56 protein-coding genes and 2 pseudogenes (1 of these 58 only partly in view) are annotated in these 56,077 nt (G+C 72.7%); 36 read left to right on the top strand and 22 right to left on the bottom strand.

Annotation, left to right across the window (positions count from 1 at the left end):
* A protein-coding gene (locus tag ABZY20_RS17480) for an MBL fold metallo-hydrolase (protein ID WP_356442405.1) crosses the window boundary here: on the bottom strand, positions 1-77 show its 5' portion. Its footprint begins 655 nt before the window's first position; the window shows 77 of its 732 coding nt (coding positions 1-77); it begins with the start codon at positions 75-77; the stop codon falls past the left edge of the window.
* Positions 78-248: 171 nt separating this feature from the next.
* On the opposite strand from ABZY20_RS17480, the gene hrcA reads away from it, so the two are divergent.
* The 10 genes from hrcA to ABZY20_RS17430 all read left to right on the top strand — a co-directional run bounded on the left by hrcA (position 249) and on the right by ABZY20_RS17430 (position 11,154).
* The gene (gene hrcA / locus ABZY20_RS17475; protein WP_031111606.1) at positions 249-1,265 is read left to right on the top strand and encodes a heat-inducible transcriptional repressor HrcA; all 1,017 of its coding nucleotides are present in this window, start codon (positions 249-251) and stop codon (positions 1,263-1,265) included.
* Positions 1,265-2,398: a molecular chaperone DnaJ gene (dnaJ, locus tag ABZY20_RS17470; RefSeq protein ID WP_094057618.1), complete on the top strand. Its 1,134-nt coding sequence runs from the start codon at positions 1,265-1,267 to the stop codon at positions 2,396-2,398. Before hrcA ends, dnaJ begins: the two co-directional genes overlap by 1 nt.
* A gap of 238 nt (positions 2,399-2,636) precedes the next feature.
* Entirely contained in the window at positions 2,637-3,710 is a 1,074-nt protein-coding gene (locus ABZY20_RS17465; protein ID WP_356442404.1) for a nitronate monooxygenase, read from the top strand.
* Positions 3,707-4,447 carry a 16S rRNA (uracil(1498)-N(3))-methyltransferase gene (locus ABZY20_RS17460; RefSeq protein WP_356442403.1) on the top strand — a complete coding sequence of 247 codons (741 nt, stop codon included), beginning with the start codon at positions 3,707-3,709 and terminating at the stop codon, positions 4,445-4,447. The genes ABZY20_RS17465 and ABZY20_RS17460 overlap by 4 nt, the downstream gene beginning before the upstream one ends.
* 27 nt (positions 4,448-4,474) lie before the next feature.
* Positions 4,475-4,867, top strand: coding sequence for a VOC family protein (locus ABZY20_RS17455; protein ID WP_356442402.1), 393 nt, complete (start codon positions 4,475-4,477; stop codon positions 4,865-4,867).
* A 49-nt stretch (positions 4,868-4,916) separates the two neighbouring features.
* Positions 4,917-5,477 (top strand): hypothetical protein, encoded by a 561-nt coding sequence (locus ABZY20_RS17450; RefSeq protein ID WP_356442401.1) that lies wholly within the window; start codon positions 4,917-4,919, stop codon positions 5,475-5,477.
* A gap of 90 nt (positions 5,478-5,567) precedes the next feature.
* A complete protein-coding gene (locus ABZY20_RS17445; RefSeq protein WP_356442551.1) occupies positions 5,568-8,753 on the top strand; it encodes a PDZ domain-containing protein in 3,186 nt (1,061 codons plus the stop codon).
* A 122-nt stretch (positions 8,754-8,875) separates the two neighbouring features.
* A complete protein-coding gene (locus ABZY20_RS17440) occupies positions 8,876-9,229 on the top strand; it encodes a histidine triad nucleotide-binding protein (RefSeq protein WP_356442400.1) in 354 nt (117 codons plus the stop codon).
* 6 nt (positions 9,230-9,235) lie between these two features.
* Positions 9,236-10,141, top strand: a complete 906-nt coding sequence (locus ABZY20_RS17435) for a ribonuclease Z (protein ID WP_356442399.1) — start codon at positions 9,236-9,238, stop codon at positions 10,139-10,141.
* Positions 10,142-10,161: 20 nt separating this feature from the next.
* The gene (locus ABZY20_RS17430; RefSeq protein WP_356442398.1) at positions 10,162-11,154 is read left to right on the top strand and encodes an adenosine deaminase; all 993 of its coding nucleotides are present in this window, start codon (positions 10,162-10,164) and stop codon (positions 11,152-11,154) included.
* A gap of 7 nt (positions 11,155-11,161) precedes the next feature.
* Here the strand turns inward: ABZY20_RS17430 and ABZY20_RS17425 are convergent, their stop codons facing one another.
* Positions 11,162-12,475: an MFS transporter gene (locus ABZY20_RS17425; RefSeq protein WP_356442397.1), complete on the bottom strand. Its 1,314-nt coding sequence runs from the start codon at positions 12,473-12,475 to the stop codon at positions 11,162-11,164.
* Between the two features lie 287 nt (positions 12,476-12,762).
* Between ABZY20_RS17425 and ABZY20_RS17420 the strand changes: the two genes are divergently transcribed.
* From ABZY20_RS17420 to ABZY20_RS17385, 8 genes and pseudogenes are all read left to right on the top strand, one after another.
* The gene (locus ABZY20_RS17420; RefSeq protein WP_356442396.1) at positions 12,763-14,052 is read left to right on the top strand and encodes a glucarate dehydratase family protein; all 1,290 of its coding nucleotides are present in this window, start codon (positions 12,763-12,765) and stop codon (positions 14,050-14,052) included.
* Positions 14,053-14,180: 128 nt separating this feature from the next.
* A complete protein-coding gene (locus tag ABZY20_RS17415) occupies positions 14,181-15,320 on the top strand; it encodes a PfkB family carbohydrate kinase (protein WP_356442395.1) in 1,140 nt (379 codons plus the stop codon).
* A 169-nt stretch (positions 15,321-15,489) separates the two neighbouring features.
* Positions 15,490-17,031 (top strand): annotated as a pseudogene (locus ABZY20_RS17410) (PhoH family protein); the annotation flags it as partial.
* A gap of 153 nt (positions 17,032-17,184) precedes the next feature.
* A complete protein-coding gene (locus ABZY20_RS17405) occupies positions 17,185-17,637 on the top strand; it encodes a PhoH family protein (RefSeq protein ID WP_356442550.1) in 453 nt (150 codons plus the stop codon).
* A 14-nt stretch (positions 17,638-17,651) separates the two neighbouring features.
* On the top strand, positions 17,652-18,149 hold the full coding sequence (gene ybeY / locus ABZY20_RS17400) for an rRNA maturation RNase YbeY (protein WP_356442394.1): 498 nt from the start codon (positions 17,652-17,654) through the stop codon (positions 18,147-18,149).
* 8 nt (positions 18,150-18,157) lie between these two features.
* Positions 18,158-19,462: a hemolysin family protein gene (locus ABZY20_RS17395; RefSeq protein WP_356442393.1), complete on the top strand. Its 1,305-nt coding sequence runs from the start codon at positions 18,158-18,160 to the stop codon at positions 19,460-19,462.
* Positions 19,459-19,818 (top strand): MmcQ/YjbR family DNA-binding protein, encoded by a 360-nt coding sequence (locus ABZY20_RS17390; protein ID WP_356442392.1) that lies wholly within the window; start codon positions 19,459-19,461, stop codon positions 19,816-19,818. Before ABZY20_RS17395 ends, ABZY20_RS17390 begins: the two co-directional genes overlap by 4 nt.
* A 20-nt stretch (positions 19,819-19,838) precedes the next feature.
* Positions 19,839-20,192, top strand: a complete 354-nt coding sequence (locus ABZY20_RS17385) for a cytidine deaminase (RefSeq protein WP_356442391.1) — start codon at positions 19,839-19,841, stop codon at positions 20,190-20,192.
* Positions 20,193-20,483: 291 nt separating this feature from the next.
* Here ABZY20_RS17385 and ABZY20_RS17380 read toward each other — a convergent pair whose 3' ends face one another.
* Both ABZY20_RS17380 and ABZY20_RS17375 read right to left on the bottom strand, forming a co-directional pair.
* Positions 20,484-20,822, bottom strand: a complete 339-nt coding sequence (locus ABZY20_RS17380; protein ID WP_356442390.1) for a P-II family nitrogen regulator — start codon at positions 20,820-20,822, stop codon at positions 20,484-20,486.
* The gene (locus ABZY20_RS17375) at positions 20,819-22,129 is read right to left on the bottom strand and encodes an ammonium transporter (RefSeq protein ID WP_356442389.1); all 1,311 of its coding nucleotides are present in this window, start codon (positions 22,127-22,129) and stop codon (positions 20,819-20,821) included. The genes ABZY20_RS17380 and ABZY20_RS17375 overlap by 4 nt, the downstream gene beginning before the upstream one ends.
* A 172-nt stretch (positions 22,130-22,301) precedes the next feature.
* Here ABZY20_RS17375 and era point away from each other — a divergent pair, with 172 nt between their 5' ends.
* Positions 22,302-23,261 carry a GTPase Era gene (gene era / locus ABZY20_RS17370; protein ID WP_356442388.1) on the top strand — a complete coding sequence of 320 codons (960 nt, stop codon included), beginning with the start codon at positions 22,302-22,304 and terminating at the stop codon, positions 23,259-23,261.
* Here the strand turns inward: era and ABZY20_RS17365 are convergent.
* From ABZY20_RS17365 to ABZY20_RS17355, 3 genes are all read right to left on the bottom strand, one after another.
* Complete coding sequence (locus ABZY20_RS17365) at positions 23,186-23,782, bottom strand: ABC transporter ATP-binding protein (RefSeq protein ID WP_356442387.1); 597 nt, start codon at positions 23,780-23,782, stop codon at positions 23,186-23,188. The two genes, era and ABZY20_RS17365, sit on opposite strands and share 76 nt — an antisense overlap.
* A 501-nt stretch (positions 23,783-24,283) precedes the next feature.
* Positions 24,284-24,391: a keywimysin-related RiPP gene (locus ABZY20_RS17360; protein WP_356442386.1), complete on the bottom strand. Its 108-nt coding sequence runs from the start codon at positions 24,389-24,391 to the stop codon at positions 24,284-24,286.
* An 88-nt stretch (positions 24,392-24,479) separates the two neighbouring features.
* Positions 24,480-24,923: an ATP-binding protein gene (locus tag ABZY20_RS17355; RefSeq protein WP_356442385.1), complete on the bottom strand. Its 444-nt coding sequence runs from the start codon at positions 24,921-24,923 to the stop codon at positions 24,480-24,482.
* A gap of 128 nt (positions 24,924-25,051) precedes the next feature.
* Here ABZY20_RS17355 and ABZY20_RS17350 point away from each other — a divergent pair.
* A pseudogene (locus tag ABZY20_RS17350) lies at positions 25,052-25,288 on the top strand (SAM-dependent methyltransferase); the annotation flags it as partial.
* On the opposite strand, the gene ABZY20_RS17345 reads toward ABZY20_RS17350, so the two are convergent.
* From ABZY20_RS17345 to ABZY20_RS17335, 3 genes are read right to left on the bottom strand one after another with little or no spacing between them, the layout of a single operon-like run.
* Positions 25,278-26,600, bottom strand: coding sequence for a GH1 family beta-glucosidase (locus tag ABZY20_RS17345; RefSeq protein WP_356442384.1), 1,323 nt, complete (start codon positions 26,598-26,600; stop codon positions 25,278-25,280). The pseudogene ABZY20_RS17350 and the gene ABZY20_RS17345 overlap by 11 nt on opposite strands.
* Before the next feature lie 58 nt (positions 26,601-26,658).
* Complete coding sequence (locus tag ABZY20_RS17340) at positions 26,659-26,925, bottom strand: protealysin inhibitor emfourin (protein ID WP_356442383.1); 267 nt, start codon at positions 26,923-26,925, stop codon at positions 26,659-26,661.
* Positions 26,926-26,945: 20 nt separating this feature from the next.
* Positions 26,946-28,007: a M4 family metallopeptidase gene (locus ABZY20_RS17335; RefSeq protein WP_356442382.1), complete on the bottom strand. Its 1,062-nt coding sequence runs from the start codon at positions 28,005-28,007 to the stop codon at positions 26,946-26,948.
* Positions 28,008-28,330: 323 nt separating this feature from the next.
* Here ABZY20_RS17335 and leuA point away from each other — a divergent pair, with 323 nt between their 5' ends.
* From leuA to ABZY20_RS17295, 8 genes are all read left to right on the top strand, one after another.
* Positions 28,331-30,052 carry a 2-isopropylmalate synthase gene (gene leuA, locus ABZY20_RS17330; RefSeq protein WP_356442381.1) on the top strand — a complete coding sequence of 574 codons (1,722 nt, stop codon included), beginning with the start codon at positions 28,331-28,333 and terminating at the stop codon, positions 30,050-30,052.
* Between the two features lie 186 nt (positions 30,053-30,238).
* On the top strand, positions 30,239-30,937 hold the full coding sequence (locus ABZY20_RS17325; protein WP_356442380.1) for a TerB family tellurite resistance protein: 699 nt from the start codon (positions 30,239-30,241) through the stop codon (positions 30,935-30,937).
* A gap of 253 nt (positions 30,938-31,190) precedes the next feature.
* On the top strand, positions 31,191-31,538 hold the full coding sequence (locus tag ABZY20_RS17320; RefSeq protein WP_356442379.1) for a rhodanese-like domain-containing protein: 348 nt from the start codon (positions 31,191-31,193) through the stop codon (positions 31,536-31,538).
* Positions 31,535-32,938, top strand: a complete 1,404-nt coding sequence (locus ABZY20_RS17315; RefSeq protein WP_356442378.1) for an MBL fold metallo-hydrolase — start codon at positions 31,535-31,537, stop codon at positions 32,936-32,938. Before ABZY20_RS17320 ends, ABZY20_RS17315 begins: the two co-directional genes overlap by 4 nt.
* The gene (locus tag ABZY20_RS17310) at positions 32,935-33,516 is read left to right on the top strand and encodes a rhodanese-like domain-containing protein (protein WP_356442377.1); all 582 of its coding nucleotides are present in this window, start codon (positions 32,935-32,937) and stop codon (positions 33,514-33,516) included. Before ABZY20_RS17315 ends, ABZY20_RS17310 begins: the two co-directional genes overlap by 4 nt.
* Before the next feature lie 5 nt (positions 33,517-33,521).
* The gene (locus tag ABZY20_RS17305) at positions 33,522-34,388 is read left to right on the top strand and encodes a sulfite exporter TauE/SafE family protein (RefSeq protein ID WP_356442376.1); all 867 of its coding nucleotides are present in this window, start codon (positions 33,522-33,524) and stop codon (positions 34,386-34,388) included.
* Between the two features lie 199 nt (positions 34,389-34,587).
* Entirely contained in the window at positions 34,588-34,956 is a 369-nt protein-coding gene (gene trxA, locus ABZY20_RS17300) for a thioredoxin (RefSeq protein WP_356442375.1), read from the top strand.
* A gap of 40 nt (positions 34,957-34,996) precedes the next feature.
* Positions 34,997-35,263: a metal-sensitive transcriptional regulator gene (locus ABZY20_RS17295; protein ID WP_356442374.1), complete on the top strand. Its 267-nt coding sequence runs from the start codon at positions 34,997-34,999 to the stop codon at positions 35,261-35,263.
* A gap of 26 nt (positions 35,264-35,289) precedes the next feature.
* On the opposite strand, the gene ABZY20_RS17290 is transcribed toward ABZY20_RS17295, so the two are convergent.
* Positions 35,290-36,555 carry an MFS transporter gene (locus tag ABZY20_RS17290; RefSeq protein ID WP_356442373.1) on the bottom strand — a complete coding sequence of 422 codons (1,266 nt, stop codon included), beginning with the start codon at positions 36,553-36,555 and terminating at the stop codon, positions 35,290-35,292.
* A 199-nt stretch (positions 36,556-36,754) separates the two neighbouring features.
* On the opposite strand from ABZY20_RS17290, the gene ABZY20_RS17285 reads away from it, so the two are divergent.
* From ABZY20_RS17285 to ABZY20_RS17275, 3 genes are read left to right on the top strand one after another with little or no spacing between them, the layout of a single operon-like run.
* Positions 36,755-37,468 carry a metalloregulator ArsR/SmtB family transcription factor gene (locus ABZY20_RS17285; protein WP_356442372.1) on the top strand — a complete coding sequence of 238 codons (714 nt, stop codon included), beginning with the start codon at positions 36,755-36,757 and terminating at the stop codon, positions 37,466-37,468.
* A 50-nt stretch (positions 37,469-37,518) separates the two neighbouring features.
* Entirely contained in the window at positions 37,519-38,769 is a 1,251-nt protein-coding gene (locus ABZY20_RS17280) for an MFS transporter (protein WP_356442549.1), read from the top strand.
* Positions 38,766-39,068, top strand: a complete 303-nt coding sequence (locus ABZY20_RS17275; RefSeq protein WP_356442371.1) for a sulfurtransferase TusA family protein — start codon at positions 38,766-38,768, stop codon at positions 39,066-39,068. The genes ABZY20_RS17280 and ABZY20_RS17275 overlap by 4 nt, the downstream gene beginning before the upstream one ends.
* 61 nt (positions 39,069-39,129) lie before the next feature.
* Here the strand turns inward: ABZY20_RS17275 and ABZY20_RS17270 are convergent, their stop codons facing one another.
* From ABZY20_RS17270 to ABZY20_RS17250, 5 genes are read right to left on the bottom strand one after another with little or no spacing between them, the layout of a single operon-like run.
* Entirely contained in the window at positions 39,130-40,062 is a 933-nt protein-coding gene (locus ABZY20_RS17270; RefSeq protein WP_356442370.1) for a dihydrodipicolinate synthase family protein, read from the bottom strand.
* Entirely contained in the window at positions 40,059-41,105 is a 1,047-nt protein-coding gene (locus ABZY20_RS17265) for an ABC transporter ATP-binding protein (protein ID WP_356442369.1), read from the bottom strand. Before ABZY20_RS17265 ends, ABZY20_RS17270 begins: the two co-directional genes overlap by 4 nt.
* Positions 41,102-43,069: a dipeptide/oligopeptide/nickel ABC transporter permease/ATP-binding protein gene (locus tag ABZY20_RS17260; RefSeq protein WP_356442368.1), complete on the bottom strand. Its 1,968-nt coding sequence runs from the start codon at positions 43,067-43,069 to the stop codon at positions 41,102-41,104. Before ABZY20_RS17260 ends, ABZY20_RS17265 begins: the two co-directional genes overlap by 4 nt.
* On the bottom strand, positions 43,066-44,028 hold the full coding sequence (locus ABZY20_RS17255; RefSeq protein ID WP_356442367.1) for an ABC transporter permease: 963 nt from the start codon (positions 44,026-44,028) through the stop codon (positions 43,066-43,068). Before ABZY20_RS17255 ends, ABZY20_RS17260 begins: the two co-directional genes overlap by 4 nt.
* Positions 44,029-44,032: 4 nt before the next feature.
* Complete coding sequence (locus ABZY20_RS17250; RefSeq protein WP_356442366.1) at positions 44,033-45,661, bottom strand: ABC transporter substrate-binding protein; 1,629 nt, start codon at positions 45,659-45,661, stop codon at positions 44,033-44,035.
* A 279-nt stretch (positions 45,662-45,940) separates the two neighbouring features.
* On the opposite strand from ABZY20_RS17250, the gene ABZY20_RS17245 reads away from it, so the two are divergent.
* Positions 45,941-46,378, top strand: coding sequence for a protein phosphatase (locus ABZY20_RS17245; RefSeq protein WP_356442365.1), 438 nt, complete (start codon positions 45,941-45,943; stop codon positions 46,376-46,378).
* 120 nt (positions 46,379-46,498) lie between these two features.
* Here the strand turns inward: ABZY20_RS17245 and ABZY20_RS17240 are convergent, their stop codons facing one another.
* A complete protein-coding gene (locus ABZY20_RS17240) occupies positions 46,499-47,974 on the bottom strand; it encodes an alpha/beta hydrolase (RefSeq protein ID WP_356442364.1) in 1,476 nt (491 codons plus the stop codon).
* 394 nt (positions 47,975-48,368) lie between these two features.
* Here ABZY20_RS17240 and ABZY20_RS17235 point away from each other — a divergent pair, with 394 nt between their 5' ends.
* From ABZY20_RS17235 to ABZY20_RS17225, 3 genes are read left to right on the top strand one after another with little or no spacing between them, the layout of a single operon-like run.
* Positions 48,369-48,584, top strand: coding sequence for a hypothetical protein (locus ABZY20_RS17235; protein ID WP_356442363.1), 216 nt, complete (start codon positions 48,369-48,371; stop codon positions 48,582-48,584).
* Between the two features lie 26 nt (positions 48,585-48,610).
* Entirely contained in the window at positions 48,611-49,357 is a 747-nt protein-coding gene (gene recO / locus ABZY20_RS17230) for a DNA repair protein RecO (RefSeq protein WP_356442362.1), read from the top strand.
* A 41-nt stretch (positions 49,358-49,398) separates the two neighbouring features.
* The gene (locus tag ABZY20_RS17225; RefSeq protein WP_356442361.1) at positions 49,399-50,232 is read left to right on the top strand and encodes an isoprenyl transferase; all 834 of its coding nucleotides are present in this window, start codon (positions 49,399-49,401) and stop codon (positions 50,230-50,232) included.
* A 103-nt stretch (positions 50,233-50,335) separates the two neighbouring features.
* On the opposite strand, the gene ABZY20_RS17220 is transcribed toward ABZY20_RS17225, so the two are convergent.
* Genes ABZY20_RS17220 through ABZY20_RS17205 form a run of 4 tightly spaced genes read right to left on the bottom strand, consistent with a single transcriptional unit; the run spans position 50,336 to position 53,493 of the window.
* Positions 50,336-50,755, bottom strand: coding sequence for a transcriptional repressor (locus tag ABZY20_RS17220; RefSeq protein ID WP_356442360.1), 420 nt, complete (start codon positions 50,753-50,755; stop codon positions 50,336-50,338).
* 58 nt (positions 50,756-50,813) lie between these two features.
* Positions 50,814-51,716 (bottom strand): metal ABC transporter permease, encoded by a 903-nt coding sequence (locus ABZY20_RS17215; protein ID WP_356442359.1) that lies wholly within the window; start codon positions 51,714-51,716, stop codon positions 50,814-50,816.
* Positions 51,716-52,483 carry a metal ABC transporter ATP-binding protein gene (locus tag ABZY20_RS17210; protein WP_356442358.1) on the bottom strand — a complete coding sequence of 256 codons (768 nt, stop codon included), beginning with the start codon at positions 52,481-52,483 and terminating at the stop codon, positions 51,716-51,718. The genes ABZY20_RS17215 and ABZY20_RS17210 overlap by 1 nt, the downstream gene beginning before the upstream one ends.
* Positions 52,484-52,503: 20 nt before the next feature.
* Complete coding sequence (locus tag ABZY20_RS17205) at positions 52,504-53,493, bottom strand: metal ABC transporter substrate-binding protein (RefSeq protein WP_356442357.1); 990 nt, start codon at positions 53,491-53,493, stop codon at positions 52,504-52,506.
* Between the two features lie 182 nt (positions 53,494-53,675).
* On the opposite strand from ABZY20_RS17205, the gene ABZY20_RS17200 reads away from it, so the two are divergent.
* A complete protein-coding gene (locus ABZY20_RS17200; protein ID WP_356442356.1) occupies positions 53,676-55,058 on the top strand; it encodes a glycine--tRNA ligase in 1,383 nt (460 codons plus the stop codon).
* Between the two features lie 118 nt (positions 55,059-55,176).
* Here the strand turns inward: ABZY20_RS17200 and ABZY20_RS17195 are convergent.
* Positions 55,177-56,077, bottom strand: a 901-nt coding sequence (locus ABZY20_RS17195) for an IPT/TIG domain-containing protein (RefSeq protein ID WP_356442355.1), incomplete at its 5' end; no start/stop codon positions are given.

The following is a 56,077-nucleotide window of genomic DNA, read 5'->3' as shown; positions in this document are numbered from 1 at the left end:
TCCCACACCGGCAGCCGGCACCGCCCCACCCCGGCGGCCACGCGCTCCCACCCCGCCTCTTCCCAAGTCACCGTCATACCGCGACGCTAGCGGTGCCCCCCGCCGCGGGCACGGCGCCGCACGACCAGCCTTGCCGACGGTGTACCCCACCGCCGTACACTGGGCCGGGGAATGCTGGCACTCGCACGCGCAGAGTGCCAGGCCGTGAACGGCGGGCAACGGGCGGACGACTTCTGGAGGTGTGCGCGATGCTCAGTGAACGCAGACTGCAGGTGCTGCGCGCCATCGTCCAGGACTACGTCGGCACCGAGGAGCCGGTCGGCTCCAAGGCCCTCACCGAGCGGCACAACCTCGGCGTCTCCCCGGCGACCGTCCGCAACGACATGGCGGCCCTCGAGGACGAGGGGTACATCGCCCAGCCGCACACCAGCGCCGGGCGCATCCCCACCGACAAGGGCTACCGCCTGTTCGTGGACAAGCTCGCCGGTGTCAAGCCCATGACCGCGCCCGAGCGGCGCGCGATCCAGAACTTCCTGGAGGGCGCCGTCGACCTCGACGACGTCGTGGCGCGCACGGTGCGGCTGCTCGCGCAGCTCACCCGCCAGGTCGCCGTCGTGCAGTACCCGTCGCTGACCCGGTCCACCGTGCGGCACGTGGAGCTGCTCTCGCTGGCGCCCGCGCGGGTGATGCTCGTGCTGATCACGGACACCGGGCGGGTCGAGCAGCGGGTGGTCGACTGTCCGGCGCCCTTCGGCGAGGCCTCCCTCGCGGATCTGCGTGCCCGTCTCAACAGCCGTGTGGCGAACCGCCGTTTCGCGGATGTGCCGAGTCTGGTGGAAGATCTCCCGGAGGCGTTCGAGCACGAGGACCGGGGTACGGTCTCCACGGTGCTCTCCACACTCCTGGAGACGCTCGTCGAGGAGAACGAGGAGCGGCTGATGATCGGCGGCACCGCCAATCTGACCCGCTTCGGTCATGACTTCCCCCTCACGATCCGGCCGGTGCTGGAGGCGCTCGAGGAGCAGGTCGTGCTCCTCAAGCTGCTCGGCGAGGCGAAGGATCCGGGCGTGACCGTCCGTATCGGTCACGAGAACGCCCACGAAGGACTCAACTCCACGTCCGTCGTGTCGGTCGGCTACGGTTCGGGCGGCGAGGCAGTCGCCAAGCTCGGCGTGGTCGGACCGACCCGCATGGACTACCCGGGAACGATGGGAGCGGTACGCGCAGTGGCACGGTACGTCGGACAGATCCTGGCGGAGTCGTAGTGGCCACGGACTACTACGCCGTACTCGGCGTGCGCCGCGACGCGTCGCAGGAAGAGATCAAGAAGGCCTTCCGGCGGCTCGCCCGCGAGCTGCACCCGGACGTCAATCCGGATCCGAAGACCCAGGAGCGGTTCAAGGAGATCAACGCCGCCTACGAGGTGCTGTCGGACCCGCAGAAGAAGCAGGTCTACGACCTCGGCGGCGACCCGCTCTCGCAGGCCGGCGGCGGCGCGGGCGGCTTCGGGGCCGGCGGCTTCGGCAACTTCTCGGACATCATGGACGCCTTCTTCGGCACGGCGTCGCAGCGCGGACCGCGCTCGCGCACCCGCCGCGGCCAGGACGCCATGATCCGCATCGAGGTGGAGCTCGACGAGGCGGCCTTCGGCACGACGAAGGACATCCAGGTCGACACGGCCGTCGTCTGCAACACCTGCAACGGCGAGGGCGCGGCGCCGGGCACCTCGGCGCAGACCTGCGACATGTGCCGCGGCCGCGGTGAGGTGTCGCAGGTGACCCGGTCCTTCCTGGGCCAGGTCATGACGTCCCGCCCCTGCCCCCAGTGCCAGGGCTTCGGCACGGTGGTCCCGACCCCGTGCCCCGAGTGCGCCGGCGACGGCCGCGTGCGGTCCCGCCGCACGCTCACGGTCAAGATCCCGGCCGGTGTCGACAACGGCACGCGCATCCAGCTCGCCGGGGAGGGCGAGGTCGGCCCGGGCGGCGGCCCGGCCGGTGACCTCTACGTCGAGATCCACGAGCTGCCGCACAGCACGTTCCAGCGGCGCGGCGACGACCTGCACTGCACGGTGACGATCCCCATGACGGCGGCGGCCCTCGGCACGAAGGTGCCGCTGGAGACGCTCGACGGCATGGAGGAGGTCGACATCCGCCCGGGCACCCAGTCCGGCCAGTCGATCCCGCTGCACGGCCGGGGCGTCACGCACCTGCGCGGCGGCGGACGCGGCGACCTCATCGTCCACGTCGAGGTCCAGACCCCGACCAAGCTCGACCCCGAGCAGGAGCGGCTGCTGCGCGAGCTCTCCAAGCTCCGCGGCGAGGAGCGCCCGCAGGGCCAGTTCCAGCCGGGGCAGCAGGGGTTGTTCTCGCGGTTGAAGGATGCGTTCAACGGGCGCTGACGGAGGGCTGTCCGGCGTCTGCCGGGGGTCCGGGGGTCGCCCTCCGGGCAGGCACAGTCAGCCGGGGCAGCAGGGGTTGTTCCCGCGCTTGAAGGACGCGTTCAACGGGCGCTGACGGAGGGCGGCCCGCGGGTGGCCGCGGGCCTTCCGCGGGCAAGAGGAGGCGCACGTTTCCTCTGGTCTATGCCACCCGCAGGCCGGATTCGGACTTGTTCGGAGGACGTGACAACATGCCGTCATGTCCTCCGCACTGACCGATCTCTTCCCTCTCCCGATCGTGCAGGCCCCCATGGCGGGCGGCGTTTCGGTGCCGCAGCTCGCGGCCGCCGTGTGCGAGGCGGGCGGGCTCGGTTTCCTCGCCGCCGGTTACAAGACCGCCGACGGGATGTACCAGGAGATCAAGCAGCTCCGGAGCCTCACCAGCAGGCCCTTCGGCATCAACGTCTTCCTGCCCCAGCCGGAGTACGCCGACCCCGCCGCCGTCGACGTCTACGCCCACCAGCTCGCCGGCGAGGCCACCTGGTACGAGACCGAGCTCGGTGATCCGGAGAGCGGCCGCGACGACGGCTTCGAGGCGAAACTCGTGGTGCTGCGCGACAACCCCGTACCGGTGGTGTCCTTCCACTTCGGCGTCCCGAGCCGTGAGGTCGTCGACGCCCTGCACCGCGTCGGCACCTTCGTGCTGGCCGCCGCGACCACCCCCGACGAGGCCAGGGCCGTCGAGCGGGCGGGTGCGGACGCGGTCATCGCGCAGGGCGTCGAGGCGGGCGGCCACCAGGGCACGCACCGCGACGTCCCCGAGACGGACGGCTCCGGACTGGGCCTGCTGTCGCTGGTCGCCCAGGTGCGCGAGGCCGTCGGCATCCCGATCGTCGCCGCGGGCGGCATCATGCGCGGCGGCCAGATCGCCGCCGTGCTCGCCGCGGGCGCCAGCGCGGCCCAGCTGGGCACCGCGTTCCTCGCCACGCACGAGTCGGGAGCGCACGCCCTGCACAAGCAGGCGCTGACCAACCCCCTGTTCGTACGGACGGAGCTGACCCGGGCGTTCTCGGGGCGGCCCGCGCGGGGCCTGGTCAACCGGTTCCTGCGGGAGCACGGGCCCTACGCGCCCGCCGCCTATCCCGAGCTGCACCACCTCACCGCGCCGCTGCGCAAGGCCGCCGCCAAGGCGGGGGACGCGCAGGCCATGGCGCTGTGGGCCGGGCAGGGCCACCGGATGGCGCGCGAGCTGCCCGCCGGGCAGCTGGTGGAGGTGCTCGCGGGCGAACTCGCCACGGCCCGCGCGGTGCTGGCCGGCGGGGGTGCGCGGTGACCGCGCCGGTGTTCGTCGTCGAGCACTTCGACGCGGGCGGCGGCGGACGGTACGTCCTGGACGGGCCGGAGGGGCGGCACGCCGTCTCCGTGAAGCGGCTGCAGCCCGGTGAGGACGTCGTGCTCACGGACGGCGCCGGCCGCTGGGCGGACTGCGTGGTGCTCGGCACCGAGGGCAAGGACCGGCTGATCGTCCAGCTGGACTCGGTCGGCGAGGAGCCGCCGGAGCAGCCGCGGGTCACCGTCGTCCAGGCGCTGCCCAAGGGCGACCGCGGGGAACTGGCCGTCGAGACCATGACCGAGGTCGGCGTCGACGCCGTCGTCCCGTGGGCGGCGGCCCGTTGCATCACCCAGTGGAAGGGCGACCGCGGGGCGAAGGCGCTCGCCAAGTGGCGGGCCACCGCCCGGGAGGCCGGCAAGCAGTCACGCCGGGTGCGCTTCCCGGAGGTCGCGGGGCTGGCCACGACCAAGCAGGTCGCCGCGCTGCTGAGGGACGCCGACTTCGCCGCCGTCCTCCACGAGAGCGGCGAAACGCCCCTGGCGACCGCCGAGTTGCCGTCGGCCGGCGAGATCGTGCTGGTCGTGGGGCCCGAAGGGGGAGTGGCGCCGCAGGAGCTGGCGCTGTTCGGGGAAGCGGGGGCCGAGGCGTACCGCCTCGGGCACAGCGTGCTGCGCACATCGACTGCCGGGACGGCGGCCGCGGCCGTGCTCCTGGCTCGCACCGGCCGCTGGTCCTGACCCCGTCCTGACCCCCCTGGAGGCACCGTGGAACTCGCTCAGGTACGTCTGCTCGTGTCCGACTTCTCCGCCTGCTACCGCTTCTACGGCGAGGTCCTCGGGCTCAAGCCGCAGTCGGGGGCGGCCAACGGGCCGTACGAGAAGTTCAGTCCCGCGGCGGGCTCCGCGGGGGTCGCGCTGCAGGACCGGGCGGCGATGGCCGAGGTGCTCGACGAACTGGCCGACGCGGCGACCGGGCACCGTTCCCTGGTCGTGCTGCGGGTGGACCGGCTGAACGCGTACTGCGAGGAGATCACCCTGCGCGGCGCCACGGTCCTGCACGGCCCGGCCGTCATGACCGACCGCATGCGGGCCGCCCATCTCAAGGACCCCGAGGGCAACTTGGTGGAACTGCAGGAGTGGCAGCTGCTGCGCGGCTGACGACTTTGCGCCCTACCGCGCGGCCCACGGGGGTGGCAGGCTGCCCTCCATGGGGGTTCTGAGGAGGGTTCGGCCGGGGCCGCGCGGCCGGCGGGTGGCGGTCGCCACCGTGTTCGCGGTCGTCGCCGTCGCGGGCGCCGCCGCCTGCGAACCGGGCGACGGCATCAGCTCGGCGGCCGTCGCCTACACCACCGACGAGGTCGTCACCAAGGAGCTCGACCGCCAGAAGGCCGGTGTGCGCTGGCTCAGTTGCACCGCCTCCTACGACAGCGACGGCAAGGCCACCAAGCCGTCGCCCTCGGCGAGCGAGCGCACCGTCGCGGCCGTCGACTGCCGGGGGCAGACCAAGGACGGCAAGGACATCACCGTCGACGGCAGGGTCACCCACGCCGTGGACGGCGCCTGTGTACGCGGGAAGCTCACCGCCAAGGTGGACGGCAAGGTCTGGTTCGAGGTCGACGGCCTCGGCGACTGCAACGCCACCAGCCCGCCGCCCGTGGGCGGCGGCGGACCCGGCGACGGCCGGCCCGGACCCACCGTCACCGTGACCGTCACCCAGACCATCTGGTGCGACCGGTACCCGGACTGCCGCCCTGTCGAGGGCAAGTGATCCGAACCCTGTCCGCGCGGCGTCGTCCCTGCATAGGGTGATCAGGTGACTTCGCCTGCTTATCTCCGGTTCCCTCATGTGCACGGCGACCTGGTCGCCTTCACCGCCGAGGACGACGTGTGGCTCGCGCCGCTGGACGGCGGCCGGGCCTGGCGGGTCAGCGCCGACAACGTGCCGGTGACCCAGCCCCGCATCTCACCCGACGGCACCACCGTCGCCTGGACCTCCACCCGTGACGGCGCCCCCGAGGTGCACATCGCCCCGGTCGACGGCGGACCCGCCAAGCGCCTGACGTACTGGGGCAGTTCGAGGACCCAGGTGCGCGGCTGGACCCCGGACGGAAAGGTCCTGGCCATCAGCACCCAGGGCCAGGCGAGCCTGCGCCGCACCTGGGCGCGTGCCGTCCCGCTGGACGGCGGCCCCGCCGCGACCCTGCCGTACGGGCCCGTCGGCGACGTCGCGTTCGGGCCGCACACCGTGCTGCTGTCCGCGCCGATGGGGCGGGAGGCCGCCTGGTGGAAGCGGTACCGGGGCGGCACGGCCGGGAAGTTGTGGATCGACCCCGGGGACGACGGGGAGTTCGTGCGGCTGCACGAGGACCTCGACGGCAACATCGAGTACCCGCTGTGGGTCGGCGACCGGATCGCGTTCCTCTCCGACCACGAGGGCACCGGCGCGCTCTACTCCTCCCTCGCCGACGGCTCCGACCTGCGTCGGCACACCCCCCTTGGGGGCACCTCCCGCTCGAGCGAAGCCGAGAGTGGGGGAGGCTTCTACGCCCGGCACGCCGCGACCGACGGCAGCCGGGTCGTCTACGTCAGCGCCGGTGAGCTGTGGACGCTCGACGACCTGGACGGGGCCGAACCGCGCCGGCTCGACGTGCGGCTGGGCGGCCAGCGCGCCGACCTCCAGCCGTTCCCGGTGAACGCCGCCCGCTGGTTCGGCTCGGCGTCCCCGGACCACACCGCGCGCGGCAGCGCCGTCTGCGTGCGCGGCTCCGTCCACTGGGTCACCCACCGCTCCGGCCCGGCCCGCGCCCTGGCCGCGACCCCCGGCGTCCGGGCCCGGCTGCCGCGCACCTTCCGCGCCGACGGCGAGGAGTGGGTGGTGTGGGTGACCGACGCCGAGGGCGACGACGCCCTGGAGTTCGCCCCCGCCACCGGCCTCACCCCGGGGGCGCCCCCGCGCCGGCTCGCCGCCGGGCAGCTCGGCCGGGTGCTGGACCTCGCCATGGCCCCCGACGGCAGCCGCGCCGCCGTCGCCTCGCACGACGGGCGCCTGCTGCTGGTGGAGCGGGAGACCGGCGAGGTGCGCGAGGTGGACCGCAGCGAGGACGGCGACGTCTCGGGCCTGGTCTTCTCGCCCGACTCGGCCTGGCTGGCCTGGTCCCACCCCGGCCCGCGTCCGCTGTCCCAGCTGAAGCTCGCCAACACCACCGACCTGTCGGTCACCGAGGCGACCCCGCTGCGCTTCCAGGACTACGCGCCCGCCTTCACCGCGGACGGCAAGCACCTCGCGTTCCTGTCGACCCGCTCCTTCGACCCGGTCTACGACGAGCACGTCTTCGATCTGGCCTTCGTCGAGGGCGCCCGGCCGCACCTGATCACCCTCGCGGCGACCACCCCGTCCCCGTTCGGCCCGCAGCGGCACGGCCGTTCCTTCGAGACGCCCGACCGCGAGGAGACCCCCGACAGCGAGGGCACCCCCACCACCCGCATCGACCTCGAAGGCCTCGCCGACCGAATCGTGCCCTTCCCGGTCGAGGCGGCCCGCTACTCCAACCTGCGCGCCGCCAAGGACGGGGTGCTGTGGCTGCGCCACCCGGTCACCGGCGTGCTCGGCGCGTCCCGGGCCACCCCCGACGACCCCGAGCCGAAGACCGAGCTGGAGCGCTACGACCTCGCGCAGCAGCGCGTCGAGCATCTCGCCGTGGACGCCGACCACTTCGAGGTCAGCGGCGACGGCAAGCGGGTGCTGCTGTGGACCGACGGGCGGCTGAAGGTCGTCCCCAGCGACCGGCGCGCCTCCGGCGACGACGACAGCGACTCCAACATCACCGTCGACCTGAGCCGCGTCCGCCAGCTGGTCGACCCGGCCGCCGAGTGGCGGCAGATGTTCGACGAGAACGGCCGCATCATGCGCGACCACTTCTGGCGGCCGGACATGAGCGGCGTCGACTGGACCGGCGTCCTCGACCGCTACCGCCCGGTCGTGGAGCGCTGCGCCACCCACGACGACCTCGTCGACCTGCTGTGGGAGGTCCAGGGCGAACTCGGCACCTCGCACGCCTACGTCACCCCGCGCGGCGGACCCGGCGGCCGCGCCCGCCAAGGGCTGCTCGGCGCCGACATCTCCCGCCACGAGGACGGCAGCTGGCGCGTCGACCGCATCCTGCCCTCCGAGACCTCCGACCCCGAGGCGCGCAGCCCGCTGGCCGCCCCCGGCGTCGCCGTACGCCCCGGGGACGCCATCCTCGCGGTCGCGGGACAGCCCGTCGACCCGGTCACCGGCCCCGGCCCGCTGCTGATCGGCACGGCGGGCAAGCCGGTGGAGCTGACCGTCTCCCCGTCCGGCGGGGGCGACCCCCGGCACGCCGTCGTCGTCCCGCTCGCCGACGAGGAGCCCCTGCGCTACCACGCCTGGGTCGCCGACCGCCGCGCCCACGTCCACGAGAGGTCCGGTGGCCGCCTCGGCTATCTGCACGTGCCCGACATGCAGGCGCCCGGCTGGGCCCAGATCCACCGCGATCTGCGCGTGGAGGTCGCCCGCGAGGGCCTGGTCGTCGACGTCCGCGAGAACCGCGGCGGCCACACCTCCCAGCTCGTCGTGGAGAAACTGGCCCGCCGTGTCGTCGGCTGGGACCTGCCCCGCGGCATGCGCGCCGAGAGCTACCCGCGCGACGCCCCGCGCGGCCCGGTCGTCGCCGTCGCCAACGAGTTCTCCGGCTCCGACGGCGACATCGTCAACGCCGCGATCAAGGCCCTCGGCATCGGCCCGGTGGTCGGCACCCGCACCTGGGGCGGCGTCATCGGCATCGACAGCCGCTACCGCCTGGTCGACGGCACCCTGGTCACCCAGCCGAAGTACGCCTTCTGGCTGGAGGGTTACGGCTGGGGCGTGGAGAACCACGGTGTGGACCCGGACGTGGAGGTCGTGCAGCGCCCGCAGGATTACGCGGCGGGCAGGGACCCCCAGCTGGACGAGGCGATCCGGCTCGCGTTGGAGGCGCTGGAGGCCAGTCCCGCCAAGACGCCCCCGGCGCTGCCGACTTCCTAGCAGGCGCGGGGCCGCGTCGCTCCGCGGCCCCGCCGCCCGGGCGCGACCAGCCACGACGTACCCGCACCCGACGACGATACGATGCCCGGCAAGACCGTGTTCGGCTCACCCCCGGAGGGACCATGGCAGGGGAACCCCAGGACGACTGCCTCTTCTGCAAGATCGTCGCGGGCACCATCCCGGCGACCGTCGTGCGGGAGACGGAGACGACCGTCGCGTTCCGCGACATCAACCCCCAGGCTCCCACCCACGTCCTGGTCATCCCCAAGGCGCACTACCGGGACGCCGCCGCCCTGGCCGCCGCCGACCCGGCGCTCACCGCCGACGTGCTGAGCGAGGCCCAGGCCGTCGCGGACGAGGAGAAGCTGGACAGCTTCCGCCTCGTCTTCAACACCGGCAGCGGCGCCGGCCAGACGGTCTGGCACGTGCACGCCCACGTCCTCGGCGGCCGCGGCCTCGAGTGGCCGCCGGGGTGATCCACCGTGTCCGTACGTGAACTCGTGGTCCTCGGGACCGCCAGCCAGGTCCCGACCCGCCACCGCAACCACAACGGCTACCTGCTCCGCTGGGACGGCGAGGGCATCCTGTTCGACCCCGGCGAGGGCACGCAGCGCCAGATGCTGCGCGCCGGGGTCGCCGCGCACGACCTGAACCGGATCTGCGTCACGCACTTCCACGGCGACCACTCGCTCGGTCTCGCCGGGGTCATCCAGCGGATCAACCTCGACCGAGTGCCGCACCGGGTCACCGCCCACTACCCGCGCTCCGGGCAGCGCTTCTTCGACCGGCTCCGGTACGCCACCGCCTACCGCGAGACCGTCGGCATCACCGAGGCGCCGGTCGACGCCGACGGGCCCCTCGCCCGCACCGGCGGCTACACGCTGGAAGCCCGGAAGCTGTCGCACCCGGTGGAGTCGTACGGCTACCGGCTCGTCGAGCCCGACGGCCGCCGCATGCTGCCCGATCGGCTCGCCGCGCACGGGGTGAAGGGCCCGGACGTGGGCCGGATCCAGCGCGAGGGCTCGCTCGGCGGGGTCACCCTGGAGAACGTCAGCGAGCTGCGGCGCGGGCAGCGGTTCGCGTTCGTCATGGACACCCGCCTGTGCGACGGCGTGTACGCGCTGGCCGAGGGCTGTGACCTTCTCGTCATCGAGTCGACGTTCCTCGACGAGGACGAGCAACTCGCCGTCGAGCACGGGCATCTGACCGCCGGTCAGGCCGCCCGGGTGGCCCGGGACGCGGGCGTGCGCCACCTGGTGCTCACCCACTTCAGTCAGCGTTACACGGACCCGGACGAGTTCGAGCGGCAGGCCCGAGCCGCCGGGTACGAGGGCGAGCTCACCGTGGCGCACGACCTGCTGCGGGTGCCGGTTCCGAAGCGTCGGTGAAACGCCCGTACGATGCATTGATGCCCATCCCCAAAGCCGAACTGCACCTTCACATCGAAGGCACCCTGGAACCCGAGCTCGCCTTCGAGCTGGCCGCGCGCAACGGCGTCACCCTGCCGTACGCCGACACGGACGAGCTGCGCGAGGCGTACCGGTTCGAGGATCTCCAGTCGTTCCTGAACCTGTACTACGAGCTCATGGCCGTCCTGCGTACCGAGCGGGACTTCGAGGACCTGGCGAACGAGTACCTGGCCCGGGCCGCCGCGCAGGGCGTGCGGCACGCGGAGATCTTCTTCGACCCGCAGGCCCACACCGGCCGCGGTGTGGAGCTCGGCACGGTCGTCGATGGACTGTGGCGGGCGCTGGGCAGCAGCGAGGCGCGCCACGGTGTCTCCACCCGGCTGATCCTGTGCTTCCTGCGCGACGAGTCCGCCGAGTCCGCCCTGGCGACCCTGGAGGCGGCCCGGCCCCATCTGGACCGCATCACCGGCGTCGGCCTCGACTCGGCCGAGGTCGGGCACCCGCCGGCGAAGTTCCGCGAGGTCTACGAGGCCGCCGCGGCGCTGGGCCTGCGCCGGGTCGCCCACGCGGGCGAGGAGGGTCCGCCCGCGTACATCACCGAGGCGCTGGACGTGCTCGGCGTCGAGCGGGTCGACCACGGGCTGCGCTGCATGGAGGACCCGGCGCTGGTGGAGCGGCTGGTGCGCGACCGGGTGCCGCTGACGCTGTGCCCGCTGTCCAACGTCCGGCTGCGCACCGTCGACACCCTCGCCGACCACCCGCTGCCCGCCATGCTCGACGCGGGCCTGCTGTGCACGGTCAACTCCGACGACCCGGCCTACTTCGGCGGCTACGCCGGGGACAACTTCGACGCCGTGCGCGCGACCCTCGGGCTGGACCCGGAGCGGCTGCGCGAGCTGGCCCGCAACTCCTTCCTCGCCTCCTTCCTGGAGGACGACGAGGAACTGCGGGCGCGGTACCTCGCCGAGGTCGAGGCGTACACCTTCCCCTAGCGGGCCCTCACAGGACCTCCGACCCCGCCTTGCCGTAGGCACGCTGGGCGGGGACGGCCGGGGTGTCCACGGGGATCTCCACCACGTGCTGCTCCGGTGCGCCGATCTCGGGAACCGCGCCCGTGGGTGTGCCCGTGGCGGCGGCGACCAGGGCGGCCGGGTGGCCGCCGCGCCGGCGAACGGCGCCGGGCAGCAGCGGGCGCCCGCCGGTGTGCAGGGCGACGGCGGTCATCGGCAGCGCGATCACCAGCAGACCGGCGCCGAGGACCAGGCCCATGACCGGGAAGCCGGCCTGCGCCGACAGCACACTGCCGGTCAGCGGCCCCGCGGCCGTGCCCAGCGAGGACGCCGAGCCGACCAGCACCGCCCAGCGCCCGCGCGGGTCGAGCGAGGCGGCTAGCCCGATGAGGTACGACAGCACCACCGGGTACAGCGTGTTCCAGGCGATCTCGCCGGCCGCGAAGCCGCCCAGGTCGTCCGCCGACGCGCTGAGGACGATGCAGCCGGCGATGAGGACCGTGCCCGCCCCGATCGGCACCGCGCGTCCCAGCCGTGCTCCGAGGGCGCCGGCCGCTAGGACACCGGCCAGTCCGGCGCCCAGCGCCACGGCGAAGACGGCACCGACGGTGGCCTCCCCGAGGTGGGCCTGCTCCAGCCCGATCCGGCCGCTCACGCCCCACAGGGAGTTCTGGGCGAGCGACCAGCACACCATGGCGGCGGCCAGCACCAGCCCCGAACGGGCGTGGGGCAGCCGCGCCTTGCCCTGCCGCACCGGCGCGGGCGGGGTGCCGACCGGGAGACGGCCGGTCAGCGGCCAGACGGCCAGGGCGGTGAGGGCGATCGCCGCCAGCGGCAGCCCGTGCCCCGGGCCCAGGTGCGGGACCGTCAGATACACGGCGCCCGCGAGGGCGGAGACCGTGAGCAGCCCGGCGGTGGAGGCCCGGTGGGGGTCCTTCTGGGCCGCGATGAGCGTGGCGGCGACGGTGGTGGCCGTGCCGGAGCCGAACCCGCCGGCCATCGCGCCGGCGATGACGGCGGGCACGGCGGACGTCAGGGCGGCACCGCCGTAGCCGAGCAGGGCCAGGGCGAGGCCGAGCCGGGCGAGGGTGCGGGCGCCGATCCGCTCGACCCGGGAGGCCAGGGCGAATCCGGCGGCGGCCGAACTCAGCAGCAGGGCACTGCCGACGGCACCGGCCTGCGTGGCGGAGAGCGGAAGGTCCGAGTCGAGCCGGCCGACGGTGGTCGGCAGCAGATACGGAGCGAGGTACCCGGCCGTGAAAAGGGCGACGAGGGGCCAGGGGGTGGTGCGGGGGGCGAACACGGGCGTTCCCAGGGCATGCGAAAGGAGCGGCGAGAAAGGGGGAGGGGGCGACGACCGTCGACGGACAGGAACGCGCGGGCAATTTGTATCAAGCAAGTAGTCGGGCACGGGAGCCCGGAGGGTGTGATCTGGAGCACGTTGGGTTTGATGCGGCGAGCGTCGGGTAGAAGATTGCTTTTCGCGGGCCGCCCTGCCCTGTTGACGTTCGCATACCCAACCTCCATTCTCATACGTGGATCACGTCCCCGTGAGGAGATGCCTGTGAGCGCTGGACCGGGAGCCGCCCTGTGAACCTCGCCGTCACCGACGTCCGGCTGACCCCGATCCTGGTCGCGGATCCGCCCCTGCTGAACACGCAGGGCGTGCACCAGCCGTACACGCCCCGGCTGATCGTGGAGGTCGTCACGGCGGACGGGATCACGGGCGTGGGGGAGACCTACGGCGACACGAAGTACCTGGAACTGGCCCGGCCCCTGGCCGAGCGGCTGAAGGGACGCCCGGTCAGCGATCTGAACGGGCTGGCCGCGCTCGCCGACGAGGTGGCCGTGGACGGCTCCCGCGTGGACACTTCCGTCGACGTGGGCGGGCTGCGCGGTGTCCAGACGGCCGGCAAGCTGCGGCTGTCCGTCGTCTCCGGCTTCGAGGTCGCCTGCCTCGACGCCCTCGGCAAGGCGCTCGGACTGCCCGTGCACGCGCTGCTCGGCGGCAAGGTGCGCGACACCGTCGAGTACAGCGCCTACCTGTTCTACAAGTGGGCCGCCCACCCCCGGGGCGTGACGGCCGGCCAGGACGACTGGGGCGCCGCCGTCGACCCGGCGGGCGTGGTGGAGCAGGCCCGGCGGTTCACGCGGCGGTACGGCTTCACCTCCTTCAAGCTCAAGGGCGGCGTCTTCCCGCCCGACGAGGAGATCGCCGCCGTCAGGGCGCTGGCGGACGCCTTCCCCAGGCATCCGCTGCGGCTGGACCCCAACGGCGCCTGGTCGGTGGAGACCTCGCTGCGGGTGGCCGAGGAGCTCGGGGACCTCCTCGAATACCTCGAGGACCCCACCCTCGGCACGCCGGGCATGGCCGAGGTCGCCGCCCGGACCGGAGTGCCGCTCGCCACCAACATGTGCGTGACCACGTTCGCCGAGATCGAGGAGGCGTTCACCCGCGGCGCCGTGCAGGTCGTGCTGTCCGACCACCACTACTGGGGCGGGCTGCGCAACACCCAGCAGCTCGCCGCCGTCTGCCGCGCCTTCGGTGTCGGCGTGTCCATGCACTCCAACACCCACCTGGGCATCTCGCTCGCCGCGATGACGCACGTGGCGGCCACCGTCCCGGACCTCCACCACGCCTGCGACACCCACTACCCCTGGCAGTCGGAGGACGTCCTGACCGAGCGGCTCGCCTTCACCGGCGGCCGGGTCGCGGTGCCGGACACCCCCGGGCTCGGCGTCGAGCTCGACCGCGAGCGGCTCGCCGTGCTGCACCGGCGCTGGCTGGACGACGACGGGGCGCTGCGGGACCGCGACGACGCGGCGGCCATGCGGATCGCCGACCCGCAGTGGGTGACGCCCCCGGTGCCCCGCTGGTAGCCGCACGCGCACAGGGGCGCGCGGGGCCGGCGTGAGCCGGCGGACGGCCGGGGGCCGCGTGATCGGCGTCACGTTGTCGGTGATGTGGTGCAGACTGGCCTGGTCCGCACCACGTCAGGGAGCGCATCGTGATCGCGTCCACCGCCCCGGCAGGAAAGGGCCCGGCCGGAAAGGGATCGCACCGTCAGGCCCAGGTCGATCCCCTCGCCCCCCTGCGCACGCCCGAGGACCCGCCCTGGGACGTCTACCTCACCGGGACCGTCTTCCTCGACATCGTCTTCACCGGGCTCGACTCCGCCCCCGTGCGCGGCACCGAGTCCTGGGCGCGCGGGATGGGGTCGAGCCCCGGCGGCGTCGCCAACATGGCCACCGCCCTGGCCCGGCTCGGCCTGCGCACCTCCCTCGCGGCGGCCTTCGGCGACGACCACTACGGCGACTACTGCTGGGACGCCCTGGAGCACGGTGAGGGCATCGACCTCTCCCCGTCGCGCACGGTGCCCGGCTGGCACTCCCCGGTGACCGTCTCCATGGCCTACGAGGGCGAGCGCACGATGGTCTCGCACGGCCACGAACCGCCCCCGGAGGAACCCTCCCCGCAGTGCCCGCCCCGCACCCGGGCCGCCGTCGCCTCCCTCGCCCCGGGCGTGAGCGCCCCGTGGATCGCGCAGGCCGCCGGCAAGGGCACACGGGTCTTCGGCGACGTCGGCTGGGACGACACCGGGGCCTGGGACCTGGCCGCGCTGCCCGACCTGCGGCACTGCGAGGCCTTCCTGCCGAACGCGGAGGAGGCCATGCGGTACACGCGCACGGACTGCCCGCGAAAGGCCGCGCACGCCCTGACCGCGTACGTGCCGCTGGCCGTGGTGACCCTCGGGGCGGACGGCGCGTACGCGGTGGACCGGCGCACGGGGGAGACGGCGGAGGTGCCGGCGATCGAGGTCGAGGCGCTCGATCCGACCGGGGCCGGGGACGTGTTCGTCGCCGGGTTCGTCGCCGGGACCCTGGCGGACTGGCCGCTGGCCGACCGGCTTGCCTTCGCGGGGCTGACGGCCGCGCTGTCGGTGCAGGAGTTCGGCGGCTCGCTGTCGGCGCCGGGCTGGTCGGAGATCGCGGCCTGGTGGCGCCGGGTGCAGTCGGTGGCGGGGCAGTCGCCGCAGGCGCTGCGGCGGTACGGGTTCCTCGCGGGGCTCGTGCCGGAGGAGGAGCTGGTCAGACCCTGGCCGCTGCGGCGGGCCGTCCCGACGATCGGGTTCCGTCGCTCGGCGTGACCCGGCCCACGCACACGGCGCCGCCTCCCGTGCCCCGGACGGCGTTTCCGGCCCCGCACCCAAAACCCCTACGGCGTTGTCACTCCCCCGTCGTACCCTGGGAATCGCGAGGCCGCCCTCAGCTACGCGGCCGTGACGAGGAGGAACCGCAGGCCTTCAGCGCCGGCCCATGACTCAGACACCCACAGCTCACACCCCCGCGCAGGAGCAGGCGAGAGCACAGTTCACCGTCCCCGCCCAGCACCCCATGGTCACCGTCCTGGGGTCCGGCGACTCCCTCCTGCGTGTGATCGAGAAGGCCTTCCCGGCGGCCGACATCCACGTCCGGGGCAACGAGATCAGCGCGGTCGGCGACCCGAAGGACGTCGCCCTCATCGCGCGCGTGTTCGATGAGATGATGCTGGTGCTCCGCACCGGGCAGCCGATGACGGAGGACGCAGTGGAACGCTCGATCGCCATGCTCAAGGCGAGCGAGAACGGGGAGAGCGACGGCCAGGAGACCCCGGCCGAGGTGCTCACGCAGAACATCCTGTCCTCGCGAGGCCGCACGATCCGCCCCAAGACGCTCAACCAGAAGCGCTACGTGGACGCGATCGACAAGCACACGGTCGTCTTCGGCATCGGCCCGGCGGGTACCGGCAAGACGTACCTGGCGATGGCCAAGGCGGTGCAGGCCCTGCAGTCCAAGCAGGTCAACCGCATCATCCTGACCCGCCCCGCGGTCGAGGCCGGCGAGCGGCTCGGATTCCTCCCGGGCACGCTCTACGAGAAGATCGACCCCTACCTGCGCCCGCTCTACGACGCGCTGCACGACATGCTCGACCCGGACTCCATCCCACGGCTGATGGCGGCGGGCACGATCGAGGTCGCGCCGCTGGCGTATATGCGGGGCCGTGCGCAGCCGGTCTTCACCAACGTCCTGACACCGGACGGCTGGCGACCCATCGGCGATCTCCAGGTCGGTGACCTGGTTGTCGGTTCGGACGGCGAGCCGACTCCGGTCCTCGGCGTCTACCCGCAGGGCGAGAAGGACATCTACCGCCTCACGGCCCAGGACGGCTCGTGGACGCTGTGCTGCGGCGAGCACCTGTGGACGGTCCGCACGGCCGCCGACAAGCGCCGCGACAAGCCGTGGAGGGTCCTGGAGACCCGGGAGATGATCGGCAATCTGCGGGCGGCCCACGCTCGCCGGTACGAGCTGCCGCTGCTCACCGCGCCGGTTCGTCTGCCGGAGCGAGAGGTCCCCATGGACCCCTACGCGCTGGGACTGCTGCTCGGTGACGGGTGCCTCACGGGTTCCACCACTCCCTCCTTCGCAACCGACGATCCGGAACTGGCCGAGGCTCTGGAGGCCTCGCTGCCCGGTGTCGCCGTGCGGCACAAGAGCGGACCGGACTACGTCCTCAACCGGATCAAGTCCCCGGGCGACGTGATCACCCTGGAAAACCCGGTCACGCGTGTTCTCCGCGAACTGGACCTGCTGCGTACTCGCTCCCACTCCAAGTTCGTCCCGGACGATTACCTGTACAACTCGGCCGAGGTGCGGCTGGCGGTCCTCCAGGGCCTGCTGGACTCCGACGGCGCCCCCGTGGCGCAGAAGGACCGCACCTGCCGGATCCAGTACACGACGACGTCGGCCCTGCTGCGCGACGACGTGATCGCCCTGGTGCAGTCCCTGGGCGGTGTGGCATACACCCGCCGCAGGGCCGCCGAGGGGCGCAAGCCCGGTCTGGCGAAGGGGCGCGAGGCGGGGTACCGGTACGACGCCCACATCATCGACATCCGCCTCCCCGAAGGCATCGAACCCTTCCGTCTCCCCCGCAAGCGCGACAAGTACCTCGCGTCTGGAGGCGGCGGGCGCCCGATGCGGTTCATCGACAGCATCGAGCCCGCCGGCCGGGAGGAGACCGTCTGTATCCAGGTGGCGGCCGAGGACTCGCTGTACGTCACGCAGGACCACCTGCTGACGCACAACACCCTCAACGACGCCTTCATCATCCTGGACGAGGCCCAGAACACCAGCCCCGAGCAGATGAAGATGTTCCTCACCCGCCTCGGCTTCGACTCGAAGATCGTGATCACGGGTGACGTGACGCAGGTCGACCTGCCCGACGGTCAGAAGTCCGGTCTGCGCCAGGTGCAGGAGATCCTGGAGGGCGTCGACGACGTCCACTTCTCCCGGCTCTCGTCGCACGACGTGGTCCGGCACAAGCTGGTGGGCCGTATCGTCGACGCGTACGAGAAGTACGACACCGAGCACGGCACCGGCAACGGCTCGCACAAGAGCCGCGGCAAGTCCGCGCACAAGGGGAAGTAGACAAGCACAGCACCATGTCGATCGACGTCAACAACGAGTCCGGAACCGAGGTCGACGAGCAGGCGATCCTCGACATCGCCCGCTACGCGCTCGCACGGATGCGCATCCACCCGCTCTCCGAACTGTCGGTGATCGTCGTGGACGCCGACGCCATGGAGCAGCTCCACCTCCAGTGGATGGACCTGCCGGGCCCCACGGATGTCATGTCCTTTCCCATGGACGAGCTGCGCCCGCCGTCCAAGGACGACGACGAGCCGCCGCAGGGGCTGCTCGGCGACATCGTGCTGTGCCCCGAGGTCGCACAGAAGCAGGGCAAGGAAGCCGAGACGCAGCACTCCATGGACGAGGAGCTCCAGTTGCTCACCGTCCACGGCGTGCTGCACCTGCTGGGATACGACCACGAGGAACCGGACGAGAAGGCCGAGATGTTCGGTCTCCAGGCGGCCATCGTGGACGGCTGGCGCGCGGAGCGGGGCCTGACCGGCCCGTCCCCGGCGCCGACGGTCTCCTGAGCCCGCCGATGAGTCCGCAACTCGCTCTGGGCGCCATCGCCCTGGTCGTCGTGGCCTGGCTCGCCGCCTGCGCGGAGGCGGGCCTGGCGCGCGTCTCCAGCTTCCGCGCCGAGGAGGCCGTGCGCTCGGGCCGCCGCGGCAGCGCCAAGCTCGCCCAGGTCGCCGCCGACCCCACCCGCTACCTCAACGTGGCGCTGCTGGTCCGCGTCGCCTGCGAGATGGCCGCCGCCGCGCTGATCACCTACGGCTGCCTCCAGGCGTTCGACGGCACCACCGAGGCCCTGCTCGTCGCCATCGCGGTGATGGTCCTGGTGTCGTACGTCGCCGTCGGCGTCTCGCCGCGCACCATCGGCCGCCAGCACCCGCTGAACACGGCGACGGTCTCCGCGTACGTCCTGGTGCCGCTGGCCCGTGTCATGGGCCCGATCCCGTCGCTGCTGATCCTCATCGGCAACGCGCTCACCCCCGGCAAGGGCTTCCGCCGCGGCCCGTTCGCCTCCGAGGCGGAGCTGCGGGCCCTGGTCGACCTCGCCGAGAAGGAGTCGCTCATCGAGGACGAGGAGCGCCGCATGGTGCACTCGGTCTTCGAACTGGGCGACACCCTGGTCCGCGAGGTCATGGTCCCGCGCACGGACCTGGTGGTCATCGAGCGCTTCAAGACCATCCGCCAGGCCCTCACCCTCGCCCTGCGCTCCGGGTTCTCGCGCATCCCGGTGACCGGCGAGAGCGAGGACGACATCGTCGGGATCGTGTATCTGAAGGACCTGGTCCGCAAGACCCACATCAGCCGCGACGCCGAGTCCGAGCAGGTGTCCACGGCGATGCGCCCGGCGTTCTTCGTGCCCGACACCAAGAACGCGGGCGACCTGCTGCGCGAGATGCAGAAGGAGCGCAACCACGTCGCCGTCGTCATCGACGAGTACGGCGGCACGGCCGGCATCGTCACCATCGAGGACATCCTCGAGGAGATCGTCGGCGAGATCACCGACGAGTACGACCGGGAACTGCCGCCGGTCGAGGAGCTCGGCGAGGACCGCTTCCGGGTCACCGCCCGCCTCGACATCGGCGACCTGGGCGAGCTGTACGGCTTGGAGGAGTTCGACGACGAGGACGTCGAGACGGTCGGCGGACTGCTGGCCAAGGCGCTGGGCCGGGTGCCCATCGCCGGGGCGTCGTCCGTCGTCCCCCTCCCCGACGGCCGGGAACTGCGCCTGACCGCGGAGGCGGCGGCCGGCCGCCGGAACAAGATCGTGACCGTGCTCGCGGAGCCGGTGGACCCGCCCGGCCCGCCGCAGGAGGAGAAGCCGGAGTGACCCCGCAGGAACTGCGCGCGTTCTGCCTGTCGTTCAACGCGGCCGTGGAGGACTTCCCGTTCAGCCCGGAGATCTCGGTCTTCAAGGTGCGGGGCAAGCTCTTCGCCCTGTCGCACCTCGACGCGCGCCCTCTGACGGTCAACCTCAAGTGCGACCCCGACGAGGCGGTCCGCCTGCGCCGCGAGCACGAAGGGCTCATCGTGCCGGGCTGGCACATGAACAAGCGCCACTGGAACACGGTCACGGTGGACGCCGACCTCCCCGACCAGCTGGTCAGGGAGCTCGTCGAGGACTCCTACGACCTCGTCGTGGCCGGACTGCCGCGCGCGGACCGCCTCCGCCTCGACCGCCCGTGACGCTTCCGTATGCTCGGATCATGACCGACAGCAGCGCGCTCGACCCCGAGGACCGCAAGATCGTCACCCTGGCCCGTTCCGCGCGGGCCCGCAACGGTGTGCCCGAGGGGGCAGCCGTGCGCGACGAGACCGGACGTACGTATGTCGCTGGCACGGTGGCCCTCGACTCCCTGCGGCTCAGCGCCCTGCGGACGGCGGTGGCGATGGCGGTGGCCTCGGGCGCGCGGTCGCTGGAGGCGGCGGCGGTGGTGACCGAGGCGGAGTCGGTGCCCGACGAGGACCGGGCGGCGGTGCGCGACCTCGGTGGCGAGCGGACGCCGGTGCTGGTGGCAGGGCCCGACGGGACGGTCCACACCACCGTCACGGCAGGCTGAACTCCGCTGTAACCGCCGGTGATGAGGCGCGATGTCCACCTTGCCGCCCCCTGCCCCGGGCGCAAGCCATCCCATGAGACGCAAGCGAATCGGAGCGGGTGAGGCACTGGCGGCCGGGGCCCTCGCGGTCTCCGGGCTCGCCTTCACCCCCGCGGCACTCGCCGTCACCCCCCGGACGGCGGCCATCAGCGCCGACTGCGGCACCCCTGGTGAAGGCCGGCGGCGGCACCGGGCCTCACCGGCACGGAGAACCCGGCGACGGCCGCCGGCGCCCCCGTCGCGGCCCCGGTGTCAGAGGGCGTCGGGGCCGCGCTCGCCCGTGCGCACCCGTACGACCGTGTCCACGGGCAGCGCCCAGACCTTGCCGTCGCCGATCTTGCCGGTGTGCGCGGCCTTCACGACCGCGTCGATGACGGCCTCGGCGTCCGCGTCCTCGACGACGACCTCGATGCGCACCTTGGGCACCAGGTCGACCTGGTACTCGGCGCCGCGGTACACCTCGGTGTGGCCGCGCTGCCGGCCGTAGCCGCTGGCCTCGCTCACGGTCAGGCCGTGCACGCCGCGTTCCTGCAGGGCGTTCTTGACCTCGTCGAGTCGGTGCGGCTTGACGATCGCGGTGATGAGCTTCATGCCTGGCGGACGACCTTCTGGGCGGGGGAGACGACGGTGGAGGAGACCGGGGCGCCGTGGCCCAGGACCCCGTGATCGTAGGCGGTCTCGGCGTGCACCGTAAGGTCCAGGCCGGTCTGCTCCTGCTCCTCGCTCGCCCGGAAGCCCATCGTGACGTCGATCAGCTTGCCGATCCCGTAGGTCACCCCGAACGCGTACGCCGCGACGACGACCACGGCCACCAGCTGCCTGCCGAGCTGGCCGAGCCCTCCGCCGTACAGCAGGCCCTCGGCGCCGCCCGTCATCGAGTCGACCGCGAAGACGCCGATGAGGAGGGTGCCGATGACACCGCCGACCAGGTGGACGCCGACGACGTCCAGGGAGTCGTCGTAGTTCAGCTTGAACTTCCAGCCCACGGCGTACGAGCAGACCGTGCCGGCGGCCAGGCCGACCACCAGGGCGCCGAGCAGGGAGACCGAGCCGCAGGACGGGGTGATGGCGACCAGGCCCGCGACCGCGCCGGACGCGGCGCCCAGGGTCGTGGGGTGGCCGTCGCGCCTCTGCTCGACGAAGAGCCAGCCGAGCAGGCCGGTGCAGCCCGCGGCGAGGGTGTTGAGGAACGCGGCGGCCGCGAGGCCGTTGGCGCCGAGGGCGGAGCCGGCGTTGAAGCCGAACCAGCCGAACCAGAGCAGACCGGCGCCCAGCATCACCATGGGCAGGTTGTGCGGGCGCATGGCCTCCTTCTTGAAGCCCAGGCGCGGACCCAGCACCAGGCACAGCGCCAGCCCCGAGGCGCCCGAGACGATCTCCACGGGCAGCCCGCCCGCGAAGTCCAGGGCGCCCAGCCGCTCCAGGATCCAGCCACCCGGTCCCCACACCCAGTGCGCGACCGGAACGTATACCAGCAGTGCCCACACCGGCACGAAGACCAGCCACGCCCCGAACTTCGCCCGGTCGGCGACCGCGCCGCTGACCAGCGCCGCCGTGATGATCGCGAAGGTGAGCTGGAAGGTGGCGAACAGGACCGTGGGCACCGTGCCCTGGACGCTGTCCGGGCCGAGGCCGCTCATCCCGGCGTGGTCGAGCCCGCCGATGAGACCTCCGGCGGCGTCCTCGCCGAAGGCCAGCGAGTAGCCGGCCGCCAGCCACACCACCGTGACCAGGGCGATCGCGACGAAGCTCATCATCAGCATGTTGAGCACGCTCTTCGTGCGGACCATGCCGCCGTAGAAGAGGGCCAGGCCCGGGGTCATCAGCAGGACGAGGGCGGTGGCGGCGAGCAGCCAGGCGGTGTCGCCGGTGTCGGCCTGTGCGGCGGCCAGGGTCACGGTGTCTCCAACGAGGTGGGGCTCCGGGGGCTCGTCAGAGGGTCACCGGCGTGCGTTTCCTGCCGGGCACGGGTGTGTTTCCGCGGTGTTTCGTCACGTGTGGGTTTCGGAAAGCTCACGGGGGCGGGAGTCCGCGGCCCGTTGTGCGGAGGGGCCGCGTGGATCAGGGACAATGGGCGCCATGAGCGTTCGCAGCAAGTCATCCGAGCCGTCCGAGGCACCCCACCGCGCGGGCTTCGCCTGCTTCGTGGGCCGCCCCAACGCGGGCAAGTCCACGCTGACGAACGCTCTGGTCGGGCAGAAGGTGGCGATCACCGCGAACCAGCCGCAGACCACGCGGCACACGGTGCGGGGCATCGTGCACCGCCCCGACGCCCAGCTGATCCTGGTGGACACCCCCGGCCTGCACAAGCCGCGCACCCTCCTGGGCGAGCGGCTGAACGACGTCGTCCGCACCACCTGGGCCGAGGTCGACGTGATCGGCTTCTGCCTGCCCGCGAACGAGAAGCTCGGGCCCGGTGACCGCTTCATCGCGAAGGAACTGGCGTCGATCAAGAAGACGCCGAAGATCGCGATCGTCACCAAGACCGACCTGGTGGACAGCAAGACCCTGGCCGAGCAGCTGATCGCGATCGACCAGCTCAGCAAGGAACTGGGCTTCGAGTGGGCGGAGATCGTCCCCGTCTCGGCGGTCGGCGACCAGCAGGTGGACCTGCTGGCCGACCTGATCGTCCCGCTGCTGCCGGAGGGCCCCGCCCTCTACCCCGAGGGCGACCTCACCGACGAGCCCGAGCAGGTCATGATCGCCGAGCTCATCCGCGAGGCCGCCCTCGAAGGCGTCCGCGACGAGCTCCCGCACTCCATCGCCGTCGTGGTGGAGGAGATGCTGCCGCGCGAGGACCGCCCCGCGGACAAGCCCCTCCTCGACATCCACGCCTTCGTCTACATCGAGCGCCCCAGCCAGAAGGGCATCATCATCGGCCCCAAGGGCAAGCGCCTGAAGGACGTCGGCATCAAGTCCCGCAAGCAGATCGAGGCGCTGCTCGGCACGCCCGTCTACCTGGACCTGCACGTCAAGGTCGCCAAGGACTGGCAGCGCGATCCCAAGCAGCTGCGCCGGCTGGGGTTCTGAGCCCGGGCCCGCCCCGGGCGGGTCACCCGGGCCCGCCCCGCAGACCGGCCGTGCGCGGTACGCGGGCGTCCCCGGACCGCGTGCTGCTCCACCAGCCCGACCCGGGCCCGGTGTTCGGCCCGGCTGATCCCGCCCACGTCCCGGCCGTCGACCAGGATGTGGCCGCGGTCCGGGTCGTAGAACCGCTCGATCAGGGCGAAGACGGTGGACTTGCCGACGCCCGAGCTGCCGATCAGCGCGACCTGGGTGTGCTGCGGCGCCTCGAAGGTCACGCCGCGCAGGACCGGGCGCCCCGGGTCGTAGCCGAACCAGACGTCGCGGAACTCCAGCGCGGGTGCCCGCGGACGGCCGCCGTCACCCGCCGGGCGGGACGCCGGGGCTGGGGCCGCGGTCGCCGGCGGGGTGTCCCGCTCCGTGGGCAGCTTCATCACCTCGGTGACCCTGCGGTACGCGCCCACGCCCTGCTCCATGCTGCTGAGCGACTGGAACAGCATCCCGATCGGTTCCACCAGGTAGATCATGTAGAGCAGGAACGCGGCGAGATCGGCGACCGACCCCTGCCGGTCGGCGACCCACCCGCCCGGCGACCGAGGCGACGAGGTGCGAACTGCCCGCCATGGCGCGGGCCGGCCCGTCCAGGCCGGTGAGCGTGCCGGTGCGGGCGGCCGTCGAGGCGAGCCGCTCACCGGTGGCGGCGTGTTCGCCGAGAACCGCGATCCTCGTCCGGCCCGCCCCGCCGGTCGTCATGGCCTCGGGGGACCAGCGGCCGAGCAGCCACGGACGTCCCGACGGATGACCGACCTCCTGAACCTTCCGGGCGCGCAGGGCGGCGCACACCGGGGCCGCCGCGGCACAGTCCGGAAGGGCGACGAACCAGCCCGGCCGCTCGCCGGGATCAGGAAAATCGACCATGCCGGTCCCTTCCTGTTCGCCGAGCCACGAGGTGCTCAAAAGAATCCGGGCGGCAGGGCGAACGCCCTACCGCCCCCTGGAGGTCCCGCGCCGGTGCGACGGCCGGCGGGTCAGAAGAACCTCCTCCGGAAGCCCAGACCGGTCTTGCGGAACGAGCCGACCGCGGTCAGCGTCGGGCGCTCGTAGGTGCGCATGTCGTTGCACCTCCTGACCTGCACGTCGCCATCGGTTGTCCCATCCACGATAGGCCCGACCGATTCGCCAAAGGTGCGGAGCGCGGACGGTCCGGTGACACCACCGGTTCGATCACCGGGTCCGCAGACTCGCCCAGACCGCGTTGCCGCCGGTGAGGGAGGAGCGGACGACACCCCAGCTGTCCGCCAGTTCCCGGACGAGCAGCAGTCCGCGGCCGTTCTCGTCGTCCGGGCCGGGGCGGCGGTCGGGGATGCCGCGTTCCGTCAGGTCGCCGTCGTGCACCTCCAGCCGGCAGCGCGCGTCCGTCAGCAGCCCGACGCCGCACAGGATCCGCTCGCTGAGGGTGTGCAGAACGGCGTTGGTCACCAGCTCGGACACCAGCAGGACGGCGTTCGCGCACAGCTCGTCGGGGAGCTGCCAGGAGTCCAGCCGCGCCCGCGTGGCGTGCCGGGCCGCTCTGACGCTGGTGCGGTGGGGAGGCAGCTCCAGCCAGTGGGTCCGGCCCGGGCGCAGCGCGTCCAGGAACCGGGGGGTGGAAGTCGTGTGGGGGGACACGGCGGTCGCCTTCCGTGGGGGGTGGGCGAGTGGGGCAACGGATCGACCGGAAGGGGCAGTTCGGGCTTCCGGCGCTCTGGCCGCACGAGTAACTATGCTGGCAGAGCAGTTCACGCTGCAACCATCTCCCCGACTTCGACCCGTCGACCTGGCAGAAGGTCACCGACATCTACACCTCGGCCGGGACGCCGGTGCGGTTCCGCTCGCGCCAGGACGTCGCGTGCTTCTTCGACGGTCTGGAACTGCTCGACCCGGGCGTCACCGTGGGCCACCGCTGGCGGCCGGACGCCACCGGCGCCGACGGCGGCGACGCCCCGACGGACGCCGAGGTCAGCCTGTGGACCGGGGTGGGCATCAAGCCGTAGCGGCCTGGTCCCGCAGCAGCTCGCGGAACCAGCGGTAGGAGGCCTTGGGGGTGCGCTCCAGGGTGTCGAAGTCCACGTGCACCAGGCCGAAGCGGCGTGCGTAGCCCTCCGCCCACTCGAAGTTGTCGAGCAGGGACCACACGAAGTAGCCGCGCACGTCGACGCCCGCCTCCAGCGCCCGGTGCAGGGCCCGGACGTGGCCGTCCAGGTAGGCGATGCGCTCCTGGTCGTCCACGCCCGGGTACGAGCAGCCGTTCTCGGTGATGACGATGGGCGGCAGGCGGTCGCCGTAGCGGTCGCGGAAGCCGGTGAGGAGCTCGGTCAGTCCCTCGGGGACCACCGGCCAGCCGAAGTCGGTCACCTCACGCCCCTCGATCTCCCGCACGGAGAAGGGGAGTTCGGCGGGCATGCTGACCCCGCCGAACTCGATCTCCGCGCCCTGCGGGGCGCCCACCCGCGTCGGGGCGTAGTAGTTGACGCCGTACCAGTCGAGCGGCTCCGCGATGACCTTCAGGTCCGCCTCGACGTCCCCGGGCATCAGCTCGCCGATGCCCTCCGGGTACCGGCCCAGCAGCAGCGGATCCGCGAACAGGCCGTTGAGCAGCAGGTCGTAGAACCCGGCCGCCTCCACGTCCGCCTCCTCCTCCGAGGCCGCCCAGGTCGGGCCGTGCGAGTTGGCGATGCCGATGTCCGCGGCCCCCGCGGCGCGCAGGGCCCGGACGGCCAGCCCGTGGGCCAGCAACTGGTGGTGGGCGGCCGGCAGCGCGTCGAACAGCAGCCGCCGGCCCGGCGCGTGCACGCCCAGGGCGTGACCCAGCAGGGTGTGCTCGGCGGGCTCGTTGAGCGTGATCCACCGGCTCACGCGGTCGCCGAGACGGCCGGCGACCAGCGAGACGTACTCGGCGAAGCGCGCGGCCGTGTCCCGGTCGAGCCAGTCCAGGTCCACGGGCAGGTCCCAGTGGAACAAGGTCGGCACCGGGCGGACGCCCGCCGCGCACAGGTCGTCCACCAGCCGGTCGTAGAAGTCCAGGCCGTGCGCGGAGCGGACGCGCGGCCAGGAGACCGAGAAGCGGTAGGCGTTCACACCCAGGTCCGCGAGGAGCGCCACGTCCTCGCGGTGACGGTGGTAGTGGTCGCAGGCCACCGCCGCCGTCGAGCCGTCCTTGATCCGTCCCGGCCCGGCCGTGAAGGCGTCCCACACGGACGGCTCGCGCTCGTCCGCCGCGCCCTCGATCTGATGGGCCGAGGTCGACACGCCCCAGAGGAAGCCGGCCGGGAAACGGGGGATCTCGGTGCCTGCGTCAGTCGCCATGCGCCGGATCATCCGTACCGGCGGTAACGGAAGTCAACAGGCCGCCGCCGGGGACCTGTCAGGCCCCTTCCTTCAGCACGCGCGAGATCAGCCTGCGCTGCTCCTCCGTCAGCCGCGGGTCGGACGCGTACACCGTCGTGTCGTCCACCGTGATCTGGTAGCTGAACCCGTCCGGCACCCCGATCGGCGGCGTGCCCCGGCCTGCGGCGACCGCCCGCTCGGCCAGGGCGTGCCACTCGGCGGCGTCGGGACGGCCCGAGGTGTCCACCTCGGCATGCCGCTCGATGCCCGCGAAACCGCCCGTGCGCCTCACCAGAATCCGCATGGCACCTGTCTAGTACGGAACTACGGGGTCCGCACCCCGACCCGTTCCCAGGCCTTCGACACGGCGTCCAGCTCCTCCCCGTCGCCGAAGCGCTCCCGGGCGGCCTTGACGGTGAGCGCGGCGAAGTCGGCGAACAGCGCCTGCTGCCCCAGCTCCCCGCCGGTCAGCACGTCGTACCAGATCTGCCCGGCGCGCTCCCAGGCGTGGCCGCCCAGGGCCGTGGCCGCCAGGTAGAAGGCGTGGTTGGGGATGCCGGAGTTGATGTGGACACCGCCGTTGTCCCGGCCGGTGCGCACGAAACCGTCCATCGTCGCGGGCTGCGGGTCCTTGCCGAGCACGTCGTCGTCGTACGCCGTGCCCGGTTCCTTCATCGAGCGCAGCGCCACCCCCGTCACCCGCGGGGCGAGCAGTCCCGCCCCGATCAGCCAGTCGGCCTCGGCCGCGGTCTGGCCGAGCGTGTACTGCTTGATCAGCGCGCCGAAGACGTCCGACAGGGACTCGTTGAGGGCGCCGGGCTGGCCGAAGTAGGTGAGGTTGGCGGTGTACTGCGTGACGCCGTGCGCGAGTTCGTGGCCGATCACGTCGATCGGGATGGTGAAGTCGAGGAAGACCTCCCCGTCCCCGTCGCCGAAGACCATCTGCTCGCCGTTCCAGAAGGCGTTGTTGTAGTCGCGCTCGTAGTGCACGGTCGCGGTCAGCGGCAGCCCGTCACCGTCGATCGAGTCCCGCCGGTACGCCTGCAGGAACAGCTCGAAGGTGGCGCCCAGACCGGCGTAGGCGCGGTTGACGGTGGCGTCCTTGCCGGGCTTGTCGCCCTCGCCGCGGACCTTGTGGCCGGGCAGGTCGGTGCCGTGGCGGGCGTCGTGGACGGTGCGCCGCGGCCTGCCGTCGGCGGCCGAGGGGACGGCCGGGGCGCCGAGGACGGTGGTGAGGCGGCGCTGGGTGCGCTCGTAGGCGTCGCGCTGCAGGGTGTGGCGGGCGGCGCGGGCGAGTGCGGGGTCCTCGGCCTGGGAGAGCCGGTCGAGGACGTGGGGCGGGACGATGGTGCAGAAGACGGGCTCGAAGCCCCCGTGAGTCGTCATGCCCGGCACCCTTGCACTGCGTGACAGGACTGTCACCGCCAGCCACCATGATTGGTGAAAAACCGGGACGCGGACCCTCACGCTCCGCGATGAAGTGGTATGGCGCACTTTTTGTCCCGTATGTGCGCCCGGTCCCGCATACTGATACGAACCCACGCGCAGGGAAGAGGCTCGGCTAGCATGCTGCGCATCATGCGTTTCGGGCTGCTTCTCCTTAGCTGCCGCGGCGAGGGCCTGTAGTCGAGGCCGACTCCCTCCCCGCGGAGCTTGGTGCTGCGTCGTCGGCCGTCCTTCCGGACACCCTCTGAGGAGCCCTAAGCATCATGGCGAACCGCCAGCAGCCCAGTTCCATGCCGATCCACAAGTACGGCCGCTACGAGCAGGTCGACATCCCGGACCGCACCTGGCCGGACCAGCGCATCACCACCGCCCCCCGCTGGCTCTCCACCGACCTGCGCGACGGCAACCAGGCCCTGATCGACCCCATGTCGCCCGCCCGCAAGCGCGCGATGTTCGACCTGCTGGTCAAGATGGGCTACAAGGAGATCGAGGTCGGCTTCCCCGCGTCGGGCCAGACGGACTTCGACTTCGTACGCTCCATCATCGAGGAGCCGGGTGCCATCCCCGACGACGTCACCATCTCGGTGCTGACCCAGGCCCGCGAGGACCTGATCGAGCGCACGGTGGAGTCGCTGAAGGGCGCCAGGCGCGCGACCGTCCACCTGTACAACGCCACCGCGCCGGTGTTCCGCCGGGTCGTCTTCCGCGGCTCCAAGGACGACATCAAGCAGATCGCCGTCGACGGCACCCGCCTGGTCATGGAGTACGCCGAGAAGCTGCTGGGCCCCGAGACCGAGTTCGGCTACCAGTACAGCCCGGAGATCTTCACCGACACCGAGCTGGACTTCGCGCTGGAGGTCTGCGAGGCGGTCATGGACGTCTGGCAGCCCGGCCCGGGCCGCGAGATCATCCTGAACCTGCCCGCCACCGTCGAGCGCTCCACGCCCTCCACGCACGCCGACCGCTTCGAGTGGATGGGCCGCAACCTCTCCCGCCGCGAGCACGTCTGCCTGTCGATCCACCCGCACAACGACCGCGGCACCGCCGTCGCCGCCGCCGAGCTGGCGCTGATGGCCGGCGCCGACCGCGTCGAGGGCTGCCTGTTCGGGCAGGGCGAGCGCACCGGCAACGTCGACCTGGTCACCCTGGGCATGAACCTCTTCTCCCAGGGCGTCGACCCGCAGATCGACTTCTCCGACATCGACGAGATCCGTCGCACGTGGGAGTACTGCAACCAGATGGAGGTCCACCCGCGCCACCCGTACGTGGGCGACCTGGTCTACACGTCCTTCTCCGGCTCCCACCAGGACGCCATCAAGAAGGGCTTCGACGCCATGGAGGCCGATGCGAAGGCCAAGGGCGTCACGGTCGACGACATCGAGTGGGCCGTGCCCTACCTGCCGATCGACCCCAAGGACGTCGGCCGCTCCTACGAGGCGGTCATCCGGGTCAACTCCCAGTCCGGCAAGGGCGGTATCGCCTACGTCCTGAAGAACGACCACAAGCTGGAACTGCCGCGCCGGATGCAGATCGAGTTCTCGCGGATCATCCAGGCGAAGACGGACGCCGAGGGCGGCGAGGTCACCCCGAAGGACATCTGGGCCGTCTTCCAGGACGAGTACCTGCCCAACCCGGAGAACCCGTGGGGCCGCATCCAGGTCAGGAACGGGCAGTCCACCACCGACCGGGACGGCGTCGACACGCTCACCGTCGAGGCCACGGTCGACGGTGAGGACACCGTGCTGAGCGGCACGGGCAACGGACCGATCTCCGCCTTCTTCGACGCGCTGCAGTCCGTGGGCATCGACGTACGCCTGCTGGACTACCAGGAGCACACGATGAGCGAGGGCGCCTCCGCGCAGGCCGCCTCCTACATCGAGTGCGCCATCGGCGACAAGGTCCTGTGGGGGATCGGAATCGACGCGAACACCACGCGGGCCTCGCTGAAGGCGGTCGTGTCGGCCGTCAACCGCGCGACTCGCTGACCAGTCGTAACGGGGATTCAGGGGCTTCGTCCGCCGGTGTCCGGCGGGCGGAGCCCCGTCGTATACCGGCCAATCCCTGTGAGAGTCACGGAAAGGTCTCCGCCGGGGTGCTGACTCCTCCTCGCGGATGTGGCTAACATCACGCAAGCGCGGCGACGTTGCCGTGCGGCGTGACGGAGGTGCGACGTGCTGCCAGGACGGGGACGAAACGGCCATGCCGCCAGGCTTTCTCGCCTCCTGGGCACCCGCACCGCGTGGACGGCCGCCGGTGACGGGGAGTTCTTCTGCCCCGGCTGCGGCGGCGACCGCAACTACCAGCGGCTGACGGGACAGCGCCGCTTCACCTTCCTCGGCCTGCCCGTGCTGCCGCGCGGCGAGACCGGCCCGGTCGTGGAGTGCGCCGCCTGCCGCCGCCACTTCGGCACGGACATCCTCGACCATCCGACCACCACCCGCTTCTCCGCGATGCTCCGCGACGCCGTGCACACGGTCGCCCTCGCCGTGCTGGCCGCGGGCGGCGCCGGATCCCGTACGGCCCTGGAGTCCGCCGTGCTCGCCGTGCGCGCGGCCGGCTTCGACGACTGCACGGAGGAGCAACTGGCCGCCCTCGTCGAGGCCCTGGAGGCGGACACCGGGCGGATCACCGGCGAACCCTGCGGCGCCGGGCTGGCCATAGAGCTCCACGAGGCCCTGGACCCGCTCGCCTCGCACCTCGCCACCGTGGGCCGCGAGTCGATCCTGCTCCAGGGCGCGCGCATCGCCCTCGCGGACGGGCCGTACACCCCGGCCGAACGGGACGTCCTCGCCACGGTCGGCGCGGCGCTCACCCTCTGCTCCGACGACGTGACCCGCCTGCTGGCGGCGGCCGCCCGCACGCCCTCCTAGCCGCCGCGCTGCCCCTGCGCCACGAGCCCGGACGCCCTCGGCGTCCGGGCTTTCCGCTGACCGGTGCGTGCGGCGTCGGGGATCCCCGGGCAGCGTCCCCGTCCGCCTGTCCGGCGCCCGCAGCCGTCACCCGATTCTGTGATGCGCATCACCATCGGATACCCCCGGGGGCATAAACGCGCCCCTGTTACGGTTGGGCTCTGACATACCCCCCCGGGTATTTTTCAGAAGGCAAGTGAGCAGGAGTCCCCGCATGGTTCCCGAGATCGACCAGCAGCGGTTCGCCGCGGCGCAGGCGGCAGGCGCCCTCGTCGTCGACGTCCGCAACGGCGGCGAGTACCGCGCCGGCCACGTCCCCGGCGCCCGCTCGGCACCGCTGCCCAACCTCCCCCTCGAGCTCGCCGGGCTGCCCAAGGACCGGCCGGTGCACGTCATCTGCCAGAGCGGCGGCCGCAGCGCGCAGGCGACCTCGCTGCTGCGCGGCCTGGGCTACGACGCCCACAGCGTCAGCGGCGGCACCGCCGCCTGGATCGAGGCCGGCCGTCCCGTGGCCACCGGCGACGAGCCCGGCGCCCCCGCGACCCCCGAGGAGACCCGATGATCACCGTCCTGCCCGTCGAGACCCCCGGCCTGGGCGACCGCACCTACCTCGCCCACGACGGCTCCGTGGCCCTGGTCGTCGACCCCCAGCGCGACTACGACCGCGTCACCGCGCTGGCCGACGCCGCCGGTGTGCGGATCACCCACGTCTTCGAGACGCACATCCACAACGACTACGTCACCGGCGGACTGGCCCTGGCCCGCGAAGTGGGCGCCCAGTACCTGGTGAACGCCGACGACGAGGTCTCCTACGAGCGGACCCCGGTCCGCGACGGCCAGGTGATCGAGGTCGGCGCCACCCTGCGGGTGCGGGCGATCCACACCCCCGGCCACACCCACACCCACCTGTCCTACGCGCTGGAGGCCGGCGGCGAGCAGATCGCGGTGTTCACCGGCGGCTCCCTGCTGTACGGCACCACCGGGCGGCCGGACCTGCTCGGCCCGGACCACACCGACACCCTGGTGCGGGCCCAGTGGCGCTCCGCCCACCGGCTGGCCGAGGAACTGCCGGACGAGACGGCCGTCTACCCCACCCACGGGTTCGGCTCGTTCTGCTCCGCCACCCAGGCCTCCGGTCTGTCCAGCACCATCGGCGAGGAGAAGCGCACCAACACCGCGCTGACCGCCGACGAGGAGGCCTACGTCCAGCAGCTCCTGGCCGGCCTGGACGCCTACCCGGCCTACTACGCCCACATGGGCCCGGCCAACTCCGCGGGGCCCGGCAAGCCGGACCTGTCCGCGCCGTCCGTGGCGGACCCGGCCGAGCTGCGGCGCAGGATCGAGGCCGGCGAGTGGGTGGTCGACCTGCGCGACCGCACCGCCTTCGCCGCCGGGCACCTGGCCGGCAGCCTCAACTTCGGCCTGGACGGCCAGTTCGTCACCTACCTGGGCTGGCTGATCCCGTGGGGCACCCCGGTCACCCTGCTCGGCGAGACCGCCGGCGACGTGGCCGAGGCCCAGCGCGAGCTGGTCCGCATCGGCATCGACCGCCCGGCCGCCATGGCCACCGGCGGACCCGAGGACTGGTCCGGCGGCGAGCCGCTGGCCGCCTACCGGCGCGCCACGTTCGGCGACCTCAAGAACGCCCTGGACGCCGGCGACGACCTGGTCGTCCTGGACGTGCGCCGCGACCAGGAGCGCGCCGAGGCGCACATCCCCGGCTCGGTGCACATCCCCGTCCACGAGGTGCCGGGCCGCCTCGGCGAGATCCCCCCGGGCCGCGTCTGGGTGCACTGCGCCGGCGGCTACCGCGCCGGGGTCGTCGCCGCGCTGCTCGACGCCCGCGGCCGTGACGTCGTCGCCGTCGACGACAGCTTCGACAGCGCCCGCGACCTGGGGCTGTGCCCCCTGCCCACCGACCTTCCCGCACCCCGCGACCCCCGACAGGAGACCCACGCGTGACCACCCCCACCACCCCCCGCAGCCTGACCGCCGACGCGCTGCGCGCCCAGCTCGACTCGCCCCGGCCGCCGCGGCTGCTCGACGTCCGCTCGCCCGCCGAGTTCGAGGGAGCGCACATCCCCGGCTCCTACAACGTCCCGCTGGACACCCTGCGCGAGCACCGCGAGGAGCTGACGAAGCACCTGGACACCGACGTGGTGCTGGTGTGCCGCTCCGGCCAGCGCGCCGGCCAGGCCGAACGCGCCCTCGCCGAGGCCGGGCTCCCGGGCCTGGCGGTCCTGGCGGGCGGCATGACCGCCTGGGAGAAGTCCGGCGCCCCCACCAACTACGGCCAGGAGCGCTGGGACATGGAGCGCCAGGTCCGCCTGGCCGCCGGCTCCCTGGTGCTGCTCGGCGCGCTCGGCAGCTTCCTCGTCCCCGGTCTGCAGGCCCTGGCGGCGTTCGTCGGCGGGGGACTGGCCTTCGCCGCGATCAGCAACACCTGCGCCATGGGCGTCCTGCTGTCGAAGATGCCGTGGAACCGCACGCGGTCCTACGACCCGGGCCGGGCCATCGCGCAGCTCGCCGACGGCAGGTGAGCGCCATGACGCTGACGCTCGCCCTGGTCCTCGTCCTCGCGCTGCTGGTCGGTGTCTCCCTCGGGCTGCTCGGCGGAGGCGGGTCGATCCTCACCGTGCCGCTGCTGGTCTACGTCGCCGGCATGGACGCCAAGGTGGCCATCGCCACCTCCCTGTTCGTCGTCGGCGTCACCTCCGCCGTGGGCCTGATCGGTCACGCCCGCGGCGGGCGGGTCCGCTGGCGCACGGGCGTGCTGTTCGGAGCGGCCGGCATGGCCGGCGCCTACACCGGCGGACTGATCGGCGGCCACATCCCCGACGTGGTCCTGCTGATCGCCTTCGCGGTCATGATGATCGTCACCGCCGCCGCCATGCTCCGCGGGCGCCGCGCCGCCGACCCCGACGGCGCCCACCGGCAGCTCCCGGTGGGCCGGGTCCTGCTGGACGGCGCGGCCGTCGGCCTGGCCACCGGCCTGGTCGGCGCGGGCGGCGGCTTCCTCGTCGTCCCCGCCCTGGCCCTGCTGGGCGGACTGCCCATGCCGGTGGCGGTCGGCACCTCCTTGCTGGTCATCGCCATGAAGTCCGCCGCGGGCTTCGCCGGCTACCTCTCCAGCGTCCAGATCGACTGGGGACTGACCCTGGCCGTCACCGGCTTCGCGGTCGTCGGCAGCCTCGCCGGGGCGCGGCTGGCCGGGCGGGTCCCCGCGCACGTGCTCTCGCGCCTCTTCGCGTGGTTCGTCCTGGCCATGGGCGCCTTCGTGCTGCTTCAGCAGGCCCCCGCCGAGATCGGCGTCCCGGTCCTGGCGGCCCTCGCCTCGCTGGGCGTCGGAGCGGGCGTCTGCTACGGCTTCGTCGCGCGCTGTCCGCTGCGACGCGCCGTGCACCGGACCTGACGTCCCCGCCCCGGCACGCCCCGCCCCGGCACGCCCCGGTACACGACTGCCCCGGCACACCGCACTCCCGGTGTGCCGGGGCAGTGGTGTGCCCGGACCGCCGGCCGCACAGCGGCGGAATGCTCCGGACCACCCCGCTGTTAAGTACCCCAGGGGGTATCAAAAGCCAGCACTCCCGTGCAACGGAAGGAACCGTCACATGAGCACCGTCGACCTCACCGCAGCCGACTTCGAGAAGACCGTCACCGACAACGACATCGTCCTCGTCGACTTCTGGGCCTCCTGGTGCGGGCCGTGCCGGATGTTCGCCCCCGTCTACGAGAAGGCCTCCGCGGCGCACACGGACATCGTCTTCGGCAAGGTCGACACCGAGGCCGAGCAGGCCCTGGCCGCCGCGGCGGACATCACCTCGATCCCGACCCTGATGGCCTTCCGCGAGGGCGTCCTGGTCTTCTCCCAGCCCGGCGCCCTGCCGCCGCAGGCCCTGGAGCAGCTGATCACCGCCGTCCGCGGGCTCGACATGGACGAGGTCCGCGCCTCCCTCGCCGCCCAGAGCCCCAGCCAGTGACCGCGGCCGGTCCCGGCCGGCCCCGTGAGAGGAACACCCCATGGTCCAGCTCCCCGCCGACCAGGTGCGGTCGGCCGCCAACCGGCTCAAGCGCGCCCAGGGCCAGCTCGCCGGCGTCGTGCGCATGCTCGAGGAAGGACGCGACTGCGAGGACGTCGTCACCCAGCTCGCCGCGGTCAACCGCGCGCTGGACCGGGCCGGCTTCGCCATCGTCGCCAGCGGTCTCAAGGAGTGCCTGACCCAGGAGGGCGGCGCCGACAGCCTCGACACCAAGAAGATGGAGAAGCTCTTCCTCTCCCTCTCCTAGGTCTCCTCGTCCCCGTCCGGGATCCCTCAACGGGTGATCCAGCGGGCGGCGAGCAGCCCCGAGGCGGCGGTGAGCGCGGCGGCGGCGACGACCGTGGCGTTCAGGCCGAGGGCGTCCGCGAGGACGCCCGCGACCAGCGCGCCGGCGGCGTAGCCGATGTCCCGCCAGAACCGGTACGTGCCCAGCGCGCCTGCCCGCCAGGCCGGGTGGGCGTGGTCGGAGACGGACGCGATGAGCGCCGGGTAGACCATGGCGGTGCCCAGGCCGAGCGCGACGGCGGACAGGACGCCGGCGAGCAGCGGCCGGTCGAGCAGGGCCAGGGCGAGGACGAACCCCGCGGCCTGGACCAGCATGCCGTGGACGATGAGGGGTTTGCGGCCGATGCGGTCGGCGAGATGGCCGGTGGGGATCTGCCCCAGGCCCCACAGGATGGGGTACAGGCCTTTGATCAGGCCGACGGCGGCGAGTCCCAGGCCGTGGTCGGTGAACAGCAGCGGGAACACGCCCCAGGTGAGGCCGTCGTTGAGGTTGTTGACCAGTCCGGCCTGGCTTGCGCCGCGCAGCGAGCGGTTGTGCCAGGAGGTGCGGGCGAACGTCGCCTTGAGGCCGGTGTCCTCGTCGGTGGGCAAGGGCTCGGCGTGATGGGCGAGTTCGAGCGCGACATGGGCGGCGGTGTCCCGGACGACCAGCGCCAGGGCGAGCCCCGCGGCGACGAAGACCACGCCGATCAGCTCGGGCACCGGACGCAGGCCGTAGGCGGTGGCGAGGTAGCCGGTGAGCAGGGCGGTGACCCCGACCGCGGTGTACCCGGCGGCCTCGTTCAGGCCGGTGGCCAGGCCCCGGCGGGCCGGGCCGACGAGGTCGATCTTCATGTTGACGGTCATCGACCAGGTCAGACCCTGGTTCAGGCCGAGCAGCACGTTCGCCGCGACGATCCAGCCCCACGAGGGTGCCCAGGCCAGGGCGAACGGCACGGGCACGCCGATCAGCCAGCCCGCCACCAGCAGCCGCTTGCGCCGGAACCGGGCGGTGAGCGCCCCGGCGGCGAGGTTGGTCAGCGCCTTGGTGAGGCCGAAGGCGATGATGAAGGAGAACACCGCCAGGTCACTGGTCAGGCCGAACGTCTCCGTGCCGATGAGCGGGACCGTGGTGCGCTCCAGACCGACCAGGCCGCCGACGCAGACGTTGACGACGACCAGCAGGGTGAACTGCAGCCGGTTCTCCCGCAGTCCCAGCCGGACGGGCCGCCCGGCGGCATCCGCCGCCCCGGCGGAGGTGGAGGCACGGTTCACGACAGGGTGTCCCTCCGTGCTCCGCGCAAGGCCTGTGTCCCGTCGGCGGCCGTCGTCGCGCGCGGGACGAGGTGATCGTCCGCGAAGCCGATGGCGTCGTCCGCGAAGCCCATGGCGTCCTCCAGGATCTCGGGAACGAGGTGTGTGGTCAGGCCCTCACTTCTCGTCTACGATAATCCATGGATTTATGGAGGATCTGTTGCCGGAGCACACGAAGAGCACCGCGAAGGTGCGTCTGTACGACGCGTTCGCCGCCAGCGGCAAGGCCCTGGCCAGCGGAAAGCGGCTCGAGCTGCTGGATCTGCTGGCCCAGGGCGAGCGCACCGTCGACGCGCTGGCGAAGGCGGCCGGGCTGAACCTGACCACCGCCTCGGCGCATCTGCAGGTCCTCAAGCAGGCCGGTTTTGTGGCCACCCGCCGTGAGGGCGTGCGCGTCCACTACCGCCTCGCCGGTGACGACGTGGCCCGGCTGTTCGCGCTGCTGCGCAAGGTCGCCGAAGCCCACCAGCCGACGGTCCCGGCCGCCCGTGACGCCTATCTCGGCGGGGACGTCGCGGTCGAGGCCGGCCGCGAGGAGCCGGGGGCGACCTCGACCGCGGTCGGCCGCGAGGAGCTGCGGGCGCGGATCGCCGCCGGGGACGTCGTCGTGCTCGACGTGCGGCCGGAGGAGGAGTACCGGGCCGGGCACATCCCCGGCGCGCTCTCCATCCCGGTGCAGGAGCTGGCCGCGCGGATCGACGAGTTGCCGAAGGACATGGAGATCGTCGTCTACTGCCGCGGCGAGTACTGCGTGCTGGCCCACGACGCGGTGCGGCTGCTGTCCGGCCGCGGCCGCCGGGCCGTCCGTCTCGACGACGGCATGCTGGAGTGGCGCCTGGCGGAGCTGCCCGTCGACGCCTCGGACCTGACGTGACGGGCCCGGGCGACGGCCTGCCCCCGCACCCGGGACCGGCGGGCGGGCCGGTGCGCGTCGGCCGCGACACCCCCGTCACCGCCACCGCACCCGACCCGGTCGCCGCCCAGGCCCGGATCGTGCGTGTCCTGGTGGTCTCCCAGGTGCTCAGCGGGGCGGGCCTCGCCGCCGGGGTCACCGTCGGCGCCCTCCTGGCCCAGGACATGCTCGGCTCGACCAGCCTCGCCGGGCTGCCCAGCGCCCTGTTCACCGCCGGATCCGCCCTCGCCGCCGTCGCCGTCGGCCGGGTCTCCCAGGCCCGGGGCCGCCGGCCCGGTCTCGCCGCGGGCTACCTCGCGGGGGCCGTCGGATCGGCAGGTGTCATCGCCGCCGCCGCGCTCGGCAACGCGGTGCTGCTGTTCCTCGCCCTGTTCGTCTACGGCGCCGGCACCGCGACCAACCTCCAGGCCCGCTACGCCGGAGCCGACCTCGCCGCGCCGGGTCACCGGGCCCGGGCCGTCTCCACCGTCCTGGTCGCCACCACCCTCGGCGGCGTGGCCGGTCCCAACCTCGCAGCCCCCACCGGGAGAGCCGCCGAGACGCTCGGCCTGCCGCACCTCGCCGGGCCGTTCCTCCTCTCCGGCGTGGCCTACGCCCTGGCCGCCCTCGTCCTCGCCCTCTGGCTGCGGCCCGACCCGCTCCTGCTGGCCCGCGGCCTCGCGGCCGAGGAGGCCAGGACCGCCGCCGGCGGGGGCGCGGAGGCGCAGGAAGGGCGCGGGGGCGTCGTCCTCGGCGCGCTGGTCATGGTCCTCACCCAGCTCGTCATGGTCGCGATCATGACGATGACCCCGGTCCACATGCACGACCACGGCCACGGCACCGCCGCCTCCGGCCTCGTCATCGCCGTCCACATCGGCGCGATGTACCTGCCCTCCCCGCTGACCGGCCGGCTCGTCGACGGCTACGGCCGCATGACGATGGCCGCCGCCTCCGGAGTCACCCTCCTGGCCGCCGGCGTCCTCGCCGCCGCGGCTCCCGGCGACTCCGTCGTGCTGCTCGCGCTCGCACTCGCGCTGCTGGGACTGGGCTGGAACTTCGGCCTCGTCGCGGGCACCGCGATCATCACCGACACCGTCCCGCTCGCCACCCGCGCCAAGACGCAGGGCCTGGTCGACGTCTCGATCGCGGTCGCCGGTGCCACCGGCGGCATGGCCTCCGGCCTCGTGGTCGCGGCCACCGGTTACCCCGTCCTCGCCCTCGCCGGCGGGGCCCTCTCCCTCGCCCTCCTGCCCGCCGTCGCCGCCACGGCCCACCGCCGGTGACCGCCCCCTCCTCCGGAACCCCGGCACCGGACCTCACCGTCGACGGCACCGGCCTGCTCCGCGTCACGCTCCTGCTCAGGCTGCGCGCGGAGATCACCGGCGCACCGCCGGGCACCGTCGTGCACGTCGTCGCCACCGACCCCGCCGCACCGCTCGACCCGCCCGCCTGGTGCCACCTGACCGGACACCACCACCTCGGACCCGTCCCCGGCGCCGGACGGCCGGTGCACGCCCTGCGGCTCGCCCCCGGCGCCCGCGCCACCCGGCCCGGCGCGCCCTGGCACCGGGACGGCGGCTGACCCGGCGCCCGCCCGCCCGGCACCCGAAGCCGGTCGCCCCGCCGCGCCCGGTCCGACGCCCCTACAGCAGCCCGGCCGCCGCCAGGTACGTCCCGACCCGCTCCACCTCGTCCGGCGACAGCGGCACCTGCGGCTGTGCCGTGACCGGGCAGTCGATCACGCCGCGCAGGTGCAGCGCGGCCTTGAAGGCGCCGATCGCCGAGGAGCCGCGGCCCATCCGGGCCGGATCGCCGACGGACGCCAGGCCGAACAGGGCGCACAGCCGCTCCTGTTCGGCCCGCGCCCCCTTCCCGTCCCCGGCGCGGCACAGGCCGTCCAGGCGGACGTAGCCGTGCGGGTCGACGTTGCCGAGGCCGGGCACCGTGCCGTCCGCGCCGACCGCGAGGGCCGCGTCGACGATCAGCTCGGAGCCGGTCAGCGCGCTGAAGCCGGTGACGCCCTCGTGGTCCCGGACGGCGGTGACGACCTCGCGGAAGGCGGCCAGGTCGCCGCTGGAGTCCTTGAGCCCGGCCAGGACGCCGTCGGCGGCCAGCTCCACGACCACGTCCGCGGGGAGTTTGGTGTGGACGGCGACCGGGATGTCGTAGGCGACGACCGGGACCGGGCTCGCGGCGGCGACCGCGCGGTAGTGGCGGGCGATCTCGGCGGGGTGCGTGCGGGCGTAGAACGGGGCGGTGACGACGACGGCGTCCGCGCCCGCCGCCGTCACCGACGCGACGTGGTCGAGGACCCGGGGGGTGGTCATGTCGATCGCCCCGGCCAGCACCGGGAGCCGCCCGCCCACATGCCCGGTGACCGCCTCCACCACCAGCCTGCGCTGCCGGTCCGTCAGATACGCCGCCTCCGAGGTCGAGCCGAGCACGAACAGGCCGTGCACCCCGCCGCTCACCAGATGGTCGACCAGCCTGAGCAGCGAGGGGACGTCCACCTCGCGGTCCGGTGTCAGGGGCGTGCAGACGGGCGGGATGACACCGGTCAGCGGGGTGAACGTCACGAGGCCTCCATCGGGTCGCTCCGGTGGACGAGGTCGCGGGTCGACTCGTCCTCCTGGACAGGATGGTGGCAGCGGAAGCGGTGTGCGGGGGCCGACGCGGCGGAGAAGGCGGGCATCTCCGCCGCGCAGATCCCGTCCGCCTTCCAGCAGCGGGTGCGGAACGGGCAGCCGCTGGGCGGGCGGGTCGCCGAGGGGACCGGCCCGGTCAGCGGGATCGGCTCGATCGGGTCGAGCAGGCCCGGCGTGGCGGAGAACAGGGCCCGTGTGTACGGGTGCCGGGCCCGGTCGGTGACCAGGCCGGCCGGGGACTCCTCCACGATCCGCCCCAGGTACATGGTGATCACGCGGTCGCTCATCCGCCGGACCGTCTGGATGTCGTGCGAGACGAACACCAGGGCCAGGCCCAGCCGTTCCCTCAGGTCCAGCAGCAGGTTGAGGATCTGGGCCCGCACCGACACGTCCAGGGCGCTGGTCGGCTCGTCCGCCACGACCAGGTCGGGGTCCGGCGCCAGCGCCCGGGCGATCGCGACGCGCTGGCGCTGACCCCCGGACAACTGCCCGGGCAGGGCGTCCGCGAGAGCCCGGGGCAGCCCGACCAGGGACATCAACTCCCGCACGCGCTCCTCGCGTTCGGCCCGCGTGCCGCGGCCGTGCACGTCCAGCGGGTCGCGCAGGATCCGCCGGACGGTCAGACGGCGGTTCAGGGCCGTCGACGGGTCCTGGAAGATCATGCCGACGCTGCCGCCGACGGCCCGTCTGCGCTCGCCGGCCGGCATCGCCCACAGGTCGCGTCCCCGGAAGGACACCGTCCCGCGCGTCGGCCGCTCCACCCCCACCAGCACCTTCGCCAGCGTCGACTTGCCGCAGCCCGACTCGCCCACCACGCCCACGGTCTCGCCCGGCGCGATCGCCAGGTCGGCGCCGGTCAGGGCGTACACGCGGTCACGGGTGAACAGGCCGCCGCTGCGGGCCTTGTGCACGACGTGGGCGTCGCACAGCTCCACGAGGGGCCCTCCCATGGCGGCGTCCGGCTGCCCGGTCATGTCACCGCCTCCGTCTCACCCGCCGGCTCCACGGCCGGGTGGTGGCAGGCGACCGTGTGCGCCGCGGGACCGGTGAGCACGGGGGCCACCGACCCGCACACCGCGCTCGCCCGCGGGCACCGGTCCGCGAACCGGCAGCCCGCCGGGAAGTCCGCCGGGGACGGCACCACACCCCTGATCTGCGTCATCCGCTCCTGCGCCGACTCCAGCGACAGCACACTGCCGAGCAGTCCGCGCGTGTAGTGGTGGGCCGGTGCCTGCACGAGGTCGGCGGTCACCCCCGTCTCCACGATCTGCCCGCCGTACATCACCGCCACCCGGTCCGTGACGTCCGCGACCAGCGCCAGGTCGTGCGAGACCAGGATCAGCGCGAAGCCCAGCTCCTCGCGCAGCCGCAGCAGCAGCTCCATGACCTGCGCCTGCACGGTCACGTCCAGGGCGGTCGTCGGCTCGTCGGCGACGATCAGCCGCGGGTCGCGGGACAGGGCCATGGCGATGAGGACGCGCTGGCGCTGCCCGCCGGACAGTTCGTGCGGATAGCTGCGCAGGGTGCGCCCGGGATCCAGGCCGACCAGCGTCAGCAGCTCGGCGGGCCCGCGCCGGCCGCCCCGCCGGACGACCTGCCGCAGCTGGGCGCGGATCGTCATCGCCGGGTTCAGCGAGGAGAGGGCGTCCTGGTAGACCATCGCCATCTCGTGGCCGAGCAGCCTGCGCCGCACCCGCATCGGCTCGGCCACCAGGTCCCGCTGGCGGAAGCGGACCTGGCCGCGCACCCGCGCCCCCTTCGGCAGCAGGCCCATGATCGCCAGCGCGGTCAGGGACTTGCCGCAGCCCGACTCGCCGACCAGCCCGAGCACCTCACCGGGATGCACGTCGAAGCTGATGCCGTCGACGACGTCCACGCCGCCGTGCCGCCCGGCGAACCCGATGGAGAGGTTCTCCACCGCCAGCACCGGCTGCCCGTCCCGGGGCAGGTGCCGTGCCCGCGCCCGCAGCCGCCGGGCCGCCTCCGCCAGGCCTGGCAGCCGTACGACCTCCCCGCCGCCGGGCTCCGGGGCCGGCGGCCGGTCCTCCCCGGGCACGCGCAGTGCCCGGGCCTGCGGGGCCGCCCACGCGTCGGACAGGCCCTCGGACAGGATGTTCAGCGACAGCACCGTGACCAGCATCAGCAGCCCCGGGAAGACGGTCGCCCACCAGCCGCCGGTCAGCACCATGTTCTTGCCGTCGGCGATGACACTGCCCCAGGACGGGTCGGGCGGCCGCACGCCCGCCCCGATGAAGGACAGCGACGCCTCGAACACGATCGCCTCGGCGACCTGGACCGTGCAGAACACCAGCACCGGCGCGGCACAGTTGACCGCCACGTGCCGGAGCACGATGTGCGGGGTGCGGGCACCGATGACCCGTTCCGCGGTCACGTAGTCCTCGCCGTACTGGTCCAGGACGTTGGCCCGGACCACCCGCGCCACCGGCGGGGTGAACAGGAACGCCAGGGCGCAGATCAGCACCGTGATGCCCCCGCCGAACACCGCCACCAGCACGGCGGCCAGCGCGATGCCCGGGAACGCCATCACCACGTCCAGGCAGCGCATCAGCGTCTCGTCGACCGCCTTGCGGGAGGTCGCCGCGACCGCCCCGAGCAGCGCGCCCGCCACCAGGGCGAGACCGGTCGCCCCGAGCCCGATCGCCAGCGACCAGCGCGCCCCGTGCATCAGCCGGCTGAGGATGTCCCGCCCGAGGCTGTCCTGGCCCATCCAGTGCGCGGCGGACGGGTGCCCGGTGCCGTCGGCCGGCGGCTGCTGGTCGAGCGGGTCGTGCGGGGCGAGGAGCGGTGCCAGCAGCGCCATGAGGACGACGACCGCCAGGAAGCAGACGGCCGCCTTCGACAGCGGCGGCAGCCGGCGTCCGCGCGGCCGGACCCCCGGCCGGGACAGCGCCTCGGCGAGCCCTGCGCGCGTGATCATGTGCTCGCATCCCTCAGTCGCGGGTTGACCAGCAGGTGGAGGACGTCGATGACGAGGTTCACGACGACGAACCCGGCCGCCGTCGTCAGCACGACGCCCTGGACGACGGCCGGATCGCCGTTCTTCACGGCGTCGATCATCAGCTTGCCCATGCCGGGCAGCGAGAAGATCGTCTCGATGACGACCGCGCCGCCCAGCAGATAGCCGACGCGCAGACCGAGCACGGTGAGCGGGTTGATCAGCGCGTTGCGCAGCACGTTGCGCCCGACCACCACCCGGGGCGGCAGCCCGCTGCCGATCGCGGTCCGCACGTAGTCCTTGTCCAGCTCCTCCACCACCGCCGTCCGCACGATCCGGGTCAGCTGCGCCGCCACCGGCAGCGAGAGGGCGAGCGCGGGGAGCGTCATCGTGCGCAGCCAGCCGGTGAGGGAGTCGGCCGGGTTGACGTACCCGCCGGTCGGGAACCAGCCCCGGCCGACCGCCAGGTACTGGATCATCAGCAGCGCCAGCCAGAAGCCGGGCGCGGCGACCCCCGTCAGCGACACCACCCGGATGATCTGGTCGGGCAGCCGGTCCCGGTGGATCGCCGCCGTGACCCCGCCGGCCAGGGACAGCACCACCGCGATGCCCAGCCCCAGGAACGTCAGCTGCAGGGTGAGCGGCAGCGCGGTGGCGACCTGCTCGGCGACCGGCGCCCGGGTCAGCGCGCTGGTGCCCAGGTCGCCGTGGAGCAGGTCGGCGACGAAGCCGGCGTAGCGCACGGGCAGCGGGTCGAGCAGGCCGTGCTCCTCGCGGAAGTCGTGCAGCTGCCGCGGGGTCGGGTTGGCGCCCTGGAAGAACGCGGACGCCGGGTCGACGTCCGAGAAGCGCATCACCAGGAACACGAACAGCACGATGCCGAGCAGCAGCGGGACGAGCAGGGCGACGCGGCGCAGCAGGATGCGCAGGACGGCCGTCATACCGTCAGGCCCACCTGGCCTGCAGCAGGTTGACGCCCGGGTACGGCTGCGCCCTTATGCCGCCGAGCCGCCGCGGGTCCCAGGCCGTCATCAGCTCGTTGTGCACGACCGGGTAGAGCACGGCCTGTTCGGCGACGACGTCGATGTAGTCCTGGACCATCGCCCGCTTCCGCGCCGGGTCGGGCTCCCGGGTGGCCCGCTCCATGTCCTTGGACAACTGCCTGGCGACGGGGTCGGAGGCCCACCGCGTGTACTGCATCCACAGGTTCCCGGGACCGTAGTTGTAGTGCATGATCAGGTCGGCGTCGAGGCCGAACTGGTTGGGGTTCGAGGCGGCGGCGACCACCTGGTAGTCCCGCTTCTGGTCCATCTTCGTGAAGACGGCGGTGGTCTCCTGCGGGGACAGGGTCGTCCGCACGCCGATCGCGTCCCAGGACGCCTTGACGGTGGGCAGGCAGTCGACGATCCAGCTGACGTTCACCGCGAGGAGGTCGACGCTCAGCCCTGTGACCCCGGCCTCCTTCAGCAGCGCCTTCGCCCGGTCGGGGTCGTGGCCGTAGACGGTCCTCGCCCGGCGGTAGGAGGGGTTGGCCTCGTCGAGGAAGGACGTGGACGGCCTGCCGTGGCCCTTCAGGGCGACCTCCACCATCTTCTCGGTGTCGATGGCGTAGTGCAGGGCCTGGCGCACGCGGACGTCGTCGAAGGGCTTGCGCCGCGTGTTGAACATCAGGAACAGGTTGTTCATCCCGGCCCCGCCGGCCACCGTCAGCCCGCTGCTCTCCAGCTGCCCGATGTTGGCGTAGGGGATGTTGTCGGCGATCTGCGCGCCCGCGCTCGACCCGGAGATCTTCGCGACCCGGGGCGCGGCGTCCACGATCGTCAGCCAGTTCATCCTCGCGAAGGCCGGCGGGCGGGGGCCGTTGTAGCCGTCGTACGCCTCGAAGGTCGTGTTCGACTTCGGGTGGTGCGCGGTCTGCCGGTAGGGGCCCGAGCCGATCGCCAGGCCCTTGACGGCGTCGTCCCAGGCGCCCGGCCGGGAGAACACGTGCCGGGGCATGATCTTGGCGAGCGTCAGCCGGGAGAGCCCGTCCGGGAACGGGAACCTCAGCATCAGCTCCACGCTCCGCGCGCCGGTCTTGCGGACCCCCTTCAGCCAGCTCGCGAAGAAGCCCTTGGCGAGGGTCTGGGTGTCCGGGTCGAGGATCCGCTCGAAGACGAACACGACGTCGTCGGCGGTCACCGGCTTGCCGTCGTGGAAGGTCGCGCCCGAGCGCAGCGTGAACCTCCACGACGTGCCGCCCGGGTCCTTCGGCACCTCGGTCGCAAGGGCCGCGTACGGCTCCCGGGAGATCGGGTCCGTGTCCAGCAGGCCCTCGTAGACGTGGTGGTTGGCCGCCATGGAGAACGCGGACGCCGTCTGCGTGGGGTCCCAGCTGCCGTCGTTGCCGTAGCCGATCACCGCGGTGAGCGTCCGCTCCCGGCCGCCGCCCGAGCCGGTGTCGTTGGTGGACTCGGGACCGGACGAACAGCCCGCCAGCGACGCGGGGACGGCGGCCGCCGCGCCCAGCGCGCCGGTGTACTTCAGGAACGACCGGCGGTGCGGCGCCGGCTCGTCAGGGGTCACGTCGCGCACGGGTCCTCCAGCGAGAGGTCTGGGGGGAGGGGACGGACCGAGGAGATCCGACGTCCTACGTCCTGCGGTCAGCGCGACCATAGGAGGGGCGCGGGGGGTGGTCAAGGGATCGCACACGAATGGCGTATCCGTCAGAGGTCCGGCCAATGGTGCTGCGGACAGGCAGACTTGACGGCCCGTCGGGTCCGTGCCCGAGCCGGACTCCGCCGGAGGCGGGAAGCGCCTCCGGCCTCCCGATTCCGCTCCCCGGGGAAGCCCGCGCCAAGCATGATGGGGCGCATGAGCGATCTGTGGAGCGAGCGCGACGCCGGCGTGCTGCGGCTGCCGTCCGGCCGCCTGGTCCGGGGCCGGGGCCTTCGCCGCCCCCTGGACCCCGCCGCGCCTCACCCGGACTACGGCCTCTACCTCCTGGGCCGCCGGCCGCCCGGGGTCCCCTGGGAGTCCGGCTGGATCCGCTGGCCCGACTTCCGCCTCCCGGCGGACCGGGAGGCGGCCCGCGCGCTGCTGACCGAGGCCTGGGAACGGGCCGCCCGCGAGCGGGTGGAGATCGCCTGCGGCGGCGGCCGGGGCCGTACGGGCACGGCCCTGGGCTGCCTGGCGGTGCTGGACGGCGTACCGGCCGGGCAGGCCGTGGCCTACGTCCGCGCGCACTACGACCGGCGCGCGGTGGAGACGCCCTGGCAGCGGCGCTACGTGACCCGGTTCGGCACGGACTGACCCCTCACCCGCCGCGGGACGCCCCGCCCTTCCGCCGCGGGACGCCCCGTCCTTCGGCCGCGGGACGCCCCGTCCTTCGGCCGCGGGACGCCCCGCCCTTCCGCCGCACCGCCGCCTTCGTCACTCGCAGAGGACGTCCGAGCCGGGGCGTTCCCCGGTGGCCAGGAAACGGGAGACGGTCCGGTCCCCGCAGGCGTTGCCGTTGGCGAGGTAGGCCTCGTGGCCGGTGGAGTCGACGGTGACCATGACGGCCCGGTCGCCGAGGGCCCGGCGGAGCTTCAGGGCGCCGCCGAGCGGGGTGGCGACGTCCCGCGCGTTCTGCACCAGCAGGATGTTCGACGGCCCGCGGTCCGTGACCCGCACGGCCGGCTCCTTCTGCCCGTACGGCCAGGCCGCGCACATCATCGGCCCGCGCGGCATGCCCGCGGTCAGCGGGAACCTCGCCCGGCTCACGTCGACGTCCTGCTGGTAGTCGGCCGCGGAGTCCGGCCAGTCGACGTCGTTGCAGATCTGGCCGACCCCGACCGCGGCGACGTTCTGCAGCACCGACCCGGGCGGGCCCGGCGGCACGGGCGGCGCGTGGCCCGCGCGGACGGCCAGGACCGCCCTGGCCAGGACCGGGTGGTCGTCGGGGTCGTACAGGCTCGTCAGCATGGTCTGGCGCAGGGCGTTGCCGTCGAACCACGCCGGTTCGGCGCCCGGCCAGGGGAGCGGCTCGCGGTCCAGCCGGGCGGCGAGCCGCAGGAAGCCGGAGCGCACCTCGGCGGGAGTGCGGGCGAGCCGGTACGGGTTGCCGGGCCGGGACGCCCACCGGGCGAACACGGGGAAGCTGTCCTCCGCCCCGGTCTCGAACGCGGCCAGCCAGTTGCGGGTGACACGGGTGGGGTCGGGGTCGTTGTTGCTGTCCAGGACGATGCGGTCGGTGCGGTGCGGGAACAGCTGGCCGTAGACCGCGCCGACGTACGTGCCGTACGACACGCCCCACGCGGAGATCCTCCGCTCGCCGAGGGCGGCCCGGACGCGGTCGAGGTCACGGGCCTGGTCGGCGGTGCCGAGGTGGCGGAGCAGCTCGTCACCGTTGCGGACACAGGACTCGATCGTGCGCCGGGCGGTGGCCATGTTCCCGGCGACGGAACCGTCCGCGGCCGGCCAGGGCAGGAGCTTGGTCACGCCGAGGTCGGCGGGGTCGATCCGGCAGTCGACGGCCGTGGAGGGCGCCAGGCCGCGCGGCGCGAACCCGACGAGGTCGTAGGCGTCCCGCACGCGCTGCGGCAGTTTCTGCCCCTTGCCGGACGGATCGGCGAGACTGTCGCCCCCCGGCCCGCCCGGGATGAGTAACAGCGCACCGCGGCGCGCGGAGGGCTTCTCGCTCGGTATCCGGGAGACGACGATCCCGATCGTCCGCCCGCCGGGGTCGGCGTGGTCCATGGGGACCTCCACGGTGGCGCACCGCTGCCGGGGGTCGAGGCCGGAGCCCTGGCACGGGGCCCAGGCGAGCGGCTTCCCGGGCTCGGCGGCGGACGCGGTCAGCGGGACGGTGAGCCCGGCGAGGACGGCTGAGGCGGCGAGGAGTGAGGCGCTGCGTCTGATCTGCATGAGACGACTCTGACGGCTCCCCGCCCCGCCCCCCATCCGGGCAACTGCCCTCTTCCACCGGGGGCTTGCCCCCGTGGAGCGGCTGCCGCCGGGGGGACGGCCGGATCGGACGGTTGTCAACGCCCCGCGTACCGCTTATGGGCCATCGAATCTCGGTCGTTTCCTGCCGAACCCCTCCGCGCGGCACCGCAGTTGTACGGGGCGTGACCCTCCCGGCCGCGGGTGCGCAGCGTCACCGTGGGGACGCGAGGAGTGAAACGGCGCAGGGGAGGGGAGCACGGTGGAGGCACGACACTCGGCGCTGTGCGCCGGAGAAAGCGGAGGACGCGGTGAAGCAAGTGCGGGCAGAACTCGCCGGCGCAGGAACGAACGGGCCGTCGTCCGGGGCGACCCGGTGAAGCCCCGGGTCGGCGCGTACGTCGTGGACACCCGCAGTGGGCGCATCGGCATCGTCATGGGGCATGAGGGGCCCTATGTGCAGTTACGGCCGTACGGCGGCGGCAGGGAGTGGGACGCCGAGCCCGCCGCCGTCCGGCACGCCACCCCGGCCGAGCGGCTGCGCGCGGCGACGGCGTACGCCAACGCACGCAGCAGGGGCGAGGTCCCTTGACGCGGTGACCCTGCGAGAATGGGCCCATGAGTCTGTTCCGCGACGACGGCATCGTGCTGCGCACCCAGAAGCTGGGTGAGGCGGACCGGATCATCACGCTGCTCACCCGCGGTCACGGTCGGGTACGGGCGGTGGCCCGGGGCGTGCGCCGGACGAAGTCGAAGTTCGGTGCGCGCCTCGAACCGTTCTCCCACGTCGACGTGCAGTTCTTCGCCAAGGGGAGCGAACTCGTCGGCCGCGGGCTGCCGCTGTGCACGCAGAGCGAGACCATCGCGCCCTACGGCGGCGCGATCGTGAGCGACTACGCGCGGTACACGGCCGGCACGGCGATGCTCGAGACCGCGGAGCGGTTCACCGACCACGAGGGGGAGCCGGCCGTGCAGCAGTACCTGCTGCTCGTCGGCGCCCTGCGCACCCTCGCCCGGGGCGAGCACGCCCCGCACCTCGTGCTCGACGCCTTCCTGCTCAGGTCCCTCGCCGTCAACGGGTACGCCCCGAGCTTCACGGACTGCGCCAAGTGCGGCATGCCCGGACCCAACCGGTTCTTCTCGGTCGCCTCGGGCGGTTCCGTCTGCGTGGACTGCCGGGTGCCCGGCAGCGTCGTACCCTCGCCCCAGGCCCTGGAACTCCTCGGCGCGCTGCTTACGGGAGACTGGGAGACCGCGGACGCCTGCGAGGCGCGTTACGTCCGGGAGGGCAGCGGACTGGTGTCCGCGTATCTGCACTGGCACATGGAGCGCGGGCTGCGCTCCCTGCGCTACGTCGAGAAGTAGAGCAGCGAAGAAGCAAGCGAGCACGAGGAGACGAGACACACATGGCCGTACGCGGGATCCTGGGGCGCCAGCGCCGGGAGTACAGGACGCCGGAGCCGCACCCGTCCGGCGCGCGGCCGCCGAAGCTCCCGGGCGAGCTGGTACCGCGGCATGTGGCGATCGTCATGGACGGCAACGGGCGGTGGGCCAAGGACCGGGGCCTGCCGCGCACCGAGGGGCACAAGGTCGGCGCCGAGCGCGTGCTGGACGTGCTGCAGGGCGCGATCGAGATGGGCGTCGGCGCCATCTCCCTGTACGCCTTCTCCACCGAGAACTGGAAGCGGTCGCCGGACGAGGTGCGCTTCCTGATGAACTTCAACCGGGACTTCATCCGCAAGACCCGGGACCAGCTCGACGAGCTCGGGGTGCGGGTGCGCTGGGTCGGGCGGATGCCGAAGCTGTGGCGCTCGGTCGCCAAGGAGCTGCAGATCGCCCAGGAGCAGACCAAGGGCAACGACCGGCTGACCCTGTACTTCTGCATGAACTACGGCGGCCGGGCCGAGATCGCCGACGCCGCGCAGGCGCTCGCCGAGGACGTGAGGAGCGGCAGGCTCGACCCGTCCAAGGTCAACGAGAAGACCTTCGCGAAGTACCTGTACTACCCGGACATGCCGGACGTCGACCTGTTCCTGCGGCCGAGCGGCGAGCAGCGCACCTCCAACTACCTGATCTGGCAGAGCGCCTACGCCGAGATGGTCTTCCAGGACGTGCTGTGGCCGGACTTCGACCGCCGCGACCTGTGGCGGGCGTGCCTGGAGTTCGCCTCCCGCGACCGCCGCTTCGGCGGGGCCATCCCGAACGAGGAGCTGCTGGCCATGGAGGGCAAGCAGCAGTAGCGGGCAAAGTCGCAGTTCCCCGGCCTCAGGGGCGCGGGGAACTGCGCGACCCGCCATCGCGCACCCGCAGCCGACGAAGCCCCGTGGCGAGCAGAACCACCGCTCAGCCGCGGGCAGCCGCCGCGCAGTCCGCGCACGTGCCGAAGATCTCCACCGTGTGCGCCACGTTGACGTAGCCGTGCTCGGCGGCGATCGCCTCGGCCCACTTCTCCACGGCCGGGCCCTCCACCTCGACGGCCTTGCCGCAGCCCCGGCACACCAGGTGGTGGTGATGGTCGTCGGTGGAGCAGCGGCGGTAGACGGACTCGCCGTCGGCGGTGCGCAGGACGTCGACCTCACCGGCGTCGGCGAGGGACTGCAGGGTGCGGTAGACCGTGGTGAGCCCGACCGAGTCGCCCTTGTGCTTCAGCATGTCGTGCAGTTCCTGCGCGCTGCGGAACTCGTCGACCTCCTGCAGGGCCGCCGCCACGGCGGCACGCTGCCTGGTGGCGCGGCCCTTCACGGACGGTCCAGCGGTCGTCACCGTTGCCTCCTCAGGTCTGCCTTGCCCGGGCCATTGTGCCAGCCCGGGGTGGGGGCGGTCAGACGCCGACTTCGTCGGCGGCCCCCCGGCTGCCCGGAATCGCGCACTCTGCGGGGTCGGCGGCGGCGCGCGAGGCCGACCGGGCACGGGCGCGGCGGCGGGCCAGCGGGGCGGCGAGCGCCGTCAGCACGACGAACGCGCCGATGGTCAGCAGCACGATCGTCGCCCCGGGCGGCACGTCCTGGTAGTACGAGGTGACGGTGCCGCCGATCGTCACGCTCACGCCGATGGCCACGGCGATCACGAACGTCGCGGCGAAGCTGCGCCCGATCTGCTGGGCGGCGGCCACGGGCACCACCATCAGCGCGCTCACCAGCAGCAGCCCGACGACCCGCATCGCCACCGTGACGGTGACGGCCGCGGTGATCGCCGTCAGCAGGTTCAGGGCGCGCACCGGCAGGCCCGTCACCCGGGCGAACTCCTCGTCCTGGCTGACCGCGAACAGCTGCCGGCGCAGGCCCAGGGTGACCAGCACGACGAAGGCGGCCAGCACGCAGATCGCCGTGACGTCCGACTCGGACACCGTCGACAGGGAGCCGAACAGGTACGAGGTGAGGTTGGCGTTGGAGCCGGTCGGCGCGAGGTTGATGAACATCACACCGCCGGCCATGCCGCCGTAGAACAGCATCGCGAGGGCGATGTCGCCGCGGGTCCTGCCGTACCAGCGGATCAGTTCCATGAGGACGGCGCCGAGGATGGAGACGAGGGCCGCCGTCCACACCGGGGACCAGCTCATCAGGAAGCCGAGGCCGACGCCGGTCATCGCCACGTGGCCGATACCGTCGCCCATCAGGGCCTGGCGGCGCTGCACCAGGTAGATCCCCACCGCGGGGGCGGTGATGCCGACCAGGACGGCGGCGAGCAGCGCCCGCTGCATGAAGGCGTAGTCGAGGAAGTCCATCAGCTCAGCAGTCCCGTGCGCATCGGTTCGGCGCCCGCGGGTGCGTGCGGGTGCACGTGGTCGTGGCCGGGCAGGGCGTGCTGCCCGACCGCCTTCGGGGGCGGGCCGTCGTGGACGACGCAGCCGTCGCGCAGGACCACCGCCCGGTCGATCAGGGGCTCCAGGGGGCCCAGTTCGTGCAGCACCAGCAGCACGGTCGTGCCCCGGGAGACCTGCTCGCGCAGCGTGTGCGCGAGCACCTCCTGGCTGGCCAGGTCCACGCCCGCCATCGGCTCGTCCATGATCAGCAGCTCCGGCTCGGAGGCCAGGGCGCGGGCGATCAGCACGCGCTGGTGCTGGCCGCCGGACAGGGCGTCGACCGAGTCCTTGGCCCGGTCCGCCATGCCGACGAGCTCCAGCGCCTTCCGCACGGCCGCGTGGTCCGCCTTGCGCAGCACGCCGAAGCGGGCCCGGGACAGCCGGCCCGAGGAGACCACCTCGGTCACCGTGGCGGGCACGCCCGACGCGGCCGTGGTGCGCTGCGGGACGTAGCCCACGCGGTGCCAGTCGCGGAACCGCCTGCGGTCCGTGCCGAACAGCTCGATCTCACCGGCGCCGGTCTGCACCTGGCCGATGACGCTGCGCACGGCCGTCGACTTGCCCGAGCCGTTCGCGCCGAGCAGCGCGACGACCTCGCCGCGGCGCACGGTGAGGTCGATGCCGCGCAGGACGGGCCGGGATCCCAGGTCCGCGCGGACGCCGCGCAGGGATACGACGGGCTCGCTCATGCCGTCCTCCGATGGGTCGATCACTTGGCTCCCAGGGCCGTCTGCAGGGCCTTGAGGTTGGACTCCATGACCTCGAAGTAGTCGTCACCGCGGGACTTGCCGGTGATGCCCTCGAGCGGGTCGAGGACGTCCGTCTTCAGGTTCGCGTCCCGGGCGAGGGTCTTCGCGGTCTTGTCGGACACCAGTGTCTCGTAGAACACGGTGGTGACGCCGTCGGCCTTGGCCTCCTGCTGGAGCTCCTTGACCCGGGCGGCGCTGGGCTCGCTCTCGGGGTCCATGCCGGAGATGGCCTCCTGGGTGAGGCCGTAGCGCTCGGCGAGGTAGCCGAAGGCGGCGTGGTTGGTGAAGAAGACCTTGCTCTTCGTGTTCTTCAGGCCGCTCTCGAAGTCGCCGTCGAGGGCGTTCAGCTTCTCGACCAGGGCTGCGGTGTTCTTCTCGTAGTCGGCCGCGTGGTCCGGGTCGGCCTTCTCGAAGGCCTTGCCGACGCCCTGGGCGATCTCGGCGTACTTCACCGGGTCGAGCCACACGTGCGGGTCGCGGCCGTGCTCCTCTTCCTCCCCGGCGTGGCCTTCCTCCCCGGCGTGGCCTTCCTCCCCGGCGTGGCCTTCCTCCTCGCCCTCGTGGGCGTGTCCGCCGGTGCCGTGGTCCTCGAGGCGGGTCAGGCCGGCCGCGTCGATCTTCGTCTCGATGCCGGTCTGGGCGACGGCCTCGTCGACGGCGGGCTGCAGGCCCTTGAGGAAGAGCGCGGCGTCGGCCTCCTCCAGCTGCGCCCGCTGCTGGGTGCTGATCTCCAGGTCGTGCGGCTCCTGGCCGGGTGCGGTCAGGCTCGTGACGTTCACGTGGTCGCCGCCGATCTGCTCGGCGAGGAACGCCATCGGGTAGAAGGAGGCGACGACGTCGAACTTGTCCGTGTTGCCCGTCGCCGCGCTGTCGCTGGAGCAGGCGGTCAGGGCGCCGAGGCCGAGAGCGGAGGCCAGGGCGGCGGGTATGAGGCGTCGTCGTACGTTCATGACACTCATTTTCAACTAATATGGAAACCGTTGTCAACAAACGCCCTGAACTGGGGTTCGGCGGGGTCTGGCGGTCGTTGAAGGGGGAGCGATTTGATTGAGGGGGCGCCCCCGCCGGTAACCTGAAGCATTCGCTGGAAGCATCTCGCTTCGTCGCCCGTCGTCGTAATGAAGAGAGCACCGTGGCCGCCGACAAGATCGACACCATCGTCAGCCTGAGCAAGCGCCGTGGCTTCGTATTCCCCTGTAGTGAAATCTACGGCGGCCAGCGCGCCGCTTGGGACTACGGCCCCCTCGGTGTCGAGCTCAAGGAGAACCTCAAGCGCCAGTGGTGGCGCTACATGGTGACGTCGCGCGAGGACGTCGTGGGGATCGACTCGTCCGTGATCCTGGCCCCCGAGGTCTGGGTCGCCTCCGGTCACGTCGCCACCTTCACGGACCCGCTGACCGAGTGCACCTCCTGCCACAAGCGGTTCCGCGCGGACCACCTGGAGGAGGCCTACGAGGCCAAGCACAAGCGCCTCCCGGAGAACGGCCTGGCCGACGTCAACTGCCCCAACTGCGGCAACAAGGGCCAGTTCACCGAGCCCAAGCAGTTCTCGGGCCTGCTGTCCACCCACCTCGGCCCGACGCAGGACTCCGGCTCCATCGCCTACCTGCGCCCCGAGACCGCGCAGGGCATCTTCACCAACTTCTCCCAGGTGCAGACCACCTCGCGCCGCAAGCCGCCGTTCGGCATCGCCCAGATGGGCAAGTCCTTCCGCAACGAGATCACGCCCGGCAACTTCATCTTCCGCACCCGCGAGTTCGAGCAGATGGAGATGGAGTTCTTCGTCAAGCCGGGCGAGGACGAGAAGTGGCAGGAGTACTGGATGGAGCAGCGCTGGAACTGGTACACCGGTCTCGGCCTGCGCGAGGAGAACATGCGGTGGTACGAGCACCCGAAGGAGAAGCTCTCCCACTACTCCAAGCGCACCGCCGACATCGAGTACCGCTTCCAGTTCGGCGGCAGCGAGTGGGGTGAGCTGGAGGGCGTGGCCAACCGCACCGACTACGACCTCGGCGCCCACTCCAAGGCCTCCGGCCAGGACCTCACCTACTTCGACCAGGAGGCCGGCGAGCGCTGGACTCCGTACGTCATCGAGCCGGCGGCCGGTGTCGGCCGCGCGATGCTGGCGTTCCTGCTGGACGCCTACGTCGAGGACGAGGCGCCCAACGCCAAGGGCAAGATGGAGAAGCGCACGGTCCTGCGCCTGGACCACCGCCTCGCCCCGGTGAAGGTCGCGGTGCTGCCGCTGTCCCGCAACCCGGAGCTGTCGCCCAAGGCCAAGGGCCTCGCCCAGGCGCTGCGCCAGCACTGGAACATCGAGTTCGACGACGCCGGCGCCATCGGCCGCCGCTACCGCCGCCAGGACGAGATCGGCACGCCGTTCTGCGTCACCGTCGACTTCGACACGCTCGAGGACAACGCGGTCACCGTGCGCGAGCGCGACTCGATGAAGCAGGAGCGCGTCTCCCTGGACCAGATCGAGGGCTACCTGGCGAGTCGGCTGATCGGCTGCTGAGGTACCTCACCGGTTCGTCGATGCCGGGTCCCCTTCACGGGGCCCGGCATCGGCATGTCGAGAGCCTCCTGGCATGGGCCGGGTGCCGAACAGCACGGGGCCGCTCACCTCCGCGGGGTCAGTCCGGGTCGTAGGTGTAGGCGAGAGTGTTGCTGTCGCCGGCCGGGGTGTGGAGCTGGACGTTGACCGTTCCCGCCGCATGGGCCGGAGTCGTCGCGACGGCCACGCTGTCGGAGAACACCGTGAAGGAGGCCGGGCTTCCCCCGAAGGTCACCGAGTCGGTGTAGGTGAGGTTGGAGCCGTTGATCGTGACGGAGTCGCCGCCGGACGCCGGTCCTCGATCCGGGATGAGCGTGGAGATCACAGGGGCGCCCAGGTAGGTGTAGTACGGGTTCCCGAGTCCCACGGTGCTGGTGCCACCCGGTGTGGTCACGGTGACCACTACCGTGCCCGTGCCGGTCGGAGCGGTCACCGTCAGTTGGCTGTCGGAGATCACCGTCAGGCCGGTCGCGAGGGTGGGGCCGAAACGGACGTGGCTGGCCAGGGTCATGTTGCTGCCGTAGACGGTGACGGTGTTACCGCCGGAGTCCGGGCCGAACTGCGGGCTCACGCTGGAGACGGTCGGGGCGGCGACATAGACGTAGGGCAGCGGGTTGCTGATGCCACCCGGCGTGGTGACGGTCACGTTTACCGCGGACGGTGGTCCTGCGGGGGCGGTGACGGTGATCTGGGTGGGGGTGTTGGTGGTGATGGTGGCGGGGTTGGCGCCGAAGAGGACTTGGGTGGTGCCGGTGAGGTTGGTGCCGTTGATGGTGACGGTGTTGCCGCCGGTGGTGGGTCCGTTGGCGGGGGTGAGGCTGGTGATGGTGGGTGCGGGGGTGGCGGTGTAGGTGTAGGGGAGTGCGTTGCTGGTGCCACTCGGGGTGGTGACGGTCACGTTTACCGCGGACGGTGGTCCTGCGGGGGCGGTGACGGTGATCTGGGTGGGGGTGTTGGTGGTGATGGTGGCGGGGTTGGCG

Origin of the sequence: Streptomyces sp. NPDC006624, assembly GCF_040611555.1 — a bacterium.
Classification (GTDB): Bacteria; Actinomycetota; Actinomycetes; order Streptomycetales; family Streptomycetaceae; genus Streptomyces.
The sequence above is the reverse complement of the archived record's forward strand: the minus strand, read 5'-3'. Positions and strand labels throughout refer to the sequence as shown.

Excerpts from the sequence above, each read along its gene's own strand:
- ABZY20_RS17315 (WP_356442378.1), top strand. The coding sequence starts at position 31,535 with ATGATCACCGTCCTGCCCGTCGAGACCCCCGGCCTGGGCGACCGCACC.
- ABZY20_RS17245 (WP_356442365.1), top strand. The coding sequence starts at position 45,941 with ATGAGCGATCTGTGGAGCGAGCGCGACGCCGGCGTGCTGCGGCTGCCG.
- ABZY20_RS17430 (WP_356442398.1), top strand. The coding sequence starts at position 10,162 with ATGCCCATCCCCAAAGCCGAACTGCACCTTCACATCGAAGGCACCCTG.
- ABZY20_RS17295 (WP_356442374.1), top strand. The coding sequence starts at position 34,997 with ATGGTCCAGCTCCCCGCCGACCAGGTGCGGTCGGCCGCCAACCGGCTC.
- ABZY20_RS17225 (WP_356442361.1), top strand. The coding sequence starts at position 49,399 with ATGGCCGTACGCGGGATCCTGGGGCGCCAGCGCCGGGAGTACAGGACG.
- ABZY20_RS17340 (WP_356442383.1), bottom strand. The coding sequence starts at position 26,925 with ATGCGGATTCTGGTGAGGCGCACGGGCGGTTTCGCGGGCATCGAGCGG.
- ABZY20_RS17335 (WP_356442382.1), bottom strand. The coding sequence starts at position 28,007 with ATGACGACTCACGGGGGCTTCGAGCCCGTCTTCTGCACCATCGTCCCG.
- ABZY20_RS17260 (WP_356442368.1), bottom strand. The coding sequence starts at position 43,069 with ATGATCACGCGCGCAGGGCTCGCCGAGGCGCTGTCCCGGCCGGGGGTC.
- ABZY20_RS17305 (WP_356442376.1), top strand. The coding sequence starts at position 33,522 with ATGACGCTGACGCTCGCCCTGGTCCTCGTCCTCGCGCTGCTGGTCGGT.
- ABZY20_RS17365 (WP_356442387.1), bottom strand. The coding sequence starts at position 23,782 with ATGATCTACCTGGTGGAACCGATCGGGATGCTGTTCCAGTCGCTCAGC.
- ABZY20_RS17205 (WP_356442357.1), bottom strand. The coding sequence starts at position 53,493 with ATGAACGTACGACGACGCCTCATACCCGCCGCCCTGGCCTCCGCTCTC.
- ABZY20_RS17465 (WP_356442404.1), top strand. The coding sequence starts at position 2,637 with ATGTCCTCCGCACTGACCGATCTCTTCCCTCTCCCGATCGTGCAGGCC.
- ABZY20_RS17345 (WP_356442384.1), bottom strand. The coding sequence starts at position 26,600 with ATGGCGACTGACGCAGGCACCGAGATCCCCCGTTTCCCGGCCGGCTTC.
- ABZY20_RS17385 (WP_356442391.1), top strand. The coding sequence starts at position 19,839 with ATGACCGACAGCAGCGCGCTCGACCCCGAGGACCGCAAGATCGTCACC.
- ABZY20_RS17265 (WP_356442369.1), bottom strand. The coding sequence starts at position 41,105 with ATGACCGGGCAGCCGGACGCCGCCATGGGAGGGCCCCTCGTGGAGCTG.
- hrcA (WP_031111606.1), top strand. The coding sequence starts at position 249 with ATGCTCAGTGAACGCAGACTGCAGGTGCTGCGCGCCATCGTCCAGGAC.
- ybeY (WP_356442394.1), top strand. The coding sequence starts at position 17,652 with ATGTCGATCGACGTCAACAACGAGTCCGGAACCGAGGTCGACGAGCAG.
- ABZY20_RS17255 (WP_356442367.1), bottom strand. The coding sequence starts at position 44,028 with ATGACGGCCGTCCTGCGCATCCTGCTGCGCCGCGTCGCCCTGCTCGTC.
- ABZY20_RS17405 (WP_356442550.1), top strand. The coding sequence starts at position 17,185 with ATGCGGTTCATCGACAGCATCGAGCCCGCCGGCCGGGAGGAGACCGTC.
- ABZY20_RS17395 (WP_356442393.1), top strand. The coding sequence starts at position 18,158 with ATGAGTCCGCAACTCGCTCTGGGCGCCATCGCCCTGGTCGTCGTGGCC.
- era (WP_356442388.1), top strand. The coding sequence starts at position 22,302 with ATGGGCGCCATGAGCGTTCGCAGCAAGTCATCCGAGCCGTCCGAGGCA.
- trxA (WP_356442375.1), top strand. The coding sequence starts at position 34,588 with ATGAGCACCGTCGACCTCACCGCAGCCGACTTCGAGAAGACCGTCACC.
- ABZY20_RS17450 (WP_356442401.1), top strand. The coding sequence starts at position 4,917 with ATGGGGGTTCTGAGGAGGGTTCGGCCGGGGCCGCGCGGCCGGCGGGTG.
- recO (WP_356442362.1), top strand. The coding sequence starts at position 48,611 with ATGAGTCTGTTCCGCGACGACGGCATCGTGCTGCGCACCCAGAAGCTG.
- ABZY20_RS17210 (WP_356442358.1), bottom strand. The coding sequence starts at position 52,483 with ATGAGCGAGCCCGTCGTATCCCTGCGCGGCGTCCGCGCGGACCTGGGA.
- ABZY20_RS17215 (WP_356442359.1), bottom strand. The coding sequence starts at position 51,716 with ATGGACTTCCTCGACTACGCCTTCATGCAGCGGGCGCTGCTCGCCGCC.
- leuA (WP_356442381.1), top strand. The coding sequence starts at position 28,331 with ATGGCGAACCGCCAGCAGCCCAGTTCCATGCCGATCCACAAGTACGGC.
- ABZY20_RS17240 (WP_356442364.1), bottom strand. The coding sequence starts at position 47,974 with ATGCAGATCAGACGCAGCGCCTCACTCCTCGCCGCCTCAGCCGTCCTC.
- ABZY20_RS17380 (WP_356442390.1), bottom strand. The coding sequence starts at position 20,822 with ATGAAGCTCATCACCGCGATCGTCAAGCCGCACCGACTCGACGAGGTC.
- ABZY20_RS17320 (WP_356442379.1), top strand. The coding sequence starts at position 31,191 with ATGGTTCCCGAGATCGACCAGCAGCGGTTCGCCGCGGCGCAGGCGGCA.
- ABZY20_RS17440 (WP_356442400.1), top strand. The coding sequence starts at position 8,876 with ATGGCAGGGGAACCCCAGGACGACTGCCTCTTCTGCAAGATCGTCGCG.